Genomic DNA, 57,671 nt, shown 5'->3' on the forward strand with positions numbered 1-57,671 from the left:
CCCAAAACTGTCAACTATGTCCCCGAACAGGTGTAAGCTATGTCTCCGGGCTGAACAGCAGCGAAGCAATCCAGAGTGTTGCCGTGGAGGCAGTCTGGATTGCTTCGCTACGCCGCTACGCTCGCAATGACGTGGAGAGGGCCCCACGGCCCGATCGACAGTCCGTAGCCCGGATGCGCGCACGCCGGCGCCCAGCGGGTGCAGGCGGGAGCGACATCCGGGTTCACCGACACAGCCCGTGAGACCCCGCATGCGGGCTACGGGCTTTTCGTTTGGCAATGAGATGTTTTCGCCTCATCGCGAGCGAAGCAGCTACGCCGCGGTCCTCGCCTTGCCGTCCTGGATCGCGCGCCAGAGCTTTTCGGTGGTCAGCGGCATATCGAGATGCTTCACGCCGTAGTCGGACAGTGCGTCGATCACCGCGTTGATCACGGATGCCATCGAGCCGGCGCAGCCGGCTTCGCCGCAGCCCTTGGTGCCGAGCGGGTTGGACTTCGCCGGCACCGGATGGTTGTCGACCGTCATCATCGGCACGTCGGAGGCGCGCGGCAGCGCGTAGTCCATCAGAGATCCCGTGATCGGCTGGCCGCTCTCGTCGTAGCGCAGATGCTCCATCAGCGCCTGGCCGATGCCCTGGGCGACGCCACCATGGAGCTGGCCCGCGACGATCATCGGGTTGATCACCGTGCCGAAATCGTTGATCGCGGTGTAGGCCACGATCTGCGCGACGCCGGTGTCCGGTTCGATCTCGACCTCGCAGACATGACAACCATTGGGGAACGTCGATTCCGTGACTGTCGAGTTGTGGTCGACGTCGAGCGAGGCTGGCACGCCGTCGGGCATCTTGCCCTCGCGCAGGCGGCGCGCCAGCTCCATGATGTCGATGCTGCGATCGGTGCCGGCGATGGTGAACTGGCCGCCTGCGAACTCGATGTCGGCTTCCGAGGCTTCGAGCAGATGCGCGGCGGCCTGCTTGCCCTTGGCAATGACGAGCTGTGAGGACTCGACGATGGCCTGGCCGGTCGCGGTGATCGAGCGCGAGCCGCCGGTGCCGTTGCCGAACCGCACGAGATCGGAATCGCTCTGCTCCAGCCTGATCTTCTCGAACGGCACGCCGAGTTGCGCCGACAAGACCTGCGAGAACGGAGTCGCGTGGCCTTGGCCGTAGTCCAGCGTGCCGGTCGTCAGGGTCACGCCGCCATCGGCGTCGAAGGTGATCTTGCCGAGCTCGCCCGAGGGCGGCGCGGTCACTTCGAGATAAGAGCCGACCGCGATGCCGCGCAGCTTGCCGTTCTTGCGGCTCTCGCGCTTGCGCTTGGCGAAGCCGGCGTAGTCGGAGACCTGCAGTGCCTTCTCGAACACCGCGGCGAAGTCGCCGGAGTCGTAGGTGACGCCCGACGCCGCCGGGAACGGCATCTGGCTCGGCTTGATGAAGTTGCGCTTGCGGATGGTGAGACGGTCGATGCCCATCTCGCGCGCGGCGGTGTCGATCAAGCGCTCCATGAAGTAGTTGGCCTCGGGACGGCCGGCGCCGCGATAGGCGCCCATCAGGGTGACGTTGGTCAGCACGGTCTTGATATCGACGCCGAGCAGCGGCGTCTTGTAGACGCTGGCGAGGTTCTTGCCGGTGTTGAGCGACAGCGGCAGCGGTGCGACGCCCATGATGTAGGCGCCGAGATTGCCGTAGCCGGACAGTCTCACAGCGAGGAACCGGCCGTCGGCGTCGAGCGCCAGCTCGCCATGGATGATCTGATCGCGGCCCTGGCTGTCGGACAGGAAGGCGGTGGTGCGCTCGTCGCGCCATTTCACGGGGCGGCCCAGCTGTTTGGCGGCGTGCAGGATGCAGACATATTCGGGATAGGAGACGTTCTTCATCCCGAAGGAGCCACCGACATTGGTGGTGAGGATGCGGACCTTGTCCGGCGCGACGTTCAGAATCTTCGCCAGCGTCGCCTTGTTGCCGGACACGCCCTGGGTCGGCACCTGCAAGGTGAAGCGCTCGGTCTTGCCGTCGAACGCCGCGAGCGCGACGCGCGGCTCCATCGACACCACGGCGACGCGGGTGTTGACGATGTCGAGCTTGGTGACGTGCGCGGCCTTGGCGAAGGCCTCTTCGATCTTGGCCGTGTCGCCGTAATGATAATCGAGCGCGACGTTGTTGGGGATATGGTCATAGAGCTGCGGCGCGCCGGGCTTGGCGGCTTCCTCGGCATTGGTGACCGCGGGCAGGGGCTCGATATCGAGCTCGACCGCCTCGGCCGCGTCGCGGGCCTGGGCCGCGGTCTCCGCGACTACGAACGCAATGGGGTCGCCGACGAAGCGGACCTTGTCGGTGGCGAGCGCCGGCCGGTTGGTCTGCAGCAGCGGCGAGCCGTCCCGGCCCTTCAGCGGCAGGCCGCAGGTGAACGGACCATAATTGGCTCCGGCGAGGTCGGCGCCGGTCCACACCCCGAGCACGCCGGGCATCGCCTTTGCGGCCGCAGTATCAATGCCCTTGATGATGCCGTGGGCGTGGCTGGAGCGCACGATCCAGGCATGGGCCTGGCCGGGCAGGTTGAAATCGTCGGTATATTTGCCGTGACCGCGCACCAGCGTGTCGTCCTCCTTGCGCCGGACCGGCTGCCCGACGCCGAATTTCTGCAGCGCGATCGCGTTTTCGAGGGAGGCCGGGGAGGTGTGATCTTGCATGGATGAGGACCCAAGGGGCTGAATTGGTCGCAAATGCGGGCTGTTCCCAGATAGTGCAGCGCCCGCGGCCGGACAACGGTTGATTAGGAATGGTGCATCACGCCTGACGGAGGGGCTGTTGCGCCGGCGCTATCCACTGATAATGTCTCACGAAAGAGAACTTCCATCTGGGCCGGTTCGGCCAGCGGAAAGACATTTGAATGATCAATGACACGCGGCTGCGGGAGAGTTCCGCGCCGCGCGGGAACTTGGAGCCCGGCTTGCGTCCGGGTCTGGACGTCGCGACGCCTTCCTGCGCCAGCAATGGCAGCAGCGTCTACGCGGCCCTGGACCTCGGAACCAACAATTGCCGGCTCCTGATCGCCTGTCCTTCGGGCGACAGTTTCCGCGTGGTCGACTCCTTCTCGCGCATTGTCCGGCTGGGCGAGGGCATCTCGACCACCGGCTGCATCAGCGACGCGGCGATGGATCGGGCCATCGCGGCGCTCAGCATCTGCCGGGACAAGATCCAGTCGAAGAAGGCCAGGCGCCTGCGGCTGATCGCGACCGAGGCCTGCCGCGCTGCGGCCAATGCCGAGGGGTTCCGCAGCCGGGTTGCGGCGGAGACCGGCATCGAGCTCGAGGTGATCGACCGCGAGACCGAGGCGGCACTGGCCGTCAAGGGCTGCGCGCCGCTGCTCGATCCCGGCGGGCGAGGGGCGATCCTGTTCGACATCGGCGGCGGCTCCAGCGAGTTGGTCCGGATCGAGCGCGATGCGGGCGACCGCAACGCCGAGCCGCGGATCAAGGCATGGATGTCGATCCCGCTCGGGGTCGTGACGCTGGCCGAACGGTTCGGCGGCCGTGACGTGACGCCGGAGATCTATGCCGCCATGGTCGAGGCCGTGGCCGAGCATGTTGGCCCGTTCGCGGCCGAGAACGGCGGCGATCTCGCCGGCATGCATCTGCTTGGAACCTCCGGCACCGTGACGACGCTGGCGGGCATCCATCTCAACCTCGCGCGCTACGATCGTCGCCGGGTCGATGGCATCTGGATCAACGACGCCGACATCACGACGACGATCGGCAGGCTGCTGGCGATGAGCTACCAGGAGCGCGCCGAGAACAATTGCATCAGCATCGACCGCGCCGATCTCGTGCTGGCGGGCTGCGCCATTCTCGACGCCATCCGCCGGTCCTTTCCGCTGCCGCGGCTGCGCGTCGCCGATCGCGGCCTGCGCGAGGGCATGCTGGTCGAGATGATGCGCGAAGACGGCGCGCTGCGCACGGCGTAGCGACTTCACCCTCCCCTGGAGGGGGAGGGTCGTCTCACATGGAGCGCAATGTGAGACGGGGTGGGGTGAGTTCCACGAGCGGTCTTCGTGCGGCTCACCCCACCCCGATCGCTCGCTTCGCTCCCGATCGACCCTCCCCCTCCAGGGGAGGGTGACCTTTGTAGTTCCGCCAGACCTCGAGCGTGGATGGATTTTCGCCTCCCGCGTCTGGTCACGACGACCGAGAAACACATGGCAAAAGACACCACGGGCCGCATGCATGTGCAGGTCAAGACCGGAGGCAAGCGCAAGCTGTCCTCGAAACTCTGGCTGGAGCGCCAGCTCAACGATCCCTATGTCGCGCAAGCCAAGCGCGACGGCTATCGCTCGCGCGCGGCCTACAAGCTGCTCGAGATCGACGACAAGCATCATCTGCTCAAGCCCGGCATGACGGTGCTCGATCTCGGCGCTGCGCCCGGCGGCTGGAGCCAGATCGCGGCGCGCCGGGTCGGGGCCGAAGCCGGGAAGGGCAGGGTGATCGCGATCGATCTGCTGGAGATGGGCGAGATCCCCGGCGTCACCTTCACCCAGCTCGACTTTCATGCCCAGGATGCGCCCGAAAAGCTCCGCGCGATGCTCGGCGGGCGTGCCGACGTGGTGATGTCGGACATGGCGGCCAACACCACCGGCCACCGCAAGACCGACCAGTTGCGCATCGTCGGTCTCGTCGAACTCGCCGCGCATTTCGCCAGCGAGGTGCTCAAGCCGGGCGGCAGTTTTCTCGCCAAGACGTTCCAGAGCGGCGCCGATGCCGACTTGATGGCGCAGCTCAAGCGCGATTACGCCAGCGTCCGCCACGTCAAGCCGGCGGCGAGCCGGCAGGATTCGTCGGAGCGCTACGTGCTGGCGATGGGTTTTCGCGGCGGAGAGCAGGCCGACCTGTTGTAATGGCGTCATTGCGGCCTTGACGCCCTGGCGATACAGAGCAGGGGCAATCACCGTCTCGGGAATCGGCCTGGGCCGGCGAGACGTCGATTCCGGAGGTCCTGCATGCGTGTCCTCAACTGGAGCGCCCTCGCGCTGGGTTTGGCGGTCGGGTCCGTCCTATCGGGCTCTGCTCACGCCCAAGCCTACGATCCGCGCTATCCCGTGTGCATGAAGGTCTATGAAGGCGGCCGGTTTGGCGGTGGCGAGTGGATCGACTGCAGCTATACGTCGCTGCCGCAATGTCGCGCGACGGCGTCGGGCCGTGCGGCGATGTGCGACCTCAATCCCTTCTACGCCCCGCCGTCGCCTCCGCCGCGCCGCGCGCATCGGCGGCATCGCTGAAACATTTCATGACGGAACGGCCGTTGCCGTGCCGCAATCGAACTGAAGATTCGAGACCCTCGTATCCATCGGGCTGCCGTGATGCCGCATCGTTTCATCGTCGCGATCGTGATGCTTCTGCTGCTGGTGCCCGCGATCGCGTCCGCGGCGCCGTCGCACAAGCGCAAGGCGCACCGTTGGCAGGGCTATGGCTTCCTGCCCGGCTACAAGCAGCCGCCCAACAACAGCCTGCCGCTCTATGCCGACAAGGAGGCCATGCGCAACGGGCCGCGCGGCAGCCGCCGCCATTGGTATATCGACGGTACGCCGAAATACATGCTCTACAACGGCGAGTGGCATTATTTCGGCCAGCCCGGCTTCTATCGCGGCCATTACAATGGCGGCAGCTTCGGCCCGTGCTGGACGCGGACGCCGGTGGGGATGGTCTGGACTTGCGGTTAGGCCGCTCCTCCCACAACCGTCTCGTTCTCCCAAGGCTGCTGCTGCAACGCGGGCGACGGCGCGAGCAATCCCGTCTGGACAGCGGCCGCATTTCCCGCTGAAATGCCGTTCCTCAGAGGCAAAAGAAACGCGAGCCGTTCGTTCGGCCGACCGTGGAGGACCGCTTTGAATTCGTTCTGTACGCGCCTGTTCGGCGCGGTCGTCGCTTTGACTGTGCTTGCCGGTACTCCAGCCTTCGCCCAGCAACTCGAGTTGAAGGTCATGGCGCCGGCCGCGCCCGGCGGCGGCTGGGACCAGACCGCGCGGGCAATGCAGCAGGCCTTCGTGGCGTCGGGCGTGGCACGCAGCGTCCAGGTGACCAACGTCGCCGGCGCCGGCGGCACCGTCGGCATCGCGCAGTTCGTCACCGGCGCCAAGGGCGACGGCAACCAGCTGATGGTCAACGGCTTCGTGATGGTCGGCGCGCTCGCCATGAACAAGTCGCCGGTGACCCTGGAGCAGGTGACGCCGATCGCGCGGCTGACTGAGGAGATCCAGGTCATCGTCGTGCCGGCCGCATCGCCGATCAAGACCGCGCAGGATCTCGCCGCGGCGCTGAAGGCCGACATCGCCAAGGTCACCTTCGCCGGCGGCTCGGCCGGCGGTGTCGATCACGTCATGGCCGCGCTGTTCGCCGGCGCCGTCGGCGCCGATGCCAAGAAGGTCAACTACATCCCGTTCTCAGGCGGCGGCGAGTCGCTGGCGGCGATTCTCGGCGGCAAGGTCACCGCCGGCATTTCCGGCCTGTCCGAGTATGACGGGCAGATCAAGAGCGGCAAGCTGCGCGCGATCGGCATATCCTCGGAGAAGCGCATTCCCGGCGTCGACATCCCGACCTTCAAGGAGCAGGGCATCGATCTCGTGCTCGCCAACTGGCGCTCGGTCGTCGCTGCGCCCGGCATTACGCCGGAGCAGAAAAAGACGCTCAGCGAGGCCGTCGAGAAGATGGTGAAGTCGGATTCCTGGAAGGAGATCCTGAAACAGAAGGGCTGGGATGACGCCTATCTTCCGGGCGACGCCTTCGCCGAGTTCCTGAAAAAGGAGAACGTCCGCGTCACCGACGTGCTGAAGTCGGTCGGCCTCGTCAAGTCATGACGACGGAGCGCGCCGGCACCGAGACACCCGCCTCGGGAGGCGTCGACAAGGCCGGCATCGTCATTGCGGCGCTCCTGGCGGCCGTCGCGCTCGTGCTGGTCTACGACGCCAATCAGATCCCGGCGACCACGATGTACGGCATGGGCCCGCAGGTCATGCCGGTCGTGATCGCGATCGGGCTCGGCATTCTTGCACTGGCCAATCTGATCGATGCCGTCAGAGGCAACCTGCCGCCGCGCGAGAGCTCCGATCCGGTCGCGGTGCTGCTCATTCTTGTCGGACTTGCGCTGCTGATCGCCATCATCGGCTTCGGCGGCGGCTTCATCCTGGCGACGACGGCGCTGTTCGTGACGACGTCGGCGGCGTTCGGCCGGCGCGCCTTCGTCACCGATTTCGTCATCGGTGCCGTGCTGACGACCACGATCTATCTCGCCTTCGACCGCCTCCTGACCTTGAGCCTTCCCGCCGGTCCGCTCGAAAGACTGCTCTGATGGACACCTTTGCCGCGCTCGCGCATGGGATGGCGATCGCCGTCCAGCCCATGAACCTGCTCTATGCGCTGGTCGGCGTGTTCCTCGGAACCGCCGTCGGGGTGCTGCCGGGCATCGGGCCGGCGCTCACGGTCGCCCTGCTGCTGCCGGTCACCTACAAGCTCGATCCCGGCGGTTCGCTGATCATGTTCGCCGGCATCTATTATGGCGGCATGTATGGCGGATCGACCACCGCGATCCTGATCAACACGCCCGGCGAGAGCGCCTCGATGGCGACCGCGCTCGAGGGCAACAAGATGGCCAAGGCCGGCCGCGGTGGCCCGGCGCTGGCGACCGCGGCGATCGGCTCCTTCGTCGCAGGCACCATCGCCACCATCGGTCTCGCCTTCCTGTCACCTTACCTCGTCGACATCGCCGTGCGTTTCGGGCCGGAGGACTACTTCGCGCTGATGTGCGTCGCCTTCGTCACGGTGTCCGCGACCTTCGGCGATTCACCGATCCGCGGCCTCACCAGCCTGTTCATTGGGCTCACGCTCGGCCTCATCGGCATCGACAAGCTCACCGGGCAGGCGCGGCTCGCCTTCGGCGTGCCCGAGCTGCTCGATGGCGTCGAGGTGACGACCTTGGCGGTCGGCCTGTTCGCGGTCGGCGAGGCGCTCTACGTCGCCTCCCGCCGCCACCATAGCGAGGAGAAGATCGAGGCCATCAAGGGCTCGCTGTGGATGACGCGCGAAGACTGGAAGCGGTCGTGGAAGCCGTGGCTGCGCGGCACCATGTTCGGCTTTCCAATCGGCGCGCTGCCGGCGGGCGGGGCGGAGATCCCGACATTCCTGTCCTATTCTGCCGAGCGGCGCCTGACCAAATATCCTGACCAATTCGGCAAAGGCGCGATCGAAGGCGTCGCCGGCCCTGAGGCCGCCAACAACGCCTCTGCCGCGGGCACCTTGGTGCCGCTGCTGACCCTCGGCCTGCCGACGTCGGCGACCGCCGCGATGATGCTCGCCGGCTTCCAGCAATATGGCCTCAATCCGGGACCGCTGCTGTTCGCCGAGCGGCCCGATCTGGTCTGGGGCCTGATCGCGAGCCTGTTCATCGCCAACACGATGCTGCTCGTCCTCAACCTGCCGCTGGTCGGCCTGTGGGTGAAGCTGCTCGCGATCCCGACACCATGGCTCTATGCTGGCATCCTCGTGTTCGCGACCATGGGCACGATCGCGGCAAAACCGTCGGTCGTGGAACTGTCGATGCTGGCCGGCTTCGGCGTGCTCGGCTTCCTGATGCGCCGGTTCGATTTCCCGATCGCGCCCGTCGTGGTCGGGCTCATCCTCGGGCCGATCGCCGAGAGCCAGTTGCGGCGGGCGCTCGCGATCAGCCTTGGGGACCCCATGACCCTGCTGCAGTCGCCGATCTCTGCAACGCTTCTGGTCGTCGCGCTGATTGCTCTGATCGCGCCGTTCATCTTGAAGGGACTCGGACGCTTCAAGGCGAATGAGGATTGAGTGCGGCCGCAAGCGGAAACCGCGCCATCGCACTGCAACATAACGTGACCGGAGGTGAGCGCGGAGATCGGGCGCGGCTTGAAACGATGTGCCCGCGATCTGGTTTGGGTTGAGCCATCGAGACCGGAGCCTGGAACTCCGGATCAGCCGAGGAAGCGTCTTTCGGGGCGTGTCACCCCAAACCGAAAGAGACCTGATGACCGATCGCTTCGATGACGGTTTCAAGCCAGCCCCCGCGCAACGTCCCGCCGCTCCGAAGACCGCAACCCAGCCACCGCGCCACCCCGTGATCCTCAGGGTGTCGGCGCTCGGCGTGGCCGGCATCCTCTCGGCGCTGATGCTGACCGCGGTGGTGCCGCCGATCGTGGCCGACCAGTCCGATCGTGCCGTGGTCGATGCGCCGGTGATGCTGCTGACGTCCCCGATCGCGGGCCAGGTCGATTCGCTCGCCGCCAAGCCGGGTGGCGAGGTTCGGTCCGGCGACCGCCTCGCAGAGATCACCAATCCGCGGCTCGACCGCGCCACGCTCATCTCGCTGGAAGAAAAGGCGGGCGACGCGCGTCAGAAGCTCGACGCCACCCGCGCCAAGCATCAGTCCGACGTCGCTTATGTCAGCTCGCTCGATCGGGAGATCGCGAGCCAAGCCGGTCAGTTGAAGGCGCAGTTGCAGTCCCAGATCGAGGAGCTGCGTGCCCGCGTCGCGCAGTCGAACGCGCAGAGCAGCGAGAAGAAGGCCATCGTCGACCGCCAGAACCGCATGGTCGCGCGCGATGCCGCCAGCGTCGAGATGCTGAAGCCGACCGAGCAGCAATATGCGGCGGCGCTGCACGACACCGATGCGCAGACTGCCAAGCTGAACCAGAAGCTGACGCAGCTGAAGGCGCTCGACGCCGGCGTCTATGTCGGCGAGGATCTGGTCGCGCTGAACATGCTCAGTCAGAAGCGCCGTGACATCGATCTCGATGCAAGGCGGATGGAGATCGAGGAGAAGCAGCAGGCGGCCATGCTCGACGATCTCGAGGGCCTGATCAAGTCGGAGCGCGCCCGGCTGGCGCGGCTCGCTGCCGCGGACGTGCTCTCGCCCGGTCCCGGCAAGGTGCTGGCGGTGGGCGCCGACACCGGACGCCACGTCAGCGCCGGCGATACGATCGCCTCGGTGGTCGATTGTGACAAGCGTTTTGTGGTCGCGATCTTCTCCTATCGCCAGGGCGAAGCGATGAAGCCGGGCATCAAGGTGCGCATCGATGGCGGCGGCTTCCATAGCGGCATCGTCAGCGCGGTGCTGCCGAAGACCAGCGACAAGGTCGACGAGCGCTTTGCCGTGCCATTTCCGCAGACCGAGCGGCGCGAGCTCTATGTCATGATCACGCCTGATGCTGCCGACGAAAAGCCGGCGGCGCAGCCGACCTCCGCGGCGACACCGGCCTGCACGGTGGGGCAGTGGGTCACCGTGACGCGCGACAATGGCATCGTGCCGTCGATGTCGGTGACATGGCGCCGGCTCGGCCACCTCGTTGCGTCGCTGACCGACCTGGACCCGTCTGAGCCGGACGAAGCGACGCGCCGTGCCGGTGTCACCAAGCTCGACTCCGCCTTGCGGTCGCACCCGGCGCAGCAGCCGGTATTGGACGAGCAGTGGCTTCCGACGGCGCGCGCGGTCTCGGCACAATGAGGCTTCTCTCCATGACGATGGCGGTGATCGCTCTGCTCGGCGGCGCATCGCCGATGCGGGCCGAGACTTCGCTCTGTGCGGGACTGGTGCAGGCCGTCGAGCCTGGCCTCGCCGGCCGTGACGCGGCGTTCATTCGCAGCTACGAGCCGGGTGCCGACGAGGAGGAGCTGCCGCTCGGCCTTTCGACGACGGCGTTCACCTATGACAACGCCCTGGCAGCGATCGCGCTTGTCGCATGCGGTCGCATCGACGAGGGTCGCGTGATCGGCAACGCGCTGGTGCATGCCGCCTCCCACGATCGCACCTTCGGCGATGGGCGCCTTCGCAATGCCTATCGCGCCGGTCCTGTCGGCCCCGGGGCGGCGCTGCTGCCGGGCTGGTGGGACGACCAGAAGAAGATCTGGGGCGAGGATGCCGCGCAGGACGGCACCGCGACCGGCAACGTCGCCTGGGCAGCGCTGGCGCTGCTGACGCTGCATCAGGCGACCGGCGAGGAGGGCTACTTGTCCGGCGCGCGGCGCCTGATGGACTGGATCATTGCCAGCGCAACGAACGGAGCGGACGGCTTCAGCGGCGGTTATCACGGTTACGATCCGCAGCAGGTGCGCCTCAGCTGGATGTCGACCGAGCACAATGCCGATGTCTACGCCGTGGCCTCCTGGCTCCATCGTATCACATTGGAGCCGCGCTATCAGGATGCCGCGCAGACGGCGCGCCGCCTGCTCGATCGCACGTTCCGCGGCGATCGCTTCCTGCTCGGCACCAAGCCCGATGGTCGCCTCGCCGACGACAATCTGCTCGCGCTCGACGTGCAGCTCTGGCCGTGGATGGCGGTGACGGATGCGCCCGACTGGCGCAGGGCGCTGCGCTTTGCCGAAACTCATCTTGCCGTCGACGGAGGCTTCGATTTCAACGGCGATCGCGACGGCGTCTGGGTCGAGGGCACCGCGCAGGCGGCGCTGGCCTATCGCATGGTCGGGGATGCCGCTGCCAGCCAGGGGGTGCTAGCAGGATTGCGTGCCGACCGCACGGCAACGGGACTGTTGAACGCGACGCGCAACGCGCGCCTCACCACGGGTCTGTCGATCGACCCGACGGGCGCGACCACCATCCAGGACTTCTTCTACTACAAGCGCCCGCATCTCGGTGCCACCGCCTGGGCCGTGCTCGCCGAGGCCGGCTGGAATCCTTTCACCGGCGCAAGGGTCCCCTGATGTTTCCGCTCCCCAGCAATGACGCCTCGGTGTTGACCACCGATCTCGGAGTCCTGCTCGGGCTCCTCGTGATGGCGCGTCTGCTCGATCCGACGCGCCGGCGCGACCGCCTGCTGTTCGGCGCTACCGCAGCGTCGTTCCTCCTGATCTACACGCTGTGGCGCTGGCACGACACGCTGCCGGTGTTCGACCTGACCCTGCAGGCGCTGTGGCCGCGGCTGTTCACCACGCTCGAGATCGTGGCGATCTCCTACACGCTGATGTCGATTCTGATCTTGACCCGCAGCGTCGACCGCTCGGGACAGGCCGACGCCGCGCAAGCTGCGCTGGCCGCACGGGGCGAGCAGCCGGCCGTGGACGTGTTCATCTGCACCTATGACGAGCCCATGGAGATTGTCGAGCGCTCGATCCTCGCCGCGCTCGCGCTCGACTATCCCAACAAGACCGTCTGGGTGCTCGACGACACCAGGCGCGATCGGCTCCGCGCCTTCTGCGACGAGGTCGGCGCGCGCCATCTGACGCGGCCCGACAACAAGGGCGCCAAGGCCGGCAATCTCAACAACGCGCTTGCGGCGACGGCGCAGCTATCGAACGCGCCGGTGATCCTGGTGCTCGATGCCGACTTCGCCCCGCGCCGTGACTTCCTCCAGCGGACGGTCGGCCTGCTGCTGTCCGAGCCCGATATCGCCGTCGTGCAGACGCCGCAATTCTACTACAACCCCGATCCGATCCAGCACAATCTGCTGGCGTCAAGCCACTGGGTCGACGACCAGCGCTTCTTCTTCGACGTGTTCCAGCCGGCGAAGGACGCCTGGGGCTGCGCGTTCTGTGTCGGCACCTCCTTCGTCGTCCGCCGCGAGCGGCTCATGGAGATCGGCGGCTTCCCGCACGCGGCGATCTCCGAGGATCTCAACCTCACCTACACGCTGCTCAAGCGCGGCCATCGCACGGTCTGGCTGAACGAACCGCTCAGCTTCGGCCTCTCGGCGGAAGGCGTGCCCGAATACATCACCCAGCGCGCCCGCTGGTGCCTCGGCACGATTCAGGTCGCGCTCTTGCGCGATGGTCCGCTGCGCAGCCGCGGCTACAGCTTCACCCAGCGCTGGCACTTCCTGCATGGCGTGCTCAACTGGGCCTGCAAGCCGTTCATGGTGCTGCTTCTGGTCGCGCCGCCGATCTACTGGTTCGCCGGGCTGCCGGCGTTCGAGGCCGACTATCTGTCGTTCCTGCGCTACGGCGTGCCGGCGCTGCTCGGGACGATCATCTACATGGGCTGGATCTCGCGTTCCAAGACCCTGCCGCTGTTCATGGAAGCGACCCATGCAGTGACCTGCTTTGCCGTCACGGCCACCTTGTTCAGCGCGCTGGTCCGGCCGTTCGGCCGCCCCTTCAAGGTGACCGACAAGGGCGGCGACCGCTCCAAGCCGCGCGTCCACGGCAAGCTCGCCGCGATCTTCGGCGCGATCGCCGCGAACTCGGCGGCGGCCATCGTCTGGGCGTTCGTGTCGCCGAATGCAGCCAGCGAGATCTCGTCGATCGACTACTTCAATCTGCTATGGGCCGGCATCGCGATGCTGATCGCCTTCATCGCGTTTCTCGTCTGCTTCGAGCTGCCGCGCGGCGAGGACCTGTTTCCGAGCGGCGAGGCGGGCTGGCTGGCGCAGAGCGGCGAGGTCGTGCCGTGCAAGATCGAGGCGCTGTCGCTGTCGTCGGCCCGCGTGGCCGGTCCACCGCATCATCGCATGACCCGGCCGGGCACCCGATTGCCGCTGCATCTCGACGGCCTCGGATGGCTCGAGGCGTCGGTCGAGGCCGTCTCCAGGACGACCACGCATCTGCGCCTGCAGCCCGACGAAGCGCAACGGCGGCAATTGGTGGTCCGCCTGTTCAGCTCATCCCGCGGCGTCATCACCGATCGCGCCCGCCTGCGCGGTGCGCTGGCAGGGCTGGCGCGACGCGGTTTCGTCGGGCGGTGAGTTGCCGATCGTGCTGTCGGGTAGGCAGAGAGGCCGCCGCAGGCGGCAGCGGGCCCGCCGTCGAACCGCGCACTTGGACGCGAGACGGTGGCACGGCGTTACCTCGAGCTCGCCTCGGAGAAGCATCACGGCAGCGCCATTGCCTCCAGCTCGTGCCATCCGGCAGAGGCTTATCGGTTGGTTAAGACTAACGCGAGAATACCTCCGATGTCCTGGCAGGCGCCGACGGCGCTGCAAAGCCGGCTGCGATATGACTTGGGGCGCTGACTTTGCAGCATCGCGGACCGGACGCGGGCTGCGCGACAGAGGCAGGACAAGTCGGGCATGGATGCTGGAACGCAGAGGGCAACGGCTGACACCGCGCGCACGGCGTGGATCGATTTCGCGCGCGGCCTCGGTGTCATCCTGGTGGTGTACGGTCATGTGCTTGGCGGTCTGGTGCGCCCCGGCATCTTCCCGGATGGAGCCGTCGCGCGCTGGATGGACTACACGCTCTATACGTTCCACATGCCGCTGTTCTTCTTCCTGGCCGGCTTGAACGTGCAGCACAGCTTGCGGCGCGGCGCGCGTCCTTTCCTCACCTCCAAGCTCTGGACCATCGCCTATCCCTACGTGCTGTGGTCGCTGATCCAGGGCGGGATCACGATGCTGCTGGCGCGGGATGCCAACATCCCGATTCATCCCGGCGATCTCGCCGCGATCTGGTATCGTCCGATCGCACAGTTCTGGTTTCTCTACGCGCTGATGATCTGCCACGTGATCGCGGTGCTGGTCCCGTCGCGGACGGTTTTGACCACGCTCGCGCTGGCCGGGCTCGGCGTGTTCCTCGCGCTGCCGATCCGGCCGGACCTCGCGCTCACGCTGCATCATCTGCCGTTCTATGTCGCGGGCGTCTGCGGTGTCAGCGTCGTGGCGGAATGGCGGCCGTCCGGCTGGTCCGCGTTGGCCGTGATCGGGATCGCGTTTGCGGTCGCAGTGGCGCTGGGCGGCCAGCTGTCCGGCATGGACGCCAACGGACTCGCCTCCCTGCCGGCCTGTGTGCTCGGGATCGCCGGCACGGTCGGGCTCTGCAAGCTGCTCGCGCCAACGAGCCATCGCTGGCTTGCGGCCGCAGGCGTCGCGTCGATGACGATCTATGTGCTGCACATCCTTGCCGGCTCGGGCATGCGGATCATCATGCTGAAGCTGCACATCCCGCCATCGCCATGGGTCTATCTGCTGGCCGGAACGGCGGCCGGCGTGGTGCTTCCTCTGATCGCGCATGCCATCCTGCGGCGGCTCAATCTGCTGGCCGTCTTCGGGCTCGCACCGCCGGCCTCCCGCAAGCTCCAGACTGCGGCGATCACGCCGCGCGCTGCAACGTCCGATCAGGCGCCGGCCTGATGCTGCCGAGCGGCGACGGTGCGCCGTGCTCCGTCGGCCATCTGGTCGAGCGGACAGGCCATCGCGACGAGCATCCAGAACAGCGCCGAGACCTCGCCGGAGGAGATGCTGGTCAGCGGCAGCTGAATCAAGAGCGCACTGATGGCGAGCGCCCCGAGCACGGCGCCCTCGCGCGTCGGTATCCGCCACGCGGCGCCGGTGGCGGCGAGCCCAACCCAGACATAGGCCGCGAGGCAGATCAGTCCGACCGGAATGCCCATCGTCACCCAGCTTGCGATGATCTGCCCGTCGATCGGCATCGCGCCGGCGACGCCGACGTCGGTGATGGTGAAGCCCGATCCCAGGACCATGCTGTTCGGCGCATTCCACAGCGTGACGAACTCATCCAGCCGCTCGCTGCCGCTGCTGTCCTGCGACACGCTGCCGAGCGATTCCAGACGGGAGGTGATGACCTCCGCGAACGGCGTGAACATGACGGTGACGATCACCGCGCCGACCAATCCGACCGTGATCGATACGGCCCGACGCCGCGTCGCGGGGAACAACATGCAGAACAGCACGCCCACCGCAAGCGTGATCCAGCTGGTGCGGTAGAGCGACAGCAACAGGCCGAGCGCCGCGGGCGCCATCGCCGCCATTGCCAGCCATCCCGGGCGCAGGAAGCCCACCAGCAGCAGGCCGGTGGCCGTGAAGGTCGCGTAGCTGGCCGGGCCGTTCATCGTGCTGAACACGCGCACCATGTAGGGCAGCGGATAGCCGGCCGAGGTGATGCTGGCATTCACCATCCAGAACCGATCCCAGCCTTGCGGATCGACATATTGCCAGATGCCGTAAAGGCCTGTGACCGGCAGCACCAGCAGGAACACGCGCGTGATTGCATCGAGCAGGGCGCCGTCGGATCGCGCCCGCTGCTGCAGGGCGATCGCATAGAGTACGGGCGCGGCCCATTTCATTCCGCCATTGGCGGCGTTGAACCAGTCGTTCTGGAAGATCGACAGCGCGCCGCCATAGACGATGCAGGCGAGGACGATGAAGGGCGCCACGAGCCAGGGATTGCCCGGCCTGTCCTTGTCCGCGGGCGAAAGCACCAGACTCGGAACTGGCGCGATGATGAACAGCAGCGGGCCGCTCAGCATGACGCCGGACGAATCGAATCCTGCGGAGATGTCGACCAGGCGGCGCACGAAAGGAGCAAAGGCGAACATCAGGATCGCCGACTGCACGTGGGCCGCGGGGCTGCGACGCCACGCGAACCAGCCGGCCACCGCGCAGCCGAGGATGAAGGCTGGTCTGACGATGCCCCCGAGTGCCGGGGCGGCAAGCGCCGTCGCTGCCAGGAGAAGCGCGGACGGCCAACAGTTCATCGCCATCGCCGCGAGCGGCTGCGGATCGATTCGGCTCTCTTTCATGAAGTCGGACTATAATGGAAATCCGGTCTCCTCAGGCATGTTCGAGGCTGGGAGGCAGATGCCCGGCGCCTGAGGCGGCCGTCAGCCGAGGCGACGAAAGAAGTGATCCGAGCATGATGCGACGCGCAATCGTGGCCACGCTTGTCGCAGCGTGGTTGGCCGTCTCGTTGACCGCGACGGCAGGAGCTGCGGAGGTGCTGCCGGCCCGCGACGTCTGCCAGCCGACCACCTCGGCCAAATCGCGCGACGGCAATTGCGTTCCCTGCGCCGTCGGACCCATCTCGACCGCCCCTGGGTTCCTGGCACTGCTGGAGCAGGTGCGCACGCGGCGCGCCGCCTTTGCCGACATCGACCGTCGTATCGATGGCGCGAGCGGCGACCCGGAGGTGCAGAGCCTGCTGCAGGGACGCAACCTGGCCCGTGCACTGTACGGTTCTGACGCGGATTTCATCGCGGGCGGCAACGCCTCGCGCTGCCTCCTGCCGGACAACGAGGCTGTGCGTGCCAGGGCCACGTCGATTGCCTGCGACGCGATTCCGCGCGAGGGGCTGGTGGTGCTTCTGACCGCGGGCCAGTCGAACATCTCCAACACCGGCGCGCCCGATCAGAGTGGCCGGCTCTATCAGCCTCACAACCGGTTCTACAATTTCGACCGCTTCGACGGCCGCTGCTACGTGGCGCGCAATCCATTGCTGGGAACGCCGGGCGAGGGCGAGAACGTCGCCACCCGGTTGGGCGACGAATTGATCGATCGCGGGCTGGCGAAGACGGTCGTGATCGCACCCGTTGCGATCGGCGGGACTTATCTCGAGGAGTGGCGCGCCCGCGGCGGCAAGTATTTCGAGGTGCTGCTCGCAACCGTCGCCGGCCTGCGCGACGTAGGTCTCGAACCGAGCGCGGTGCTCTGGCATCAGGGCGAGTACAACGCCTTCGCGTTCTCCACCAATGGTGCGGAGGACGGCGCGTCCCTGCACGTCACTGCGAAAATGAAGGAAGCGGGACGACTGTCCTACTTGCGCAATTATCTTGAGATCGTTGCCGGCCTGCGGGCGGCCGACCTGACGGCGCCGATCTTCGTCGCCACGGCGACGCTCTGCGGCAGTGTTCCCGACGAGATCATCCGTTCAGCCCAGGCCGCCGTGCCGAACCCGGCACTCGGCGTTTATCCTGGCCCGGATACCGACCAGATCGGGCTCAAGCTGCGCCACGATGGCTGCCACATGAGCCATGCCGGCACCGAGTCGCACGCGCGGATGTGGGCCGATCGCCTGGCCGACTACTGGAAGTCCGGGGCGAGGCGTCCTTGAGCCGGAAGCGGGACGATCAGCCGAGCTTCTGATCCCGCGCATCATGCGTGGTCTCGCTCGCCGATTTCCTGGCGGCCTTCTCCGCGCCCTTCTCGGCGCCCTTGCGGCTCGCGATCGCGGCCACCTTGCGGCCTGAGATCTCGCTGCCGGCGTCATCCGGCATCTGCCAGAACAGGATCGACGACAGCGCCGACGTGATCGCGACGACGATGAAGGCGGGCGCGAAGGACGCCGCGGTGAGCTGGCTCGCGCCGTGCATCCACATCGTGGTCTCCACCGAGAACGCGCCGACCGCGACGCCGGCGGAGATCGCGAGCTGCTGGTTGACGCTGGTGAGCGTCGTGGCGCGGCTCATCTGCGCGGTCTCGACCTCGGCATAGGCGACGGTGTTGATCGCGGTGAACTGCAGCGAGCGGAAGAAGCCGCCGACCACGAGAATGATCAGGATCAGCAGCAGCGGGGTCGCCGGCGTGAACAGCGCGCAGGCGGCGAGGAAGACCGAACTGACGACGGCATTGACGGTCATCAGATGGCGGAAGCCGAAGGCGCGGATGAGGCGCGCGGCCAGTGCCTTCATGCCCATTGCGCCGGCGGAGGAGCCGAAGGTGACGAGGCCGGACTGGAACGGCGACAGCCCGAAGCCGAGCTGCATCAGCAGCGGCAGCAGGAAGGGCAGGGCGCCGATGCCCAGGCGAAACATGAAGCCGCCGACGATCGAGGCACGCAGGGTCGGCAGCCGCAGCAACGAGAAATCGAGCACAGGAGAGTTGGTGCGCCAGGAGTGGCGGACGTAGAGCGTCATCGAGATCGCGCCGATCGCAACGAGACTCGCGACCACCGGCCACGGCAGCAGGTTGAGACCGGCGACCGAGAGGCCGAAGGCGAGGCCGGCGAGGCCGATGCCGGCCAGCACCATGCCATAGAGATCGAACGGCTCGGGATTGTCGCTCTTGATCGGATCGATGAAGCGCAGCGCCATGATAATGCCGACGATGCCGATCGGGATGTTGATCAGGAAGATCCAGTGCCAGGAGAAATAGGTGGTGATGAAGCCGCCGACCGGCGGTCCGATCACCGGACCGATCAGCGCGGGGATGGTGACCCAGGCCATGGCGCCGACCAGCGCGCTCTTGTCGACCGAGCGCAGCAGCACGAGGCGCCCGACCGGCGTCATCATCGCCCCGCCCATGCCCTGCAGGATGCGCGCGAACACGAAGTTCTCGACGGAGTTGGCGAGCGCGCAGCCGATCGAGCCGATCATGAACACCGCGACCGCGCTCGAGAACACCCGTCGCGCGCCGAAGCGATCGGCGGTCCAGCCGCTCGCCGGGATGAACACGGCAAGCGACAGCAGATACGAGGTGATGGCGAGCTTGAGCGTCAGCGGGCTGGTGCCGATGTCCCTGGCGATCGCCGGCAGCGAGGTCGCGATGACCGTGGAGTCCATGTTCTCCATGAACAGGGCGGTGGCGACGATCAGCGGAATGACGCGTTGCTTGTTCATCGGAGGTCGGCAGCGGGAGGACGAGGGCGGGCGCCGGGGCTTTAACACCCTGCGACGAACGAGGCCATTGCGCTGCTGGCATGGCCCCCTAGATGCAGCGTGACGCTGCCGCGTCCCGTTTTGTTGGAGATGTGCCGATGATCTACCTGCTCGCCGCTTTGGTGCCGCCGCTGGGTCTGCTGCTCAACGGGCAGCCGTTCGCGGCGATCTTCAACCTGCTGCTGTGTCTGGTGTGCCTGGTCCTCGGCCTGTTCTTCCACGTGCTGCTGCTGGTGCCCTCGGCGCACGCGCTGATCGCCGTGCACATGCGGCGGGAGGACCGGCGGCACCGTGAGGTGGTCGAGGCCATCCGCCGCTACGGGCCACCGCCGGGCGCATGGCGCTAGAGGCGCAGAACTTCTGCTCCGGAATCGGGGTCTTCGCGACCTTTTGTTGCGCGTTTCGGACCTGATCAGGGCCGGTCTGGGCCGTTCTTCGCAATCGCGGGAGGACAGCGGATCGGCCCTTTGATTCGTCACAGGCCCATGCTATCGACCCGCGTCAACCCCACCGATGGGCACCGATTCGACGGCGAGGCATGGTCTCGACGGCGGCGTCGCTCATCCGTACCCGCATCGCGGCCGTTTTGGCCGCAGACAAGGAGTTGACGATGGCGACCGTCCAGACACTTCGCGAAGCCTTCACCTTCGACGACGTGCTCTTGAAGCCGGGCCTGTCCGATGTGCTGCCCTCCGAGGTCGACATCCGCTCGCGCGTGACGCGCGAGATCCCGCTCAACATTCCGATCATGGCCTCCGCCATGGATACCGTCACCGAGGCGCGCATGGCGATCGCCATGGCGCAGGCCGGCGGTATCGGCGTCATCCACCGCAATTTCGATCCCGAGGGCCAGGCCGCCCAGGTGCGCCAGGTCAAGAAGTTCGAGTCGGGCATGGTGGTGAACCCGCTGACCATCGCGCCGGACGCCACGCTCGCCGACGCGCTGGCGCTGATGAAGGACTACGGCTTCTCCGGCATCCCGGTGGTCACCGGCGGCGGCAAGGGCATCCCCGGCAAGCTGGTCGGCATCCTCACCAATCGCGACGTGCGCTTCGCCACCGATCCGCGCCAGAAGATCTCCGAGCTGATGACGCATGAGAACCTCGTCACCGTGCGCGAGGGCGTCGGCCAGGACGAGGCCAAGAAGATCCTGCACAAGCACCGCATCGAGAAGCTGCTGGTCGTCGACGACCAGTATCGCTGCGTCGGCCTGATCACCGTGAAGGACATGGAGAAGGCGGTCGCGCATCCCTTGGCCTGCAAGGACGGCCAGGGCCGGCTGCGTGTCGCCGCCGCGACCACCGTGGGCGAGGGCGGCTTCGAGCGCACCGAGAAGCTGATCGAGGCCGGCGTCGACCTCGTCGTGGTCGACACCGCGCACGGTCATTCCTCGCGCGTGCTCGAGGCGGTCAACCGCATCAAGCGCATCTCCAACGCGGTGCAGGTGATCGCCGGCAACATCGCCACCCGCGACGGCGCGCAGGCGCTGATCGATGCCGGCGCAGACGCGGTCAAGGTCGGCATCGGCCCGGGCTCGATCTGCACCACGCGCATCGTCGCCGGCGTCGGCGTGCCGCAGCTCACCGCGATCATGGATGCGGTCGAGGCCGCCAAGAAGGCCGACGTGCCGGTGATCGCCGATGGCGGCATCAAGTTCTCCGGCGACCTCGCCAAGGCGCTCGCCGCCGGTGCCGACGTCGCCATGGTCGGTTCGCTGCTCGCCGGCACCGACGAGACCCCGGGCGAAGTGTTCCTGTGGCAGGGCCGCTCCTACAAGGCCTATCGCGGCATGGGCTCGGTCGGCGCGATGGCGCGCGGCTCGGCCGACCGCTACTTCCAGCAGGACATCAAGGACACCTTGAAGCTCGTGCCGGAGGGCATTGAGGGCCAGGTGCCTTACAAGGGCCCGGTCGGCAACGTCATGCACCAGCTCGCCGGCGGCCTCCGTGCAGCCATGGGCTATGTCGGCGCCAAGGATCTCGGCGAATTTCACTCCAAGGCCGAGTTCGTCCGCATCACCGGCGCGGGCCTGCGCGAGAGCCACGTCCACGATGTGACGATCACGCGCGAAAGCCCGAACTATCCGGGCGGGGCGTAAGCCGCACGCCCGCTCGTTCCGTCATTGCGAGCGAAGCGAAGCAATCCAGGGCGGCGCGTGAAGCCCTGGATTGCTTCGTCGCTTCGCTCCTCGCAATGACGGTGCCCGTGGGGCTAGCATCGAACGTCACAACCAACAAAAGAGGAAACACCATGTCCCAAGCCAAGCGCATCGTTCTCGCCGCCCGTCCCGTCGGCGAGCCCAAGCCGACTGATTTCCGCCTCGAGGATTACGCCGTGCCGACGCCCGGCGCCGGCGAGGTGCTGCTGCGCACGATCTGGCTGTCGCTCGATCCCTACATGCGCGGGCGCATGAGCGACGGGCCGTCCTATGCCCAGCCGGTGCCGGTCGGCGGCGTCATGGAGGCGGGGACCGTCTGCGAAGTCGTGGCCTCCAACAATCCCGGCTTCAAGGCCGGCGACATCGTGCTGGCGCGCGCCGGCTGGCAGACGCACGCGATCTCCGACGGCAAGGGCCTCGCCAAGGTCGATCCGAAGCTGGCGCCGATCTCGACCGCCGTTGGCGTGCTCGGCATGCCCGGCATGACCGCCTACACCGGCCTGCTCGACATCGGCCAGCCCAAGGCCGGCGAAACGGTCGTGGTTGCCGCGGCCTCCGGCGCGGTCGGCTCGGCGGTCGGGCAGATCGCGAAGATCAAGGGCGCCCGCGCCATCGGCATCGCCGGCGGCAAGGACAAATGCGACTACGTGAAGTCCGAGTTCGGCTTCGACGACTGCCTCGACCACCGCGATCCCGATCTCGCCGCGAAGCTCAAGGAAGCCTGTCCCAAGGGCATCGACGTCTATTTCGAGAATGTCGGCGGCCCGGTGTTCGAGGCGGTGTTCCCGCTGTTCAACGCCTTCGCCCGCATGCCGGTCTGCGGCCTGATCGCGCATTACAACGACACCCAGTCGGTGGCGCCGAAATGGGCCGGCGCGCTGATGCGCAATGTGCTGACCAAGCGGCTGACCATCCGCGGCTTCATCGTCAGCGATTTCGCCTCCCGCCATGGCGACTTCCTCAAGGACATGTCGGCCTGGGTCCGCGACGGCAAGGTCAAGTACAAGGAGTACGTCACCGAGGGCCTGGAGAACGCGCCGTCTGCGTTCATGGGCCTGCTCAAGGGCGCCAATTTCGGCAAGCAGCTGGTGCGGGTCGGACCCGACAAGGCCTGAGCACACCTGATGTAATTCTTAAGCCTGTCTGGAAAAAAGCGGGAACCACGGGCGCTTATCGGGAGTCCTGAGGGAACCGGTTCATCCACGAGGGCCCGGCATCATGCCGGGCCTTCGACTTTCCAAGGGGGATTTCCATGTCGCTGACCATGGTACTGCTGCCCGTCTTCGTGCAGGTCGGGCTCACCTTCGCGCTGCTGTTCTGGAACAGGACACGGGCACAAACCGCTGACGTCGCCGACGAATTCGGCCTGCCGACGCTGTTCTACGCGCTGATCGCGATTGCGCTGCCGCTGCGGCATGCCGATCTGGTCATCGTGCTGCTGTCCTGGGTGTTCGTGGTGACCCGCTTCGTCAATGCCGGCCTCGTCAGCGGCGCCAAGGACAGCCGCCAGCGCGGCCTCGCCTGGACCGCCTCGGCGCTGGTGCTGCTGGCGATGTGGCTGTATTTCGCCCTCAAGATCCTTCTCCTGATCTAGAACTGGACCTCCTATGACCCCCGCCGCCCGGCTGTCCGCCGCCATCGACATCATCGAGACCATCGAGGCCCAGAGGGCGCCGGCGGCCAAGGCCTTGAAGGACTGGGGCACCAGCCACCGCTTCGCCGGCTCCGGCGACCGTGCCGCCATCGCCGGCCTGGTCTGGGACGTGCTCCGCCGCCGTGCCTCCAGCGCCTATGTCATGGAGGACGACACGGCGCGGGCGCGGGTGCTCGGCATGCTCAAGCTCGAGCGCGGCCTCGATGTGCCGACCATCGCGGCGATGTGCGACGGCAGCCGCTTCGCGCCGCCGCCCTTGACCGCGCAGGAGGAGACGGCGCTGGCCTCGCGCACGACCGAGGGCGCGCCGCCGCCGGTCGCCGGCGACTATCCCGACTGGCTCGACCCTTATCTCACTGCGGTGTTCGGCGACGACCGCGTCGCCGAGGCCATGGCGATGGCCAGCCGCGCGCCGCTCGACCTCCGCGTCAACACGCTCAAGGCCAAGCGCGAGAAGGTGCAGGCCTCGCTGAAGCATCTCGGTGCGGTGCCGACGCCGTGGTCGCCGATCGGCCTGCGCATCACGCTCGGTGCCGACGCCCGCAATCCCGGAATCCATGCCGAGGAGGATTTCATCAAGGGCGGCATCGAGGTCCAGGACGAGGGCTCGCAGCTCGCGGCGCTGTTCACGGCCGCCAAGCCCGGCGAGCAGGTCATCGACCTCTGCGCCGGCGCCGGCGGCAAGACGCTGGCCCTGGCGGCGATGATGGGCGGCAAGGGCCGGCTGATCGCCACCGACCACGACAAGCGCCAGCTCGCGCCCATCCACGAGCGGCTGTCGCGCGCCGGCGTGCACAACGCCGATGTGCGCAGCCCGAAGGGTGACGCCGATCCGCTCGCCGACATCAAGGCCTCGGCCGATCTCGTCGTCATCGACGCCCCCTGCACGGGCACCGGCACCTGGCGCCGCAACCCCGACGCCAAATGGCGCATGCGCCCCGGCGCGCTGGAGATCCGGCTGAAGGACCAGGCCGAGGTGCTCGACCGCGCCGCCTCCCTGGTCAAGCCCGGCGGCCGCATCGCCTACATCACCTGCTCGGTGCTGCAGCCCGAAAATGGCGACCAGGTCCGCGCCTTCGTGGATCGGCACCCGGCCTTCGCCATCCAGCCCCCAGACCAGACCGCCACCGTCCTCTGGGACAAGGCCGAGGCCTTCGCCGAGGCCGCGCTGAAGACGCCGGAGGGCTGGCTGATGACCCCGCGCCGGACGGGTACGGACGGGTTCTTCGTGTCGGTATTGAAGAAGCAGGCCTAAACTCCACCCACCGCCGTCATTGCGAGCGCAGCGAAGCAATCCAGGGTTGCGCGCGAGACTCTGGATTGCTTCGCTGCGCTCGCAATGACGGAGGAGGCAGCCGCGGCATCCTCCACCGTCGTCCTCTGCGAAAGCGGGGGACCCAGTAATCCACCCGCCGGTCGTGGCCGACCGAGACGCCGCGGCGTACTGGATACCCCGCCTTCGCGGGGCATGACGGCGTTGCCACAAGCACGCTGTCATTCCGGGACGCGCCCCTTGGCGCGGGCCCGGAATCCATACTCCCGGTCGTGGTTATGGATTCCGGGCTCGCGCTCCGCGCGCCCCGGAATGACGGGGAGGAAAGGGCGTCAACCCCGGCGAAGGGTTGCGGGACTCGTGCTCTCGGCGTAATTCCTTGCCATGACAGCCCAGCCCAACACCCCCGCCAGCGCCGCCACTGACACCTCCGTGGCCGCGCTCCACGACAAGATCCTGATCGTCGATTTCGGCAGCCAGGTCACGCAGCTGATCGCGCGCCGGGTGCGCGAGGACGGCGTGTATTGCGAGATCGTGCCGTTCCAGAAGGCGGAGGCCGCCTTCCGCGAGATGCAGCCCAAGGCGGTGATCCTCTCCGGCGGCCCCGAATCCGTCCACGAGGAAGGCTCGCCGCGCGCCCCGCAACTGATCTTCGAGAGCGGCGTGCCCGTGATGGGCATCTGCTACGGCCAGATGACGATGGCCGCCCAGCTCGGCGGCACCGTCGAGGGCGGCCACCACCGCGAGTTCGGCCGCGCCGACGTCGAGGTCAAGACATCGAGCCGCCTGTTCGACGGCGTCTGGCAGCCGGGCGAGCAGCACCAGGTGTGGATGAGCCATGGCGACCGCATCACGCAGATGCCGCCCGGCTTCTCCGTCGCCGGCGTCTCGCCGAACGCTCCTTTCGCCGTGATCCAGGACGAGCAGCGCAAATATTACGGCCTGATGTTCCACCCCGAGGTGGTGCACACGCCCGACGGCGCCAAGCTGATCCGCAACTTCGTCCGCAACATCGCCGGTCTCGGCGGCGACTGGACCATGCACGCCTTCCGCGCCGAGGAGATCAAGAAGATCCGCGCGCAGGTGGGGAAAGGCAAGGTGATCTGCGGCCTCTCCGGTGGCGTTGATTCCGCTGTCGCCGCGGTGCTGATCCACGAGGCGATCGGCGACCAGCTCACCTGCGTGTTCGTCGATCACGGCCTGCTCAGGCTCAACGAGGCCGAGACCGTCGTCGACCTGTTCCGGCACCACTACAACATCCCGCTGGTGCATGTGGACGCCTCAAAGCTCTTCCTCGGCGAGCTCGCGGGGGTCACCGACCCGGAAGCGAAGCGCAAGACGATCGGACGCCTCTTCATCGACGTGTTCGAGGCCGAGGCGAAGAAGATCGGCGGCGCCGATTTCCTGGCGCAGGGCACGCTCTATCCTGACGTGATCGAGAGCGTCTCCTTCACCGGCGGCCCGTCGGTGACGATCAAGTCGCACCACAATGTCGGCGGCCTCCCGGCGCGCATGAACATGAAGCTGGTCGAGCCGTTGCGCGAATTGTTCAAGGACGAGGTCCGCGTGCTCGGCCGCGAGCTCGGCCTTCCCGACGTGTTCGTCGGCCGCCACCCGTTCCCGGGCCCCGGCCTCGCCATCCGCTGCCCCGGCGAGATCACGGTCGACAAACTCGACATCCTGCGCAAGGCCGATGCCATCTACATCGACGAGATCCGCAAGGCCGGCCTCTACGACACCATCTGGCAGGCTTTTGCGGTGCTGCTCCCCGTCAAGACCGTCGGCGTCATGGGCGACGGCCGCACCTACGACTACGTCGTCGGCCTGCGCGCCGTCACCTCGACCGACGGCATGACCGCCGACTTCTATCCGTTCGATATGAAGTTTTTGGGCAACACGGCGACGCGCATCATCAATGAGGTGAAGGGCGTGAATAGGGTGGTGTACGACGTGACGAGCAAGCCGCCGGGGACGATTGAGTGGGAGTAGGGGTACAAGCGGCGGCTCGAGCGCAGTTTGGTTGCGGTTCGCTGTCGATTTTCTGGCACATATGCGGGTCTAATGTGCCCCGCATCTCTTTCCTTTCGACGGACAATCACGGGCATAAGCTGGCGTTCCTCTAGGAGAGCAGCGAGAAAATGGCGGCGCAACAGGAACTCATCGTTCGTGGCGAACAGGTCGAACGTGTTTTCATCAACTTCCAAGAAAATAGGTATGTCGTAAATCGACGGTATCAGCGCAAGCTCATTTGGACGATCGAGGAAAAGCAAAGCTTTATCGATTCCATTATCCAAGGCTTCCCGATTCCAATCATCTTGCTCGCCGAGCCCGTTGGGCGTCAGGACGGGACCCTTGAGATCATCGATGGGATGCAACGGATGAACGCTATTACATCGTTCATCTCTAACGAGTTCCCGGTTCATGGCAGCTATTTTGATCTGAATACGTTTGCGACGACCAAGGATCTACTTGACCGCAAAGTGATTGATCAGAAGACGCCGATCCTTGACCGAGATCGATGCCTCGCGATCGCGTCTTACCCGGTTCCGCTCTCGATCTATGAGGCCGCGCGCCGAGAATCGGTTGAGGAGGTCTTTCGCCGCATCAATTCGGGTGGCCGCCAGCTCTCTCGGCAGGAACTCCGTGCAGCGGGCGCAACAGGTGCGTTCGCGGAGTGTGTTCGGAAGATCTCATCGCGCGTGCGCGGCGATACGTCGAATTCCGATTTGCTTCTGCTGGGCGAGATGCGAAAAATCAGTATCACAAACAGGGAGTTGGACTACTACGGTATCGACGCCGACAGCGTATTTTGGGTCGCAAACGGAATTTTAACGAAGGATCAGCTTCGCCAAAGTCGTGACGAGGAAATGGTGGCCGACCTCCTTGCCTATATGGTCTCGGACGAACCTGTAGCTTCGCGCACGGAGCTTTTTGACGATTACTACGGCGCAACATTCCCGATGACCGAGAGTAGTAAGGGGCGGTTCGATCTAATAGATCAAGCGGTTAGAAAACGAGGGCCAGAGCTTGTCGACTTAGACTATCAGCGCGTGCAGGATGCCCTCGCGCTGCTCCTCGGTCAGGCGAAGACGACGTTCACCGGCCTAATTTTCCCGAATGGGAATGGCGGAAACCCCGTTCCCCGCTATTTTCAGGCGATATTCCTTGCGCTCCACGACTTGATCGTCAGAAAAACCATGGTGGTGTCGGATAGTGCGGGTCTAATCAAAAAGCTGACAGACTGCGGCAAGCACATCCAGATACAGGATGGGGGGAGATGGGGTGCAGACAATCGCAGCACGACGATTAATTCCGTTGTCGGCTGGATTCAAGAGTACTTTGAAGAAGATAAGAACCCAGATCCGGCGAAGGTGCACTGGGTAACTAAATTCCAGAATCTGCTCACCAACTCGCTCACCGAGCAAGCGGCTTACGATTTCAAGCAGGGCTTCTATACCCTCGACAAGTTCCCGCAATTTGATGAAGGTTCTTTCGACAAGATCATGGAGACCTGCGCTGCTATCGCCAACATCGGCAAAGGCCATAGGGGATACGTGCTTGTTGGCGTCGCGGAGAACGTTGCGACAGCAGCAAGAGTACAGGAAGTCTTCGGAAGTAAACCGCTATCTTTCGGAGGATTTCACGTGACGGGAGTCGATCACGAGGCGAAGTATGCTGGAAAGAACCTCGACCAGATGTTCCAAGATATCACGGATCGCGTCGGGCGCTCGGCTATCTCGGAGCCACTGAGGTCCTTCATAAACTCCCACCTCAAATGCGTTCAGTATTACGATAAGACCGTATTTGTCTTTGAAGTGTTCGGTCAGGACAGCCCTTCTCATTGGAACGGGAAATGGCCAGAACGGCAGGGTGCGCAAGTCAAAGAGGTTCCACCGGATCGTATGGGCGCTCTTTTCGACCGCTTTAAGTGACTGTGCAGGCAGGTTGGGGCAATTGACGTGTATGGCGGAATCGACACTCGGGTTTCGGATGGCGGTGACCAGTCACCTAAATCCCGAGTGAAATTCGTTAATGAGTATCTCTTCTAATGCTGGCAGAACGAAAGTCGGGTTGATTACGTCAAGGTCGGCGGACCGTTCTATAACGTACAACAGCCTGCCAAGTCCTCCTTATTTCGCCGATTGGGCTTCCGTGACTGGATATTCATTTCTGCGCATCTCGGTGATCTGAAGTCTGTCCTTGCGAAAGACGTCGAACTTTTCCTGCTTCGCTTTGGTTTCGGCGATAAGCTCATCCGTCCATTCATCGACCTCAACGGCGATGAGGTCTTCTGAACCGCCACGTTGACCCGTCTGGAGAGAACTGGCGTCGATTGCGATACCGACTGCTGTTTTAAGATTTCGGTGTTCCTGCAGGACGTTCATGCAATAGGCCTCAAGTTGATGGAGGCGGCCCAAACGATATTGCGCGTAGCCACCTTCGAGGCCGCCGGCTTTCTCCAGTTCAACCGGGTATGCGACGATCATGAGAATATACGCGAGCTTGTCGTCTGCACTCGCGTTGTTCGGCATCATCACGCGAGTAAAGCGGTCCTGCCGTAGCTGTTCGGCTTTCGTCAGGGCATCTAAAATGGCTTCGCCCAACACTCGGCGGCTGAACCTGTTTTCCAAAGCCATAAATCGTAGGCCACGTTCCGACAACTCGGGTGAGGGCATGTCGCCGAGGATGGACACGCTGGTTCCAGCGATGACGTTGCCGGAGAAAAGGCCGATAATTTTGTCCCAAACCTTTGATTTCTCGTCGGCGAGTGTCTTTGCGAAATAGCCGTCCGACCAGAGGTAGGCAGACCACTCTCCTTGAATGGTGGTAGAGAGGGCTTTCATATCCTTCTTCTTCCGCTTGGTCTCAAACTGTGGGTCGCCTGTCGCCATCCCAATGGCGAGATAACGGCCGAGCATTTCCTCCTCGCCGTGCGCGATGAGGAGCATACCTGAGCGGAGATACGTGGCTCTTTTATTCAGGTATTCGGTGAAATCTGAGACCGTGTCGAGGTGTTCAAGGATGCGTTTTATGGAGACGTCGTCGAAGACATGGATGAACATTCCGTCGGGGTTCACGTCTCCGATGCCGAAGGGCAAATAGCCCTCGGTGTTCGGGTCCATGTGTTGTGCACCCTTGAGCATGGGCATGATGAGGAACGAGCCGCTCTCGTCCTGGAGCTGTTCTTGAATGACTTTGTGGCAGCCGCTTGCAATGATGACACCATGGACGCGCCGTGTTTCAACGGGTGGCAGGGAAATGGGGAACTTCTGTGTGCAGGCGGAGTCGGTGAAAATCTTCTCTGGGAAGTCGGCGATAATACGAGCAGCGCCGTTGATCTGGTCAACGGAAGCTTGGACGGCGCGGCGGTAGAAGCGGGGCCAGGCGACCTTTACTTCCTTGCCCTCTGACCATTGAATGACCTTGTCGCTAAAGATGATGATATCGTCGCCGCAGACAGCAAGAAGGTCACAGAGCTCTTTGCCGTCGCCCTTGTCGCGCTGTTTCTTGTTGTAAAATAGGTTTGGGTACGACCAGAGATTCAGGAACGCCTTCTCGCCCAAGTCCGCGAGAATGCGCTCGGACGAGTTGAGGCCCCGGGCGCGGAAAATCCCTGCCTGTTGCGGGTGTGCGGTTGCGGTATCGGACATCGTCGCCACCGGGCCAAGATGACCGACACAACTACCACAGCATATTGATAAAGAAATACACTTGTTGTCCCGCGCGCGTAATTTCCACCCCTCAAATTTCGATAGGGTTACGGTGAACTTCGCCGTGCAATCGAGACCTCGTCCTTGCCTTGTGGTGCGCGCCTTCACCCGGGCAAAGGCGCCTCGGCTCCGAGGAGGGACAAGTCCGGCCATCACGACAGAGAGAAAGACGGGGACAATCACGGACACCTCGCCGTCGTCCAACGGACATCTGCCCGACGGGCGGTTGACGCATGCCCCACATGCGCCAACTGCCCGTCGTGCCAGTGTGTCGCGCACTTCTCCCTTGCCTCGTCGGGCAAATCACCTCCACATTCTCGCGCATCCCGGCTCGCTGAGAGGGACGTTTCGCGATCGTCACGAGCGTCGAGCGGGGGAGGCGACGGGCGCGTTGCTCTGCAGCCGGGTGTCAAAGCCCGTGCCGACGAACGGAGCGAGGCGACGGTGAAGTGGTGTGGTCCTGGCATCGCGGTGCTGATGCCAAGCCGGCGGTGATGATGATCCGCGGGCGACGGGGGCAAGACAGCCGATCCCCGGGGAGAGCGCCTATAAGCCGTCAAACCGTCGCGCAGGGAAGGCCGGATATTGGGCTGAACCTGTGGTTCTGCCGCGTGCTTTTTGCTGCACGCGGACCGCGGGTGTCAGCCGATACCCGGTCTTCCCTGCGCCTCTTCTTCGGACGAAGAGGTTCACTCAGGACACAACTCGGGCGTAGTCCGCCGCGAGACGGCTCAGCCATACCCGCTGTTTGAAACGTATACAACGCACCCGTGCCATGTCCTGATCAGGTCGACAGTCGCAGGGTGATCTGCGGTCTATCCAGCGGCGTCAAAGCACTGCGCCGCAGCGTCGCCAGGGCGCGGTCGCGCCACTGATCTTGTCTGCATTTGCGGGCGTTGCGGGATTGTCGATCAGTTGAGTTCGGGCCGGCCGTCGGGGCGACGTTTGAGCACTCCACCGAGAGCGGTCCGGCGAGGGGATCATGCAGGAAAGCTCCCGCTCGGCAAATCGACAATGGCGACGAGCAGCCCATCTTCGGGCGAAGCATCGAGTCTGCCGCCCGGGCGGGTACAATCTAGAGGGCTGTGATCAGTTCCTGATCGCGTGGCACCGCAGCCTGGAGGACTTTACCTGGCGCTCGTGGAGGCCGGTAGCTGCCGTGTTGGACCGGCCGGCCCGCACGGAGCTGGCGAGCCGTCCCATCAAGGACAATTCTGGTCCAGTGATAATGCCAAGAACTGGCACTGTTGAATGGGGCAGGCCTGGCCTAAATCGCTCGTGAACCGCCTCCTGACACAAGGGCAAGCCATCATGAGCAGGGACAGCGCTCACCCGAACTCCGAAGCGACCGCTGAGGCGCCCGTCTACAAGAGTTGGACATGCGTGCTCTGCGGACTCGTCTACAATGAACGCGACGGATGGCCCGACGACGGCATTCCACCCGGCACGCGTTGGCAGGACGTGTCCGAAGACTGGATCTGCCCCGACTGTGGTGCAGGCAAGAGCGACTTCGCGATGGTCGAGGTCTGAACAAATCCTCACAATGGCCGCGTGACCGTCAACGGTGACGTGGCATTCTCTTCCTGCCGAAGGAGTTGCAATGTACATTCCCTCGCACTTCGACGAAGCCCGTCCTGAGATGCTCTGCGATCTGATCGAAAAGAATCCGCTTGGCATTTTGATCACGCACGGCAGGGGCGGCTTGGACGCCAATCATATTCCGTTCGAGCTGAACAGAGCGCAGGGGCAGTGGGGAACGTTGCACTGCCACGTGGCGCGCGCGAACCCGGTGTGGCGGGATCTGGACGCTGGCGCTGAGGTGCTCGTGGTGTTCCGCGCGTCTGACGCTTATATCTCCCCTCAATGGTACCCGAGCAAGCAGGATTTCCACAAGCAGGTGCCGAGCTGGAACTATCTCGTCGCGCATGCGTACGGGCGCGTGACCATTCACGACGACGAACGTTACGTGCGCGGCAATGTCGCCCGTTTGACACGGAAGCATGAAGCGTCTCAACCGGTCCCTTGGAAGATGACTGACGGTCCGAAGGACTATATCGACACGATGCTCAAGGCGATCGTCGGGCTGGAGATCGCAATCACGAACCTGGTCGGAAAATCCAAGCTGAGCCAGAACAAGGAGGTGCGGGACATACGCTCCGCAGGCGAGGCCTTGAAAGAACGAGGCGAGCATGTCATCGGAGGCGCCATGCTGGCGGCCGCAGCCGTCAAGGCAAGCCAGGAGTAGAGACGCGGCAATCAGGCGATAAGAGCAACGCGCGAGCGATCCAGCCGTCGTATTTGTCAGTATTTGTCAGCGTCCCCATGCGGGGCGAGGAGACGTCCGGCGCGCCGGTGTGAGCATGAGCGACTGTCTCACGATCTGACCGCCTTCAGCGGCGCGGGCTTGGATGGGCGAGCCGTCCCCTTGGCTGCGATGAATGCATCGAGGACGCCTCTGAGGCGGACGACGGCGGACTGTAGCTCCGCAATCGAAAAGCCGCCGAACCCGAGCATGAGTCCGCCACGAGGCGGGGTCGCATGGTACATGGGCGAGATCGGTCGCACCACCAGCCCCGCTTTGTGCGCCTGCTCCGCAAGCGTGACGTCGTCGAGGCCGGGCGGAAGCCAAAGTAACAGGTGCATGCCCTGATCGCTCGGCTGCAGCGTTGCCCAGGACGGTAGGTCCTTGACAAGGGCGGAGATCAGGGCGGCGCGTCGTTCTGCGTAAGCGCCGCGAATGCGCCGGATGTGGGCTTCGAAATGGCCTTCGCGCATGTACTGCGCGAGGACGTGCTGGTCGACCGCCGGCGAATGGCGATCGATGAGGGCGCGCGCGCCAGCGAACGCGTCGACCAGGGGAGGGGGAACGATCGCATATCCGATCCTCATCGAGGAGAACAGGACCTTACTCATCGTCCCAAGGTACACGACGCGCGCGGGATCAAGTCCCTGCAACGATGGAAATGGATGTCCGGCGTAGCGAAGTTCGCTGTCGTAGTCGTCTTCGACAATCCAGGCATTGTTCTGCCGCGCCCACGACAGCAACGCGGTGCGTCTCGCCATGCTCATGGGCATGCCCAACGGATACTGATGCGAAGGTGTGACGAAAGCGACCCGGGCGTTCGGGCACTGGACGAGACCGTCTTGGACGTCGATGCCCTGATCATCCACGGGAATCCGGAAAGTCCGGACATTGAAGTTTTCGAGCACGGCGATGATGCCGGGGTAGGCCGGGTCTTCGGCCCACACGGCATCGCCGTCAGAGAGAAGAACGGTCGCCGATATGAAAAGCCCCTGTTGCGTGCCCGCCGTAACGATGACCTGATCGGGCTCGCATTTCACGCCCCGAGCCTTCCGTGCATATTCGGCAATTGCGATCCGCAAATCGGGTACTCCTTTCGGATCAATGTAGCCCGACGGGGCGGCTGCCCGCAGAGCCCGGACACGATTGCCAAGCCGTCGCCATTGGTCGCCGGGGGCAACTGCACCCGCGGGATGAGCGATCGCAAACGGCACCGGGTCTTGAGGCCGGAGAGACCGCGCGACCTCAGCCAGACGGGCGACTTTCTCCGGCAACAGAGGACTGGGGTCTGCGCGTTCGATCAACGCCGGAGCGCGGGTCATCAAATCGGTGTCGGCATTGACGTTCGCGACGATCGTGCTGCCTCTGGCCCGGGCCTCGAGGTAGCCTTCTGCATGGAGCTGATGAAACGCCTCGATGACGGTTCCTCTCGCGAGCTGCAATGAATTGGCAAGGGCGCGAGTGGATGGCAGTCGCTCGCCAGGCTTCAGGATCCCCTTCGATATCGCCTCGCGAAGCGCTTGAGTCAGTTGGTATCCAACGCGGCCGGCAGTCCGGTCGAGCGAGCCCAGCGAGGGAATTGCGATGATGGTTCGGCGTCGTGCCATCGGTTCTCTGGTCCAACTGTTCTCCCGAATCTTGGACCAAACAATAGATCAGTTCCAGACGCCGGTGTCGGATTCGCTCCAATTGCGAGGGTTTGCGAAGGTTTGAACTGAGAAAGAACCCGATCAGGGTATCGGGCTACGAATTCGCATACCGGAACCTGCCGCTGGTAGCGGGTCGAAGAGGCGCTGGACATGCGGAGATGGAGCGCGACGCCGAAGCCCTGCGTGGGCTGACCAGCAACGCTGGCTATGCCGCCATCTTCGCCAATTGGCTAAGTCGCTGCCAGCTTCCTTGCCGTGCTCCAAAGACTCTCAGCGGCATGGATCATCCGCGCCCGCGCGCGGATGAGGCATATGCTGATCTTGATGTCCCAGTCCTTGGGGCCGGCTCTCACCAATCGGCCGCTCTGGAGATCGAGCTCGACCAGGCTGCGTGGAGCCCAGGTGATCCCGCGGCCTTCTCGGGCCATGTTGATGAGCAGCATCACCGGTGCTGAGAAGCTGGGGAGCAGCATGGCGCTCGGCTGCTTCGTCGCGAGGAAGGCGGTCACGATGCGGCCCACGCCTGAACCCGGATGATAGGCAAGATAGGGCAGCGGTTTGTCCGCAGAGCCAGGCAGCGCAAACCGCGGCATCGATTGTCGGCGGCGACCGCTGCGCGTGACGGCCTTGTAACCGGTCGCGCTGATCGGGACCAGGACGTCGTCGGCGAGATCGATGCGCTGAAAGCGATCGTTATTTAGACGGCTGGCGAGCGACGGATGGTAATGCGCCAGCATGAAATGCGCATGGGCCTCGAGCAGGAGCTTCTCACACCCGGCGAAGTTCGACGCCACGAGCTGAACGGCGGATCCGGATCGCGCGCGGTCGACCCGGCGGATCCAGTCCGGAAAGAACGTCTGCGACAGTGCGTGGGTGGCGACGAATTGAACCGTCTCGGCCTTGAGGCGCGCCGCTTCCAGGGCCTCCTCGCGGCCGTTTGACAGCCTGCGAATGACGTCCTCCGCCACCGGACGAAAACTCTCCCCCGCCGGCGTCAGCTTCACGACATGCGTGCTGCGCTCGAACAGAGGCGCTCCAAGCCACGCTTCCAGCGACTTGATCCGCCGGCTCAAGGCCGGCTGCGTCACGTGCCGGCGCAGCGCTGCGCGGGAGAAGCCGCCGTCCTCCGCAATGGCGAGGAAATCCTCGATCCAGCTCAGGTCCATGATGCCAGCTCGTTATTGAATTATTCCAATACGGCATTAGCACCGCGGCACCGGCTGGTCCAATGTCAGGCCAAAGATAAGGGCCGCGGAGACGCTGTTTGCAGCGCCAAAGAGCACGAGGCGGGAGGACACGGAATTGACGATCACAACGACTCCTTTGTCCGAGGCGCTCCCGACGCAGGCTGCTGCGCCCCGTGCCGGCTCGCTTTGGCGGGAGCCTTATGTCCTGATCGTGGCGGGCGCCGTGCTCGGCGCACTCGTCGGCGCGCTGTTTCCGGCTGCAGCACTCGAATTCAAGCCGCTCACCGACGGCTTCATCTCGCTCATCAAGGTCACGATTGCGCCGCTGGTGTTCCTGGTCGTGGTGACCGGCATCGCGCAGGTCGGCGACATGAAGGCGGTCGGGCGCATCGGACTCAAGGCCTTCCTGTATTTCGAAATCGTCACGACGCTCTGCCTGCTGTTCAGCTTCATCGTGGTGCGATGGGTCCAGCCCGGCGCGGGTGTGGCGCACGCCACCCCGCAACAGGCCGAAGCCGTGGCCCGCTATGCGCAGACCCATGTCGGCTCGTTGTCGGCCTATATCCAGCACATGATCCCCGAAAGCTTCTTCGGCGCCTTTGCCAGCGGCGACGTGCTTCAGGTTCTCGTGCTCGCGCTGCTGTGCGGTATTGGCCTCCTGATGCTCGGCGAAAAGGCGCTGCCGTTGCGCTCGGGCATGGAGCGGTTGACCGAGCTCGTGTTCAGCGTGGTCCATGTCGTCGTCATGCTGGCGCCGATCGGGGCCTTCGGCGCCATGGCGTTCACGGTCGGCAAATTCGGCGCCGCCACATTGTACGCCCTCGCGCTCCTGGTCGGGACGGCCTGGGCGATGATGGCGTTCTTCATCTTCGTCGTCCTGGGAACGATCTGCCGTCTGGTCGGCATCCGGCTGATGGACCTGCTCCGGCTGTTGCGCCCTGAGCTTCTCGTCGTGCTCGGAACGTCGTCGTCGGAGACGGCGATTCCCGGAATGATGGAGAAGCTGCCAAGGGCGGGGGTGGGACGCGCCGTGACCGGTCTCGTCATTCCGTCCGGCTACTCCTTCAATCTCGACGGCGTGGCGCTGACATTGCCGCTGAGCACGATCTTCGTGGCGCAGGTCTACGGCATCGAGCTGAGCACGGCGCAGCAGTTGAGCCTGTTTGTCGTGATGCTGTTCACCAGCAAGGGCGCAGCCGGTGTCACGGGCGGAGCGTTCGCCGCGTTGGCGGCGACTGTCGTCGCGGCCGGGCTGCCTGTCGAAGGCCTCGCGCTATTGCTCGGAATCGACCGCTTCATGTCACTGGCGCGCGCCATCACCAACACCATCGGCAACGCAGTGGCCGCGATCGTGGTGGCGAAATGGGATGGTGAATTCGACCGCGACGATTGGGGGCGGGTCGTCCAGATGAAAGCAGCAAAGTAGGATCCATGGTTCTCAGTGAAGACTTGCCGATCGTGGCGCTGGTTCCCGGTGATTGCACCGGTATCGGTCCTGAGCAGACGGCGCGAATTCTCTCCGATCACCGCCTGGCCGATGCGGCGCGCGTCGTCGTGGTGGGCGATGCCCGCGTGCTGGAGATGGGAATGGCGCATGCCGGCGTGAGCTTCGATATCGAGCGGATCGGCTCACCCAGCGAGGCTTCCTGGGTTTCCGGCAAGATCCAGCTGATCGATCTCGGCAACACCGACCCGTCGAGGCACCCGATCGGAAAGGCCAGCGCCGAGTCCGGGCGGCTCACCGGAGAGACGCTGTCGCGGGCGATCGATCTTGCCAAAGACGGCGCGATCGATGCCATCACCTTCGCGCCCTTGAACAAGCGCGCGATGTTCGACGGCGGCTGGAGGTACCCGGACGAGCACAAGATGTTCGCGGACCTGCTCGGGCACCGTACGTATTTTTCTGAAATGAACGTGTTGGATGGACAATGGATGTCGCGCGTCACCGGGCACCAGTCCCTGCGCGAGGCGCTGAACGACATCAGCCCGCCGCGGATCACCGATGCGGTGGTCCTCGTCGACAGGATGATGCGGAGATCCGGAGTCGCCGCGCCGCGGATCGCCGTGGCCGCACTGAATCCGCATGCCGGCGAGGGCGGCTTGTTCGGTCGCGACGAGATCGAGATGATCAAGCCGACGGTGGAGGCGATTGCGAAACAGGGCATTGTCTGCAGCGGTCCGTATCCGGCGGATACGGTTTACATTCGCGCCTTTGCCGGCGAGTTCGACAGCGTCGTCGCGATGTATCATGACCAGGGGCAGATCGCGACGAAGCTGCGCGGCTTCAATCGCGGAGTGACCGTCACGGCCGGCCTCGAGACCGTCTTCACCACGCCCTCGCACGGCACGGCGTTCGACATCGTCGGCAAGGGCGTCGCAGACACCGGCGCGCTCGAAAGCGCGGTCCGGCTCGCCGCGCAATTGGCCTCGTTCAAAGCCCGGGAGATGTCACATGCACACTGATCGCAGGACCCTGCTTCAGGCCGCCGCCGCTCTTCCCTTGTCCGCGGTCGGCGCGACTACGGCATTTGCACAGGCTCAGGCACCGGCGGCGCCCGCCGCGGCGCCGCCCAAGGAGGTCACGCGTACGCTTGCGCGGTACATCGTCTCGGCGGGATATGATGTTCTGCCGGTCAAGGTCCGCAAGGAAGGCGTGAGGACGCTGCTGAACTGGGTCGGCGTCGCGATCGGCGGGTCGCGACACGAAACGGTCGATATCGCGGTCGCGGCGTTGGCGCCGTTCTCCGGCCCGCAGCAGGCGTCGCTGTTCGGCCGGCGCGAGCGGTTCGACATCATGAACGCCGCCTTCATCAACGGCGTGTCCAGCCACATCTTCGATTTCGACGACACCCATCTGAAGACGATCATCCATCCGGCCGGCCCGGTGGTTTCGGCGACCATTGCGCTCTCGGAAATGCAGCCGGTCTCCGGAAAGGAGTTCTTGAATGCGCTCGTCCTCGGTGTCGAGACCGAGTGCAGGATCGGCAACGCCGTCTATCCGAACCACTACGATGTCGGCTGGCACATCACCGGGACTGCCGGGGTGTTCGGTGCGGCTGCGGCTGCCGGCAAGCTGTTGAAGCTCAACGAGCAGCAGATGACCTGGGCGCTGGGCCTCGCCGCGTCGCAGCCGGTCGGCCTGCGCGAATCGTTCGGGTCCATGAACAAGAGCTTCAACCCCGGCCGTGCGGCGTCAAACGGCATATTTGCCGCCCTTCTGGCGTCGAAGAATTTCACGTCGTCGGACGGGATGATCGAGGCGAAGCGCGGCTGGGCCAACACGATCAGCACGAAGCAGGACTATGGCGAGATCGTCGGCGATCTCGGCAAGCGTTACGAAGCCGCCCTCAACACCTACAAGCCGTTCGCCTGCGGCATCGTTCTGCATCCGGCGATCGACGCTGCGATTCAGCTGCGTAACGAGAACAGGCTGACGGCCGACCAGATCGACCATGTCGATCTCAAGGTCAACCCGCTCGTGCTCGAGCTGACCGGCAAGAAGACGCCGCAGCAGGGGCTCGAGGGCAAGTTCAGCATCTATCACGCGGTGGCCGTGGCGATCGTGGAAGGCGCGGGCGGAGAGAAGCAGTTCAGCGATCGCGCGGTAACCGATCCGACGGTGCTGTCGCTGCGTAGCAAGGTCATTCCGGTCATCACGCCCGAGATCAAGCCGGAGCAGGTCGAGATGACGATCATGCTGAAGGATGGGCGGAAGCTCAGCCGCCGCATCGAGCACGCCGTCGGCAGCGTGGAAGTGCCGATGACCGACCAGCAGCTCGAGGCGAAGTTCGTGGACCTCGCCGACGGCATCGTTCCGGCGGCGTCGATCCGGCGGATCATGGACGCCTGCTGGAATGTCGAGAGTGTGTCGAATGCTGCCGACATCGCGAAGATGTCGGCGTCGGCCTGACGATGGCGAGGAGGGCCATGTCGTCGCGCCGCCGTCTGCTGCAATCGGCGGGGGCGTTTGCTGCAATCTCGGCGATGCCGATCCGTTTCTCCGGGGCCGCCGGCCCGGGCGTGACCGAGCGCCTGGCGCGCTACATGGTTGCGGCGCGTGACCAGGAGCTGCCGGAGCAGGTGATGCTCGCATGCAAGCACCGCATTCTCGACACGCTCGGTGCGATCGTCTCCGGTGCGCGTATGCATCCGGGCGAGATGGCGCTGAGATACGTGCGCAGCCTCGGCGGCGAGCCGCAGGCGTCCGTCGTCGGCTCCGACGTCCGGACGACGGCCGTCAACGCGGCGATGGCCAACGCCATGTGCGCTCACGCCGACGAGACCGACGATTTCGAACCGGTCACCAAGGCGCATCCGGGGTGCGCGGTCATCCCCGCCGCGCTCGCTATGGCTGAACGGGAGCATCGCAATGGGCGCGACGTGATCCGCGCCGTTGTGCTCGGCTATGACCTGACCTGCCGCCTTCTGATGGCGCTCGGGCCGGACCTGGTGCGCGGCTCGCATCGCAGTGCCGAGGGCACGTCGTCGACATTCGGTGCGCTCGGCGCTGCGGCCTCGCTGGCGCGGCTCGATGAGAGGGGCATGCGTCACGCCATTTCCTATTCGGCGCAGCAGGTCTCGGGGCTGTGGAGCTGGGTCAAGGACACGGACCACATCGAGAAGGCATTCGATTTCGCCGGAATGGGCGCGCGCAACGGTGTCATGGCGGTCGACATGGTGATGGCCGGGCTCACCGGCGTCGATGACGTGCTCGATGGCACCCACAACCTGTTCATCGCGCTGTCGAGCGATCCGAAGCCGGAGGAGATGGTCAGGGATCTCGGCAGCCGCTTCTACGTCACGGAGACGGCCATCAAGACCTTTTCGGTCGGCTATCCGATCCAGTCGCCGCTGGATGCGCTGCTCACGCTGCGCCGACAGCAAGGGCTCACTCCAGACAACGTCCGCAGCATCCTGGTCAAGCTTCCGACCGACGCGATGGGCATCGTCGGCGACAGCGCCATGCCCGACGTGAACTGTCAGCATCTCGTCGCACTCGCCTTGGTCAAGGGGGCCGTCTCATTCGCCGACAGCCATGATGTCGCGCTGATGCGCGACCCGATGATCCTCGAGCAGCGTGGGAAGGTGACGCTTGTAGGCGACAAGAGTCTGATGGATCCGGTCGCGCCACGCGGTGCGATCGTCGAGGTGACTCTGGTCGATGGCCGCAAGGTCGATCATTTCACCAGACACCCGCCGGGCACCAAGGAGAATCCGCTGGGCACGGAGGCCGTCAACGCCAAAGCCACGGATCTCATGGCGCCCGAGCTGGGGAGTGAAAAGACGGAGAGGCTGATCGACATGGTCGGGCGGCTCGAAGAAATCGACGACATCGGCCAGTTGCGCGCACTATTCGCTGCGTGATCGGCTGTCATGGCGATGAGAGGCGAGGGAACGTCATCGTCTGATCCGTTCCCTTGGCGGCGAGGCGAGCAGCGCCGGCTCGGTCCTCTCCGGTGCATTCTGCGGATTGACGAAAAAAGAAGACGAAGCGGGAGGGACGAGACATGAAGCAGAGGCGGATGCAGCGGCGGAGAAGGCGACCGTGATCGGATTCGACTTCGCGTTCCCGTCGGTCGGACACGTCGAGAAAGACGGCGCCGGCTATCGGCTGATCCCATCATCGTGGAATCCGACGCTATGAAAGACCGGCATTTTATCAGCACGGCGGTACCGATGTCGGATCGCGCCAGACCACGCATGAAATCGACCGGTCTGCTCGCATCGCTTTGCTTTGCCATCGCAAGTCTTTGCTTGGGCCTCTCGGCCATGATGGCGGGAGCAGCTGCGCAGGATGCGCGCGAGATCGCTCCGACCGGCGTGCTGCGCGTCGCTGTTGCGGTCGGGCCGGCCGCCTCCGCGTTCTGGACGACACGCGATCCGGCGACAGGCAAGCCTGTCGGCGTGACAGTCGAACTGGCCAAGGCGGCCGCGGGCAAGCTCAATGTGCCGCTTGAGCTCGTCGAATATCAGAGCTCGGACGAAATCGCGGCCGCCGGCAGCAAAGGGGCGTGGGATCTGTCCTTCATGCCGGCGGATCGCAAGCGGGAGCAGTTCGTCGATCAAGGACCTGCCTATGTCGCCTACATGAGCGGGTATCTCATTCGCGCGAACTCGGACATCACGGCCGTCGCCGATATCGACCGTCCGGGAATCCGGGTCGGCTGCATCGAAGGCACCTCGACGTCCAGAACGGTCGAGGCGAGCATGAAAAGTGCCAGCGTGACGAAATTCATCAAGCCTGAAGAGGCCGCTGAGCTGATCGGCCAGGGTCGGCTCGACGCCCTCGCCATGGGCATGGAAGCCTTGGAGGAGCTGTCGCGGCGCCTGTCGGGCAGCCGGGTCTTGAACGAGGTCATCCAATCAACGGGCGTCGTCGTGGTCGTCCCGAAGGGCAAAGTGACGGCGCGGGAGTGGGCGGCCCGATTTCTTGCAGATGCCAAGGCGAATGGCACGGTGCGCCGAGTGCTCGATCAAAGTGGATTTGTCACCGCCAAGGTCGCCCCGTGATGCCGTGGTGAACTCCGGCCAAGCCATATCTTTGGCTTATGAGCGCCAACGCCAAATCGTATTTTGGCTGTGCTGGAATTCCGTCTATCTCCAATCGGCGGGCGATGAGGCTGTCGGCAATCATGATGGACACGACCGGCAGGCACGCTCGGAAAGTGCGCCTGCATGGTCCATGCGGCCACCCGATTGTACTGCACTCGCGCTTGTTCTCCCGGCCAACGAAGAAGCGCATCTGGTTCGAGTCCTGGCCTGAAAGTGAACGATCATGAAACTGGGCTGGTATTCCGAACTCGACGAGGTCGAACGCCGGACGTATTGGGCTTGCTTCGCGGGCTTTGGTCTCGACTCGCTGGATTCGACGATCTACGCGCTGGTCATCCCGGCGCTGATTGCAACAATCGGACTGACGCGCCCTGAAGCCGGCTATCTCGCGACCGCAGCCCTCGTCGGTGCAGCCATCGGTGGCTGGGGCGGGGGGATCCTTGCCGATCGCATCGGCCGCATCAAGGTCCTGCAACTGACGATCCTCTGGGTTGCCCTGTTCACGCTCGCATCGGCTTTCGCGACCGGCTTCAACTACTTGCTGATCGTGCGTTTTCTCCAGGGCCTCGGCTACGGCGGTGAGGCGGCCGTGGGTGGCGTCCTGATCAGCGAGGTCGTCAGGCCCGCGCTTCGCGGCCGGGTGGCCGCGTCGGTGCAGAGCAGCTACGCGGTGGGTTATGCGATTTCCGTCGCGCTGCTCCCCGTCATTTCATCGCTGTTTTCTGAAGAGCTCGGCTGGCGCGTGTTCTTTGCGGTCGGCATCGCGCCGGCCTTTCTCGTGTTCTTCATCCGCCGCCTTGTGCCGGAGTCCGGGCTTTATCGTCAAAGCCGCGCGGACGAGACAGCCGGACTGCCCGCCTGGACGATCTTCACCAGGGCCCATGTGCGGCGTACCGTGGCGGCGGTCACGATGGCCACCGGCATTTTCGGCGGTGCCTATGTGATGATCACGTGGCTGCCGACCTATCTGCGCACCGTCCTCAACCTGACCGTGGGGAGCAGTGCAGGCTATCTTGCCATGAACATCCTGGGTTCGTTGGTCGGACCGTTGCTCTATGGCTGGCTTTCGGATCGCACGGGCCGGCGTCCCGCGTTCATGATCTTCCTGCTATGCCAGGCCGTGAACGCGAGCATCTACCTGCTTGCTCCGATCGGCGCCAACGCGACGATCCTGCTCAGCTTCTTTCTGGGCGCGTTCCAGGGTGGGTTGGCATCAGGAATGTTGCCGACCTTTGCCGAATTGTTTCCGACCGAGATTCGTGCGAGCGGGCAGGGTTTCTGCCTCGGTGGCGGGCGTGGGTTTGGCTCGGTCGTGCCTGCGACCGTGGGCGTGCTTGCTGCGTCGCATCCTCTTGGCTTGTCGATGGGCCTTTGCGCGCTCGCCGCCTATGGACTTGCTTTCATCGCCGCGATGGCTTTGCCCGAGACGAGCGGCGCTGACCTGCAGCGTATGACTCCGTTGGAGATGCAAGCAGGGCAGCCGGGAGACCTCGGCAACCTCCAAGCGCGGCCGTCGGAATGAGGAGGCTGAGAACGACACGCCTCGTCGAGCGAAACAAGGCGCCCACGCTGGCCGACGAGAGCACGGAGAAGGCAACAGGGTCGGGAGGAAGACATGCACTATCGGACCATTTTGAGCGTCATCGCATGCGTCGCAGCTCTGCACTTATCGAACAGCCTCGCCCAGACATCGAACACCGACAATCCCAACGACGCGGTCGCGGATGCACTGACGCCGCCTCCTTATGGCGAGCCGATCAGCCTGGAGATGGCCAAGAAGGTGGCTGCTGCGGCCGTTGCCGAGACGACGAAGCGCAATTGGAACGCATTCTGCATCTCCGTGGTCAATCCGAGCGGCGATCTGGTCTATTTCGAAAAGCAGGACAATTGCCAATATGCGTCGATCGGCCTGTCTCAGCACAAGGCGCGCACGTCGGCACGTTATCGACGCCCCACGCTGGTGTTCGAGACGTTGCTGGGCAAAGGTGCGTATTTCGCCTATCTCGCCACGCTCGATGACATGATCGCATCGCGAGGCGGCAATCTGCTGGTCGTGGATGGCAAGATCATCGGTGCCGTCGGCGTGAGTGGTGGGTCGGGCGCCCAGGACAACGTCGTATCCCTGGCCGGGCAAGCGGCGCTGAAGTAGACGAGACCGGGCCGCAGGCGGGGCGTGATGCAGTCGCGACCGCCGGTCAGACGGTCGGCGCGTGCGCTAGGCCGCCGGCGGGATGGCGGAAGACATGGGGTCGTCGACCAAGCTGACGCCGCGCCATTGTCCGGATGTGACGAGCGTTCGCGCAGTATCCTGGAGTTCCTTGGCGACGGCGAGGGCTGCAGGCGCCAGCAGGTCCGGCTTGATCGAATAGACATAGTTGCGTCGCGTGATCCGGGCGTCCGAGATCGGCAGGGCGCGCCAGTCCTCGCTGCTTCGTCCTCCTGCCTGCAGCGCCGACATCGGCTTGATGGTGACCCCGATGCCCTCACCGACGCAGCTCATCACCAGCGAGAGCGAGTCGATCTCGGCGACCACATTCGGCGTGATGTTGCGCCGCTCGAACTCCGCAGCTACACGCCGGCGCAGGCCATGAGTTCCCGTCGGCAGGATCAGGGGCAGCTCTGCAACTTCTGCAACTGTGATGCTGCAACGGTGGCGCGGCACCAGCGGGCTGTCGGCAGGGAGAAGCACGAACAATTCCTCGTCGAGCAGCGGAATCGCGTCGAGCTTGGATGACACGTCGTTGTTGAACAGGATGGCCAGGTCGAGCTGGCCAAGCCGCATCATGTGGGCGATGTGGCCGCTCATTCCCTCGACGACGTTGAGCAGGATGCCGGGATATTTGGCGCGGATGCACTTGGTGAGCGGCAGCCCGATCGCGAGCACGGTCGTCGCGGGCAAGCCGACCGATACCATGCCGCTGACCTCTGCCGAATCCTGGCGGGCAATCGACAGCGCATGGTCGAGCTGCCGCAGCATGAACCGGGCGTGATGGTAGAGCGCAAGGCCGTTCTCGGTCGGGATCACGCCGCGCGAGGAGCGCTGCAGCAAGGGCCTGCCCACTTCCTCCTCGAGCTTTGCGATCTGCTGGCTCAGTGCGGGCTGCGCAACGAACAGGCAGCGCGACGCCTTCGACAGGCTGCCGCTCTCGACGATCTGGGCGAAATAGCGCAACTGACGCAAATCCATGAGCGGGAACCGCACTGCCTGGGAAGAACGAGACCTTGCCGCCGGGCTATATGCTCAGCTTATGGCAACTAATCCAAAACAGTATTTTTGCTAATGTCAATTTCTCTCTAAGGACGAGGGTAACAGGTGTGAAGACCCTTTGGGAGGAACCAGACGATGGCGGACGCTGCGGTTCAGGGACAGGCGTCGGCCGGTCTGCCATCGTGCCGCCTCTTGATCGCCGGGGAATGGGTGAATGGTCCGCACACCGTCGCCGTGCTCGACAAATATCGCCTGCGGCCCGCCATGTCCGCGCATCTGCCGTCGCGCGAGCAGGTCCGCAGCTGCATTGTCGCCGCGGAGCGGGCGTTCGAAGCCAATGTACTGACGCCCTATGATCGCGGCCTCATCCTCGATCGCGCCGCGGTCGAGCTTGAGAAGCGTGCGTCGGAGCTGGTGGAGGTGCTGCGCCAGGAGGCGGGCTTTCCACGCCGCGATGCAATGGGCGAAGTCCAGCGTTGTGCGACGACGTTTCGGCTCTCCGCCGAAGAGGCGCGGCGGCTGGCCGGCGAGATGGTGCCGATGGAAGGGGCCGCAGGCCAGAAGGGCCGCATCGGCTTCACCATCCGCGTGCCGCTCGGCGTCGTGGCCGCGATTACGCCGTTCAATGCTCCGCTCAATACGGTGGCGCACAAGGTTGCGCCTGCACTGGCGGCTGGTAACGCCGTGGTGCTGAAACCGTCGCTGCATACGCCGATGACGTCCTGCATCATGGCGGAGTGCCTGATCGCGGCAGGTCTGCCATCGGGGCTGATGTCGGTGCTGCATGGCGATGGTGAGGTCGCCGACTGGTTGATGGCCGAGGCGGCAGTGAAATTCTTCGCGTTCACCGGCAGCACGGACGTCGGCCGCATCATCCAGGGCAAGGCGGGACTGCGCCGCACGCAGATGGAGCTCGGCTCGATCTCGCACTGCGTGATCTGCGAGGACGCCGATCTCGATATTGCGCTGCCGAAGGTCGTCAACGCGGGCTTCCGCAAGGCCGGCCAGGTCTGCACATCGATCCAGGTGCTGCTGGTGCAGCGTTCGCTGATCGGGCAGGTGGAGCAGAGACTTTCAGAGCTCGTTGCCGGGCTGCGCTACGGAGACCCCGGCGAGGACGACACCGTTGTTGGGCCGGTCGTCAGCGAGGCCGCCGCGCAGCGCATCGAGTCCTGGATCGCGCTGGCCGAGCAGAACGGCGCGCGGCGTCTGGTCGGTGGCGCGCGGGTGGGCGCCGTGGTTCCTCCCACGCTGCTCACGAATGTCGACAAGGCGACCCCGCTCGGCTGCCAGGAAGTGTTCGGGCCTGTGATGTGCGTCGCGCCCTTCGATGTGCTGGACGAGGCGATCGCGCGCGTCAACGACACACCTTATGGACTTGCCACGGGCATCTTCACAAAACGTCTGGACGAGGCTCTGCAGGCCGCGCGGCAATTGCAAGTCGGTGGCGTTCACATCAACGAGACTCCGAGCTCCCGCGTGGATCTCATGCCGTATGGCGGCTCCAAGGATTCCGGGTTCGGCCGCGAAGGGCCGCATTACGCGATCCGCGAAATGAGCGAAGAGCGTATCGTGACGATCCTCGCATGACGCGGACCGTCACCTGACAAGGATCTGACCATGACCAAGATGAAGGGCGGCGAAGTCATCGCCGAATATCTCGTCAAGCAGAAGGTGCCTTTCGTGATCGGCATCTGCGGACACGGCAATGTCGGCATTCTTGATGCGCTGTATCAGGTGCGTGACCGCGTCAAGCTGGTCTCGCCCCGCCACGAGCAATGCGCAGGCCACATGGCCGACGCCTATTTCCGCGTCAAGCACAGTCCGGTCGCGACCCTGACCTCGACCGGGCCGGGCTCGGCCAACATGGTGATGTCGCTCGCAACTGCGTTGTCGGACTCCTCGAGCTTCCTTGCGATCACCGCCAATGTTCCGACGTCGCAGGCCAATCGCGCGCCGTTCCAGGAATTGTACGCGCACAACCAAGCCGATTTCGCCCAGGTGCTGCGCCCGGTGGTGAAACGCTCGTTCCAGCCGAGCCGCGTCGACATGCTGCCGCTGGCGCTGCGCCAAGCCTTCGACACCATGGTCACGGGACGTCCCGGCCCGGTCAATCTCGATATCCCGTACAATGTTTTCCAGGAGGAGGCCGACGTCGAGCTGCCGGCGCTGTCGCATGTTCACGGCAGTCACCGGCCGAGTGCGAGCGAGGCCGACGTCACCAGGGCGCTCGATCTGATCGAAGCCGCTAGGCGGCCGGTGTTCTTCATCGGGCAGGGCACGACGCTCTCGGAGGCCGGTCCCGAGATCAGCGCGCTGCAGAGCCGCTACGGCATTCCAGTCATCACCTCGCCCAATGGCATGGGCTGCGTGCCGGCGGATGATCCACTGACGCTCGGCTTCATTGGCCGCAACGGCGCTTATCCCGCCAACCAGGCCGGCCGTCACGCCGATCTCGCGCTCTGCATCGGAACGCGTTTCGACGATCGCTCGTCCTCGAGCTGGCACCAGGGCTACTCGTGGAATTTTCCGTCGACCAAGCTGCTGCAGGTCGACATCGATCCGGCGGAGCTCGGCCGCAACTATCCGCCGACGCTCGGCATCATCGCCGACGCCAAGACCTTCGCCGGGCAACTGCTCGCGGCGCTGGAGCGTCGCCCCGCGATCCGTCGCGAAAATTTCGCGGCGTGGCGCGACGAGATCGCGACCTGGAAGGCGGAGTGGGAGGCGTTCGTGCGGCCGCACTTCAGCGCCGACACCACGCCGATCCGGCCGGAATATGTCGTCGGAGCCCTGCAGGACGTGCTGCCGGACGACGTCATCCTGTCGCTCGATTCCGGCGTGCATCACAACTGGTTCATGCAGTTCTGGCAGCCGAAGCGGCCGCAGAGCATGCTGAACAGCTGGGGCTTTTCGTCGATGGGGTTCGGCGTCTGCGGCGTGCTCGGCGCGCAGCTGGCCGCGCCCGACCGTCCCTGCGTCGCCGTCGTCGGCGACGGCGGCTTCATGATGGCGCCCTACGTCGTCGCCACGGCCGTCGAATATGACCTGCCGTGCGTCTGGATCGTCTGGAACAACTTCGCCTGGAGCGCGATCCGCGATTTGCAGTATGGCCTGTTCGAGGGCCGCGAGCTCGGCACCGCGTTCTATCGCGGCAATCAGGGGCCCGGCGGAGATCGCTACAACCCCGACTTTGCCGCCTGGGCGCGCGCCTGCGGCGCCGACGGCGTGACGGTGACCCGCAGCGCCGACCTGCGCGGTGCAGTCGAGACCGCGATCAAGAACCGCCGCCCCTGCGTGATCGATCTGCATGTCGACGCCGAGGTGCGGCCGCCATCGACGGGCACCTGGGAGCTGCCGCCGATCCCATTCAAGGAGCCGGTGTTCGGCAAGCCTTACAAACGCGACTGACGATACAAAACAAAGATAACAGCATTGAGAGGGAGGAGCACCATGTTGAAGCGTGATCTGAACCGGCGATCTTTCATGCGCGCGTCGGCCGGCGTGGCTGCCGCATCCGTGCTCGGCGTCGGCGGTCCCGCGCGAGCCCAGTCCGATGGGCCCGTCCGCATCGGCATGATCTATGCCAAGCAGGGGCCGGGCGCCTCGATCGGTGAGTACCTGCAACGCGGCAGCGCGCTTGCGGTCGAGCAGGCCGGCGGCAAGGTGCTGGGCCGCCCGATCGAGCTGGTCTGGCTCGACGAGCCCAATCCCCAGGTGTCGCAGCAGAACATGCAGCGGCTTGTCGACGAGAGCAAGGTGGTCGCCGTGGTCGGCGGCAACTACTCGTCCTCGGCGCTCGCCATGATGAGCGTTGCCAATCGCGAGAAGGTGCCGCTGATCCTCACCGGCGCCGCGGCCAGCGAGATCACCGGCAAGAGCTGCAGCAAGTACACGTTCCGCACCCAGGCGACCGTGCCGGTCCAGATGGCCGGCCTGATGCCCTACGTCTCCAGCATCGGCAAGAAGGTCTATTTCATCACGGCGTCATATGCCTTCGGCCAGGACATCCTGCGCGCCTCGCGCGCGATGCTGAAGCAGGTCGGCGCCACCGAGGTCGGGGTCGACGAGGTGCCGATCAACACCGCGGACTACAGCTCTTACATCCTCAAGATCCGCCAGGCCAAGCCGGACGTGATCGTCGGCGGCCTGGTGGGCGGCGACTTCTCCAACTTCCTGAAGCAGTGGAACGAGATGGGGATGAAGGACAAGATCCCCTATGCGGCGGTCGCCGTCACGGACACCGACTTCTGGGACGTCGGGCCGCAGGCCTCGACCGGCATCTACATCAAGCCGTGGTACTACAACAATCCGAAGAATACCGCCGCCGAGCAGAAGCTGATCGAGGATTTCAAGAAGAAGTACAATCAGCCGCCATCGGACAAGACGTGGTCGGGCTGGATCGGCATGCGGGCGCTGTTGGAATCGATCGAGGCGGCTAAGTCGACCGAGGCCGCTCAGCTCGTGGCGCATCTCGAGCAGTGGAAGAACACCGAAGGCGAGTTTCCGTTCTTCTTCCGCGACTGGGATCACCAGTTGGTGCGCCCGGCCGTCATCGTCCAGATCAAGAAGCAGATCACCGACAAGTTCGACTATTTCGACGTGCTGAAGAACACCTCGGCGACCGCCGAGGAGACGGCGAAGGCGTTCGGTACCAAGGAGGATATCGGCTGCAGCATGCCCTCGCTCTGAGGCGGCGGCGACCCTTGTTCCCGCAGCGTACTGACAGGCTCGAACGATGCTCGACACTCTCGTCTCCCAGGCGGCCAATGGACTCGTGCTCGGCTTCATCTACGTGCTGATCGCCGTAGGTCTGTCGATCACCTTCGGCCTGCTCGGCGTCATCAACTTCGCGCATGGCGCCTTCTTCGCGCTGGGGGCCTACGTGGCCTGGCAGCTGTTCCAGCTGTTCGGCTGGAGCGCCGTGATCCTGGCGCCGCCGGTGGTCGGGCTGATCGGCATGGCCGTGGAGGTGACGATCATCCGCCGCCTCTACGGCAAGGAGCCGCTGCTCAGCCTGATCGTGACCTTCGCGCTGGCGCTGCTGATCGAAGCGGTGATCCGCTACGCCTGGGGCGCCGACGGCAAGCCGTTCAATCCGCCGCCGGCCTTCGCAGGGATCGTCGAAGTTGGTCCTCTCCTGATCACCAAATATCGCGTGGCCGTGCTGGGCGCGACCACCGCGACCTTGCTCGGCCTATGGGGCTTCCTGGCGTTCACACCCTATGGCCGGATCCTGCGTGCCGGCAGCCGGGACCCGGAGATGGTGGAATTGCTCGGCATCAATCTGCCGCGGGTGCTCACCGCAGTGTTCGGGCTCGGCTGCATGCTGGCGGCGATCGCTGGCGTGCTGGCCGCGCCGTTGTGGACGGTGTCGCCGTCCATGGCTGCCAATGCGGTGATGCCAGCGTTCGTGATCGTGGCCATCGGCGGCCTCGGCTCCTTTCGGGGCGCAGTGGTCGCCGGACTCGCGGTAGGAATCGTCACCTCGCTGACCATTCAGTTCTGGCCAGAGGCGGCCGCCGCATCGATGTATGCCTTGATGTTCGCGATCATGCTGCTGCGGCCGCGCGGGCTATTCGGCGAGCGCTGGGAGCGTTTCGAATGACGACGGCCAAGTCCGTGCTGCAGCGGCTCGCAAGTCACCCGGTGCTGGTGGCGGCCGCGATACTGGCGCTCGCCTCCGGCATCGCGCTCGCTGTGGGCATGCCGATCCATCGCGTGACCCAGATCGCGATCTACACGCTCTACGGCGCGGAGGTGAACTTCCTGATCGGCTATCTCGGCCTGGTGCCGTTCGGCGCGTCCTTCTTCTTCGGCTGCGCGAGCTATGCGCTGGCAATCGGCCTGGGCTTCATGCCGGCCGCCAATGAAATCACCGGTCTGGCGATCGCGGTGGCATTTTCGCTGCTGCTGGCGCTGATCGTCGGCGCCATCATCCTTCGCCGGCGCGGACTCTACTTTTCGCTGCTGACGCTGGCGTGCTCCCAGATCGCGTTCGAGATTGCGTTCAAATGGACCTCGGTGACCGGAGGCGAGAACGGCCTGCAGAACGTCGCGCGTCCGCTGTTTCGCTCCGCGCTTGCCTTCCACGGCTTCACGCTCGTCGTGGTGATCGGATCATTGTGGATGCTGTGGCGGCTAGCGCATGCGCCGTTCGGCCGGCTGATGCAGGCGTTGCGCGACAATGAGCAGCGGGTCGTAAGCCTGGGTTTCGACACCTACCGCACCAAGCTGATTGCGCTCGTCATTGCCGGCGGCGGCATCGGCGTCGCCGGCGGTTTGATGGCGCTGCTGCTGCAGGGCGTCTACGCCAACAATCTGAACTGGGAACATGCCGGTGATCCCGTGCTGATGGCGGCGCTGGGCGGCGTGCATCATTTCCTGGGGCCGTTGTGGGGCGCCATCGTCTTCATCGTTTTGGAGGACCGGCTCAGCGCCATCACGGAGAATTGGTGGCTGGTCTTCGCCCCCATCATCATCGCCTTCGCGCTGCTGTCAGATGAGGGCATTCACGGCATCTTCCAGCGTATCGCCGGCCGCAGCCGCTGGACCCTGACGCGCAATGTCATTCCACCGCGGCCGCGCGACATCATTCCCTATGCGCCGGATCGTGCACGTCAGGCTGCGGCGACGGCCTCACAGGTGCCGATTCTCGCAATCCGCAACCTCTCCAAGCATTTCGGCTCGATCGTGACCCAGAACGACGTGTCGTTCGAGATGAGCCGCACCGGACTGCACAGCCTGATCGGCCCCAACGGCGCCGGCAAGACCACGTTGTTCAATCTGCTGACCGGTGTGCTCCGGGCCAACGCCGGCACGATCCTGTTCGAGGGCAAGCCCATCGATCAGCTGTCGCCGTACAAGCGCGCGCGGCTCGGCATCGCCCGCTCGTTCCAGATCCTGAGCGTCTTTCCCAATCTCACTGCGTTCGAGAACGTGCGTATCGCGGTCCAGGCTGCCAACGGGCAATGGACGGGTCTTTGGCGCGATGCCTATGATGATGCGGCTGCAAACGCGAAGGTGTGGTCGCTGCTCGATGCCGTCGGCCTTGCCGATCGCGCCGCCGAGCTTTGTTCCGCGCTGGCGCATGGTGAGAAGCGGCTTCTGGAGATCGCGGTGTCGCTCGCGATCGACGCAAAGCTCCTGCTGCTGGACGAGCCGCTGGCCGGTCTGGCGGAGTCGGACCGCAAGATCGTCGGAGAATTGATCATGCGGCTGGCGAAGTCCCACGCCGTGCTGTTGATCGAGCATGACATCGACCGTGTGCTGGCCATGTCCGACCGCATCACGGTGTTGCATCAGGGCCGGCTGATCGCCGACGGCAAGCCGGTGGAAGTGGCTGCCCATCCCGAAGTCGTCACGGCCTATCTCGGCACGGCCCATGGCCAGGTCGCGGCGGCTCCGTCGCGGGCGACCAATGTGACGCCGCTTCCCGGCAGCGCCGCCGCCGAGCCGCTGCTCAGGCTCGAGGGCGTGCGCGCCGGCTACGGCGGTGGCACCGTGCTCGACGGGCTCGACCTGGCCGTGCGGCCTGGCGAAGTGGTGGCGCTGCTAGGGCGCAACGGCGTCGGCAAGACCACCGCGCTGCGGGCCATCACAGGCACGGTGCCGGCGAGCGGCGGTCGCATCACGTTCGACGGCAGGCAGCTCAACCGGTTACGGCCGGACGAGATCAACCGTCTTGGCATCTCGCTGGTACCGGAAGGACGCCGGCTGTTTCCGAATCTGACCGTGCAGGAGAATCTCAAGCTCGCGAGCCGCGCCGGCGGCGCGTCGCTCGACGACGTGTTCGATCTGTTCCCGAAGCTCCGCATCCTGCACAAGGCGCGTGCCGAAAATCTCTCCGGCGGCGAGCGGCAGATGGTGGCGATCGCGCGCGCGTTGATGGTGCCGAGCCGGTTGATTTTGCTCGACGAGCCGTTCGAGGGCCTGGCGCCCGCTGTGGTGCAGGAGGTCCGCGACGCCGTGTCCAAATTGAGGTCGCGCGCGAGCCTCGTCATCGTGGAGCATCATGCCGAGAGCGTGCTGGCGATGGCGGACCGCGCCTATGTGCTGGTGAATGGGCGCGTGGCCCATGTCGGCGATGCTGCCGCGCTCGCGGCCGATCACGAACTGCAAGGGCGTTTGCTTGGCATCACTCAGACCGCTGATGCAGTGCAACGGGCGGCAAACGGGTCATGAGCAGCTGCGAGTTCGTGACCATCGGCACCGGCTGGCCGGCCCAATCTGAACCTTCCTGAGGAGATGAGACATGACCATCGTCGTTCCCGGACCGAACGCCTACGCGAATGCGGCGACAGAGAAGAAGGCGGTGACGCGCAATCTCGCCGAGATTTTCTGGACCCAGTATCCGGGCCACTATAACCAGGCGCTGTCGAAGGCGATCGTGACGCCGGACACCACCGGCAGCCGCTTCTTCGACCATCGCATCTCGTCCTACGAGCCCGGCGCGCATGTCGAGAGCCATTCTCACAAGGTGCAGGAGCAGATCTATCACGTGCTGTCGGGCGAGGGCATCTTGATCCTCGACGGCGAGCGCCGGTTGGTCCGTGCCAATGACGTCACCTACATTCCGCCGGGCGTGCTGCACGAATTCCACTGCACCGGCAACGACCCGCTGGTGTTCCTGGTGATCACCAGCCCGCCGACCGATGAGGAGCCGGCGCCGCGGTGAGGGGCCGGGCATGACCACGACCAAGTCCATCCTGGTTACCGGCGCCTGCGGCTGGCTCGGCTCGGCGATCGTACAGGCGCTGCTCGCCCGCGGCGATCGCGTCGTCGCCATCGACCTGGTGGTCTCGCCGGCCATGGCCGCACTCGCCGCGCAACAACAGCTACTCGTCAACGCTGCGATCGATCTCGGCGAATGGCATGAAGTGCTGCGGGCGTTCCAGACATTTCGTCCCGACGCCGTCATCCACGCCGCCGCGGTGGTCGGCGTGGTTCAGGCCGCGGATATCCCGCTGAAGGCGCTGCGGGTCAATGTCGAGGGCGCGATCAACCTGTTCGAGGCGATGCGGCTCTCCGGCGTCCGGCGCGTCGTGCAGATCTCGACCGAGGAGACCTATGGCGACTTCCAGTCGGCCATCATCGACGAGGATCACCCGCAGAAGCCGGCCAGCGTCTACGGTGTGACCAAGCTCGCAGCCGAGCACTATGGTCGCGTCTATTCGCGCGATCACGGGCTCGAATGCATCAATGTGCGGACCTGCTGGGTGTACGGACCGCATCTGCCGCGCCTGCGCATGCCCCGCACCTTCATCGAGGCCGCGTTGCGCGGCGAGCCATTTCATCAAGAGGACGGCGGCAATCTCGCGGTCGATCAGGTCTATATCGACGATACCGTGGCCGGCGTGCTGCTCGCGCTCGACAAGCCGCATCACAGCTTCGACGCCTACAATGTCGCGACCGGTGTGGCTCCGACGCTGCGCGACACGGCCGACGCCGTCAATCGCGCCATTCCCGGTGCGAGGATCACGGTCGGCGACACCGGTCCCTATCATCATGGCGGCCGCGTGCTGAGCGCCGTCAAGGGCGCGCTGGACATCGGCCGCGCCAAGGCGGAGCTCGGCTACCAGCCGCGCTACGATCTGCAAAGAGGCATCGAGGCGACGATCGAAGCGACGCGGGCCGCGATGGCGAAGACATCATCACCTTCAAGGGATCGAAAATGACCACCTCTTCTCCGATCGTTCTCATCTTCGGCGGCTCCCGCGGCATCGGCGCCGCTTGCGCGCAGGCGTTTGCCGTCGCCGGCTGGCAGGTGGCCTCGACCTACGCCACCAGCCCGTCGGACGGAGGGCCCGGCAGGCAATACAAGGTCGACATCCGCGATGCCGCGTCGGTCGCGCAGGTCTTCGCGCAAGTTACCGCCGACTTCGGTGGTGCGCCGCAGGCCGTCATTGCCAACGCCGGCATCAACGTGCCGGCAGGTCCGCTGGCGAGCTTCAAGCCGGAGGACTTCCGGCTGCTGATGGAGGTCAACGTCCTGGGTGCCTTCAACGTGCTGGCGGAGGCAGCGCGGCGCGTGCGCGACGCCGGCGCCATCGTCGCGATCACGACGTCGTTGGTCCGTCACGCGGTGCCGGGCACCGGGCCCTATGCGGCGACCAAGGCAGCGGTCGAAAGCCTGGTGCGGTCGATGGCGAAGGAGCTCTCGGCGCGCGGTGTTCGCGTCAATGCGGTGGCGCCCGGTCCCGTCGACACCGAACTTTTCAATGCCGGCAAGACCGAGGAGGCCAAGCAGCGCATGGCGGCGTTGAGCCCGTTCAATCGCGTCGGCAAGCCGGGCGAGATTGCGGAGGTGGTGCGCTTCCTGGCCTCCGGCGAGGCCTCCTGGATCCAGGGACAGATCGTGCAGCCCAATGGCGGCATGGTGTGAGCATGACGGCGGCGGTGCACGCCGGCGAGACGTTCGATGTCGTGGTCGTCGGAGCCGGCGCGGGCGGCATGACGGCGGCGACGATCGCGGCTGCTGACGGCTGCTCGGTGCTGCTGCTGGAGCAGGCCGAATTTATCGGCGGCACCACCGCCATCTCCGGCGGCATGGTCTGGATTCCTGCCAATCACAAGGCGGCCGCGGAGGGGCGGGCGGATACGCTGGAGGCGGCGCGCACGTATTTGGCCCGGACCGTGCCGGGGCAGGACCGCACGCGGCTCGAGACGTTCCTTGCATTCGGCGACGAAGCCTTGCGCGATCTCGAGGCCCGCACTGCGCTGCGGCTGCAGCCGGTGCCGACCTATCCGGATTATTATCCCGACCTGCCAGGTGCCACCGCGGGAGGCAGGGTGCTGGAGCCGCTGCCATTCGATGCGCGCGGCCTCGGCGACGCCTTTGCGCTGCTGCGCGATCCGCTGCCGGAGTTCATGCTGTTCGGCGGCATGATGATCAGCCGCCAGGATATCCCGCATCTGCGCCGTGCCGGCCGATCGTTGCGCTCGGCTCTGCATGCGGCCAGGTTGATCGCGCGCTATGGCCTGCAACGGCTCACGGCGCGGCGCGGCACGACGCTTTATCTCGGCAACGCGCTGGCGGCGCGGCTGCTGCGCTCGGCACTCGATCGTGGCGTCGTGATACGGACCGGCACCTCCGCCCAGCAGCTTGAGGCCGACGCGCAGGGCAGGGTCTCGAGGCTCGAAATTGTCGATCGCTCCGGCCGCTCCTGGATCACCGCAAGGCGCGGCGTGGTGCTCGCGACCGGCGGGCTGTCGCATGATGCCGAGCTGCGCCGCTGCTATGTGCCTGAGGCCGCCGGCCTGCTGTCGGCCACCGTCGATCCCGGCGCCGCACCGCGCGGCGCACGGCTGGCCATGGCCCTGGGCGCGTGCCTGTCGGCGCCGACGAAAGCGGGCGCGTTCTGGGTGCCGGCTTCGACCTTCACACGGGCCGACGGCAGCCGTGGCGTCTTCCCGCACACGGTCACCGATCGCGCCAAGCCCGGCCTGATCGCGGTCGATGGTACCGGCCGCCGCTTCGTCAACGAGGCGGTGTCCTACCACGAGTTCGTGCGCGCGCAGCTCGATCACGCTGCGGCCATTCCCGCCTGGCTGATCTGCGATCGCCGCTTCCTGTGGAGATACGGCCTCGGCAAGATCAAGCCGTTCACGCGCAGTGTCGCGCGTGACGTCGCCGCGGGCTATCTCAAGCGTGCCGACAGCCTGGACGCGCTCGCGGAGACGATCGGCGTCCCCGCGCAGGCGCTGACTGCGACCGTCAACCAGTTCAACGCCGGTGCGGTGCGCGGCGAGGATCCCGCCTTCGGCCGCGGCGGCGACATCTATCAGCGTGCGCTCGGCGACGCCGATCAGCATCCCAATCCCTGCGTCGCGCCGATCCTGGAGCCGCCTTTCCATGCCGTCGCGGTTTATCCGGCCGATCTCGGCATGTCTGCGGGCCTCGTCACCGATGCGCGCGGGCGGGTGTTGCGCGCGGATGGCTCACCCATTCCTGGCCTGTTCGCCTGCGGCAACGACATGGCCTCGATCATGGAAGGGGCCTATCCCGGGCCCGGCATCACGTTGGGTCCGGCGCTGGTCTTCGGCTGGCTCGCGGGCAGGAACGTCGCCGGCGCGAACGTTTGAGGACTCTCATGCTCGTGAGCTCGCAGGCATGGCTCGATGTGACCTCTCGGAGCCTGGAGGCATGAGAACGACTTGGTCGCACTTCGCGGCTTGTGAAAGTCGGCCACGGGTCGTTGCCTGAAGTGGGGACGCGGCAGTGGTTAGGAGGACCGTTGTCGTTGTCCAGGGTGGGGTGGCCTTCCCCACCCGCCGCCCGGCCGACGGACGCAAATGGCTCGCTAGTGGAGTCGCGCCGCTTCGGATCCCCGCCGGCTCGCTACTATATCGCGTGCAACACAGGATCAACTTGGGAAGTTTGCAATTGACGAACGGCTCGGGCCGCCGCGAGTAGCGGACGGTGCTCGTGTTTGGGCAACTCGAGATGATATGGTTGCGCGTCCCCGTAACGAGGCGCCTTGAGCATCACGCGCCTCTGCGGCCTTTTCCTGATATCGCCTGGCCGACGCGCTGCTTTCGTAGTTGAATTGTCGTTTCCGCTCAGCTCTCATTGATGAGCTGCTGGCACCAAGGTCAGAAGTTGCTCATTGCCGTGTAGGCAATAGCAGCCGATGGTT

General features: G+C 65.2%; 44 protein-coding genes. 37 read left to right on the forward strand and 7 right to left on the reverse strand.

Annotated elements, in window-relative coordinates; all coding sequences use genetic code 11:
• Window positions 1–312: 312 nt before the first annotated feature.
• On the reverse strand, window positions 313–2,688 hold the full coding sequence (locus tag ACQR0W_RS10255) for a xanthine dehydrogenase family protein molybdopterin-binding subunit (RefSeq protein WP_316186891.1): 2,376 nt from the start codon (window positions 2,686–2,688) through the stop codon (window positions 313–315).
• A gap of 200 nt (window positions 2,689–2,888) precedes the next feature.
• Between ACQR0W_RS10255 and ACQR0W_RS10260 the strand changes: the two genes are divergently transcribed.
• The 11 genes from ACQR0W_RS10260 (at window position 2,889) to ACQR0W_RS10310 (ending at window position 15,080) form a co-directional block, all read left to right on the forward strand.
• Window positions 2,889–3,962: a Ppx/GppA phosphatase family protein gene (locus tag ACQR0W_RS10260; protein WP_316170338.1), complete on the forward strand. Its 1,074-nt coding sequence runs from the start codon at window positions 2,889–2,891 to the stop codon at window positions 3,960–3,962.
• A gap of 231 nt (window positions 3,963–4,193) precedes the next feature.
• A complete protein-coding gene (locus ACQR0W_RS10265; protein ID WP_315714424.1) occupies window positions 4,194–4,889 on the forward strand; it encodes an RlmE family RNA methyltransferase in 696 nt (231 codons plus the stop codon).
• Between the two features lie 102 nt (window positions 4,890–4,991).
• On the forward strand, window positions 4,992–5,270 hold the full coding sequence (locus ACQR0W_RS10270) for a DUF3551 domain-containing protein (protein WP_315714423.1): 279 nt from the start codon (window positions 4,992–4,994) through the stop codon (window positions 5,268–5,270).
• 81 nt (window positions 5,271–5,351) lie between these two features.
• Window positions 5,352–5,711: a hypothetical protein gene (locus tag ACQR0W_RS10275; protein WP_315714422.1), complete on the forward strand. Its 360-nt coding sequence runs from the start codon at window positions 5,352–5,354 to the stop codon at window positions 5,709–5,711.
• A 165-nt stretch (window positions 5,712–5,876) separates the two neighbouring features.
• Window positions 5,877–6,845: a Bug family tripartite tricarboxylate transporter substrate binding protein gene (locus tag ACQR0W_RS10280; protein ID WP_315714421.1), complete on the forward strand. Its 969-nt coding sequence runs from the start codon at window positions 5,877–5,879 to the stop codon at window positions 6,843–6,845.
• The gene (locus ACQR0W_RS10285) at window positions 6,842–7,336 is read left to right on the forward strand and encodes a tripartite tricarboxylate transporter TctB family protein (protein WP_315714420.1); all 495 of its coding nucleotides are present in this window, start codon (window positions 6,842–6,844) and stop codon (window positions 7,334–7,336) included. Before ACQR0W_RS10280 ends, ACQR0W_RS10285 begins: the two co-directional genes overlap by 4 nt.
• A complete protein-coding gene (locus tag ACQR0W_RS10290) occupies window positions 7,336–8,835 on the forward strand; it encodes a tripartite tricarboxylate transporter permease (RefSeq protein WP_316170339.1) in 1,500 nt (499 codons plus the stop codon). Before ACQR0W_RS10285 ends, ACQR0W_RS10290 begins: the two co-directional genes overlap by 1 nt.
• 196 nt (window positions 8,836–9,031) lie before the next feature.
• Window positions 9,032–10,507, forward strand: coding sequence for an HlyD family secretion protein (locus tag ACQR0W_RS10295; RefSeq protein WP_316170340.1), 1,476 nt, complete (start codon window positions 9,032–9,034; stop codon window positions 10,505–10,507).
• A gap of 11 nt (window positions 10,508–10,518) precedes the next feature.
• On the forward strand, window positions 10,519–11,721 hold the full coding sequence (locus ACQR0W_RS10300) for a hypothetical protein (protein WP_410051232.1): 1,203 nt from the start codon (window positions 10,519–10,521) through the stop codon (window positions 11,719–11,721).
• Window positions 11,721–13,697, forward strand: a complete 1,977-nt coding sequence (locus ACQR0W_RS10305) for a glycosyltransferase family 2 protein (RefSeq protein WP_316170342.1) — start codon at window positions 11,721–11,723, stop codon at window positions 13,695–13,697. The genes ACQR0W_RS10300 and ACQR0W_RS10305 overlap by 1 nt, the downstream gene beginning before the upstream one ends.
• 324 nt (window positions 13,698–14,021) lie before the next feature.
• Window positions 14,022–15,080, forward strand: a complete 1,059-nt coding sequence (locus tag ACQR0W_RS10310) for an acyltransferase family protein (RefSeq protein ID WP_316170343.1) — start codon at window positions 14,022–14,024, stop codon at window positions 15,078–15,080.
• Here ACQR0W_RS10310 and ACQR0W_RS10315 read toward each other — a convergent pair.
• Window positions 15,065–16,489 carry an O-antigen ligase domain-containing protein gene (locus tag ACQR0W_RS10315; RefSeq protein ID WP_316170344.1) on the reverse strand — a complete coding sequence of 475 codons (1,425 nt, stop codon included), beginning with the start codon at window positions 16,487–16,489 and terminating at the stop codon, window positions 15,065–15,067. The two genes, ACQR0W_RS10310 and ACQR0W_RS10315, sit on opposite strands and share 16 nt — an antisense overlap.
• A gap of 113 nt (window positions 16,490–16,602) precedes the next feature.
• Between ACQR0W_RS10315 and ACQR0W_RS10320 the strand changes: the two genes are divergently transcribed.
• Window positions 16,603–17,796: a sialate O-acetylesterase gene (locus ACQR0W_RS10320; RefSeq protein WP_316170345.1), complete on the forward strand. Its 1,194-nt coding sequence runs from the start codon at window positions 16,603–16,605 to the stop codon at window positions 17,794–17,796.
• A gap of 16 nt (window positions 17,797–17,812) precedes the next feature.
• On the opposite strand, the gene ACQR0W_RS10325 is transcribed toward ACQR0W_RS10320, so the two are convergent.
• A complete protein-coding gene (locus tag ACQR0W_RS10325) occupies window positions 17,813–19,300 on the reverse strand; it encodes an MDR family MFS transporter (protein ID WP_315749788.1) in 1,488 nt (495 codons plus the stop codon).
• A gap of 137 nt (window positions 19,301–19,437) precedes the next feature.
• On the opposite strand from ACQR0W_RS10325, the gene ACQR0W_RS10330 reads away from it, so the two are divergent.
• The 7 genes from ACQR0W_RS10330 (at window position 19,438) to ACQR0W_RS10360 (ending at window position 28,356) form a co-directional block, all read left to right on the forward strand.
• Window positions 19,438–19,686 carry a hypothetical protein gene (locus ACQR0W_RS10330; RefSeq protein ID WP_315749790.1) on the forward strand — a complete coding sequence of 83 codons (249 nt, stop codon included), beginning with the start codon at window positions 19,438–19,440 and terminating at the stop codon, window positions 19,684–19,686.
• A gap of 263 nt (window positions 19,687–19,949) precedes the next feature.
• Window positions 19,950–21,437 carry an IMP dehydrogenase gene (guaB, locus tag ACQR0W_RS10335; RefSeq protein ID WP_315827414.1) on the forward strand — a complete coding sequence of 496 codons (1,488 nt, stop codon included), beginning with the start codon at window positions 19,950–19,952 and terminating at the stop codon, window positions 21,435–21,437.
• 152 nt (window positions 21,438–21,589) lie between these two features.
• On the forward strand, window positions 21,590–22,612 hold the full coding sequence (locus ACQR0W_RS10340; RefSeq protein ID WP_315827415.1) for an NADP-dependent oxidoreductase: 1,023 nt from the start codon (window positions 21,590–21,592) through the stop codon (window positions 22,610–22,612).
• A 137-nt stretch (window positions 22,613–22,749) separates the two neighbouring features.
• Window positions 22,750–23,091: an MAPEG family protein gene (locus ACQR0W_RS10345; RefSeq protein WP_315827416.1), complete on the forward strand. Its 342-nt coding sequence runs from the start codon at window positions 22,750–22,752 to the stop codon at window positions 23,089–23,091.
• A 13-nt stretch (window positions 23,092–23,104) separates the two neighbouring features.
• Window positions 23,105–24,406 carry an RsmB/NOP family class I SAM-dependent RNA methyltransferase gene (locus ACQR0W_RS10350; protein ID WP_315749796.1) on the forward strand — a complete coding sequence of 434 codons (1,302 nt, stop codon included), beginning with the start codon at window positions 23,105–23,107 and terminating at the stop codon, window positions 24,404–24,406.
• 402 nt (window positions 24,407–24,808) lie between these two features.
• Window positions 24,809–26,413, forward strand: coding sequence for a glutamine-hydrolyzing GMP synthase (gene guaA / locus ACQR0W_RS10355; RefSeq protein ID WP_315827417.1), 1,605 nt, complete (start codon window positions 24,809–24,811; stop codon window positions 26,411–26,413).
• Between the two features lie 149 nt (window positions 26,414–26,562).
• The gene (locus ACQR0W_RS10360) at window positions 26,563–28,356 is read left to right on the forward strand and encodes a DUF262 domain-containing protein (protein WP_315827418.1); all 1,794 of its coding nucleotides are present in this window, start codon (window positions 26,563–26,565) and stop codon (window positions 28,354–28,356) included.
• Window positions 28,357–28,554: 198 nt separating this feature from the next.
• On the opposite strand, the gene ACQR0W_RS10365 is transcribed toward ACQR0W_RS10360, so the two are convergent.
• On the reverse strand, window positions 28,555–30,075 hold the full coding sequence (locus ACQR0W_RS10365; protein ID WP_315827419.1) for a hypothetical protein: 1,521 nt from the start codon (window positions 30,073–30,075) through the stop codon (window positions 28,555–28,557).
• Between the two features lie 1,371 nt (window positions 30,076–31,446).
• Here ACQR0W_RS10365 and ACQR0W_RS10370 point away from each other — a divergent pair.
• Both ACQR0W_RS10370 and ACQR0W_RS10375 read left to right on the forward strand, forming a co-directional pair.
• Window positions 31,447–31,665 carry a rubredoxin gene (locus tag ACQR0W_RS10370; protein ID WP_315827420.1) on the forward strand — a complete coding sequence of 73 codons (219 nt, stop codon included), beginning with the start codon at window positions 31,447–31,449 and terminating at the stop codon, window positions 31,663–31,665.
• A gap of 70 nt (window positions 31,666–31,735) precedes the next feature.
• On the forward strand, window positions 31,736–32,380 hold the full coding sequence (locus tag ACQR0W_RS10375; protein WP_315827421.1) for an FMN-binding negative transcriptional regulator: 645 nt from the start codon (window positions 31,736–31,738) through the stop codon (window positions 32,378–32,380).
• 128 nt (window positions 32,381–32,508) lie between these two features.
• Here ACQR0W_RS10375 and ACQR0W_RS10380 read toward each other — a convergent pair whose 3' ends face one another.
• Window positions 32,509–34,044: a PLP-dependent aminotransferase family protein gene (locus ACQR0W_RS10380; protein WP_316170346.1), complete on the reverse strand. Its 1,536-nt coding sequence runs from the start codon at window positions 34,042–34,044 to the stop codon at window positions 32,509–32,511.
• Window positions 34,045–34,316: 272 nt separating this feature from the next.
• Window positions 34,317–35,252 carry a LysR family transcriptional regulator gene (locus ACQR0W_RS10385; RefSeq protein WP_315749806.1) on the reverse strand — a complete coding sequence of 312 codons (936 nt, stop codon included), beginning with the start codon at window positions 35,250–35,252 and terminating at the stop codon, window positions 34,317–34,319.
• A 136-nt stretch (window positions 35,253–35,388) separates the two neighbouring features.
• Here ACQR0W_RS10385 and ACQR0W_RS10390 point away from each other — a divergent pair, with 136 nt between their 5' ends.
• From ACQR0W_RS10390 to ACQR0W_RS10420, 7 genes are all read left to right on the forward strand, one after another.
• Window positions 35,389–36,699, forward strand: a complete 1,311-nt coding sequence (locus tag ACQR0W_RS10390; protein WP_316170347.1) for a cation:dicarboxylate symporter family transporter — start codon at window positions 35,389–35,391, stop codon at window positions 36,697–36,699.
• A gap of 5 nt (window positions 36,700–36,704) precedes the next feature.
• Window positions 36,705–37,736, forward strand: coding sequence for a PdxA family dehydrogenase (locus ACQR0W_RS10395; protein ID WP_316170348.1), 1,032 nt, complete (start codon window positions 36,705–36,707; stop codon window positions 37,734–37,736).
• A complete protein-coding gene (locus tag ACQR0W_RS10400) occupies window positions 37,726–39,183 on the forward strand; it encodes an MmgE/PrpD family protein (protein ID WP_316170350.1) in 1,458 nt (485 codons plus the stop codon). The genes ACQR0W_RS10395 and ACQR0W_RS10400 overlap by 11 nt, the downstream gene beginning before the upstream one ends.
• A gap of 17 nt (window positions 39,184–39,200) precedes the next feature.
• The gene (locus ACQR0W_RS10405) at window positions 39,201–40,637 is read left to right on the forward strand and encodes an MmgE/PrpD family protein (RefSeq protein WP_410051231.1); all 1,437 of its coding nucleotides are present in this window, start codon (window positions 39,201–39,203) and stop codon (window positions 40,635–40,637) included.
• A 276-nt stretch (window positions 40,638–40,913) separates the two neighbouring features.
• Window positions 40,914–41,783, forward strand: coding sequence for a transporter substrate-binding domain-containing protein (locus tag ACQR0W_RS10410; RefSeq protein WP_316170353.1), 870 nt, complete (start codon window positions 40,914–40,916; stop codon window positions 41,781–41,783).
• Between the two features lie 265 nt (window positions 41,784–42,048).
• Complete coding sequence (locus ACQR0W_RS10415; RefSeq protein WP_315827426.1) at window positions 42,049–43,347, forward strand: MFS transporter; 1,299 nt, start codon at window positions 42,049–42,051, stop codon at window positions 43,345–43,347.
• Between the two features lie 93 nt (window positions 43,348–43,440).
• A complete protein-coding gene (locus ACQR0W_RS10420; RefSeq protein WP_315718516.1) occupies window positions 43,441–43,974 on the forward strand; it encodes a GlcG/HbpS family heme-binding protein in 534 nt (177 codons plus the stop codon).
• Window positions 43,975–44,040: 66 nt separating this feature from the next.
• On the opposite strand, the gene ACQR0W_RS10425 is transcribed toward ACQR0W_RS10420, so the two are convergent.
• A complete protein-coding gene (locus tag ACQR0W_RS10425; RefSeq protein ID WP_316170354.1) occupies window positions 44,041–45,012 on the reverse strand; it encodes a LysR substrate-binding domain-containing protein in 972 nt (323 codons plus the stop codon).
• 156 nt (window positions 45,013–45,168) lie between these two features.
• Between ACQR0W_RS10425 and ACQR0W_RS10430 the strand changes: the two genes are divergently transcribed.
• From ACQR0W_RS10430 to ACQR0W_RS10470, 9 genes are all read left to right on the forward strand, one after another.
• Window positions 45,169–46,623: an aldehyde dehydrogenase family protein gene (locus tag ACQR0W_RS10430; RefSeq protein WP_316170355.1), complete on the forward strand. Its 1,455-nt coding sequence runs from the start codon at window positions 45,169–45,171 to the stop codon at window positions 46,621–46,623.
• Window positions 46,624–46,653: 30 nt separating this feature from the next.
• Window positions 46,654–48,444 (forward strand): thiamine pyrophosphate-binding protein, encoded by a 1,791-nt coding sequence (locus ACQR0W_RS10435; protein WP_316170356.1) that lies wholly within the window; start codon window positions 46,654–46,656, stop codon window positions 48,442–48,444.
• Window positions 48,445–48,486: 42 nt separating this feature from the next.
• A complete protein-coding gene (locus ACQR0W_RS10440) occupies window positions 48,487–49,725 on the forward strand; it encodes an ABC transporter substrate-binding protein (RefSeq protein ID WP_316170357.1) in 1,239 nt (412 codons plus the stop codon).
• A 46-nt stretch (window positions 49,726–49,771) separates the two neighbouring features.
• A complete protein-coding gene (locus ACQR0W_RS10445; protein WP_315739227.1) occupies window positions 49,772–50,641 on the forward strand; it encodes a branched-chain amino acid ABC transporter permease in 870 nt (289 codons plus the stop codon).
• Window positions 50,638–53,217, forward strand: a complete 2,580-nt coding sequence (locus ACQR0W_RS10450) for a branched-chain amino acid ABC transporter ATP-binding protein/permease (RefSeq protein ID WP_315718510.1) — start codon at window positions 50,638–50,640, stop codon at window positions 53,215–53,217. Before ACQR0W_RS10445 ends, ACQR0W_RS10450 begins: the two co-directional genes overlap by 4 nt.
• Window positions 53,218–53,287: 70 nt before the next feature.
• Window positions 53,288–53,710 carry a cupin domain-containing protein gene (locus ACQR0W_RS10455; RefSeq protein WP_316186892.1) on the forward strand — a complete coding sequence of 141 codons (423 nt, stop codon included), beginning with the start codon at window positions 53,288–53,290 and terminating at the stop codon, window positions 53,708–53,710.
• Window positions 53,711–53,720: 10 nt separating this feature from the next.
• The gene (locus ACQR0W_RS10460; RefSeq protein ID WP_316186893.1) at window positions 53,721–54,710 is read left to right on the forward strand and encodes an NAD-dependent epimerase/dehydratase family protein; all 990 of its coding nucleotides are present in this window, start codon (window positions 53,721–53,723) and stop codon (window positions 54,708–54,710) included.
• On the forward strand, window positions 54,707–55,417 hold the full coding sequence (locus ACQR0W_RS10465; RefSeq protein ID WP_316186894.1) for an SDR family oxidoreductase: 711 nt from the start codon (window positions 54,707–54,709) through the stop codon (window positions 55,415–55,417). Before ACQR0W_RS10460 ends, ACQR0W_RS10465 begins: the two co-directional genes overlap by 4 nt.
• A 2-nt stretch (window positions 55,418–55,419) precedes the next feature.
• Window positions 55,420–57,117 (forward strand): FAD-dependent oxidoreductase, encoded by a 1,698-nt coding sequence (locus ACQR0W_RS10470; RefSeq protein ID WP_316186955.1) that lies wholly within the window; start codon window positions 55,420–55,422, stop codon window positions 57,115–57,117.
• The last annotated feature ends 554 nt before the right edge of the window (window positions 57,118–57,671 follow it).

Source organism: Bradyrhizobium sp. HKCCYLRH1034, from assembly GCF_051168375.1.
GTDB lineage: Bacteria > Pseudomonadota > Alphaproteobacteria > Rhizobiales > Xanthobacteraceae > Bradyrhizobium.

Excerpts from the sequence above, each read along its gene's own strand:
- ACQR0W_RS10255 (WP_316186891.1), bottom strand. The coding sequence starts at position 2,688 with ATGCAAGATCACACCTCCCCGGCCTCCCTCGAAAACGCGATCGCGCTG.
- ACQR0W_RS10260 (WP_316170338.1), top strand. The coding sequence starts at position 2,889 with ATGATCAATGACACGCGGCTGCGGGAGAGTTCCGCGCCGCGCGGGAAC.
- ACQR0W_RS10265 (WP_315714424.1), top strand. The coding sequence starts at position 4,194 with ATGGCAAAAGACACCACGGGCCGCATGCATGTGCAGGTCAAGACCGGA.
- ACQR0W_RS10270 (WP_315714423.1), top strand. The coding sequence starts at position 4,992 with ATGCGTGTCCTCAACTGGAGCGCCCTCGCGCTGGGTTTGGCGGTCGGG.
- ACQR0W_RS10275 (WP_315714422.1), top strand. The coding sequence starts at position 5,352 with ATGCCGCATCGTTTCATCGTCGCGATCGTGATGCTTCTGCTGCTGGTG.
- ACQR0W_RS10285 (WP_315714420.1), top strand. The coding sequence starts at position 6,842 with ATGACGACGGAGCGCGCCGGCACCGAGACACCCGCCTCGGGAGGCGTC.
- ACQR0W_RS10290 (WP_316170339.1), top strand. The coding sequence starts at position 7,336 with ATGGACACCTTTGCCGCGCTCGCGCATGGGATGGCGATCGCCGTCCAG.
- ACQR0W_RS10295 (WP_316170340.1), top strand. The coding sequence starts at position 9,032 with ATGACCGATCGCTTCGATGACGGTTTCAAGCCAGCCCCCGCGCAACGT.
- ACQR0W_RS10300 (WP_410051232.1), top strand. The coding sequence starts at position 10,519 with ATGACGATGGCGGTGATCGCTCTGCTCGGCGGCGCATCGCCGATGCGG.
- ACQR0W_RS10305 (WP_316170342.1), top strand. The coding sequence starts at position 11,721 with ATGTTTCCGCTCCCCAGCAATGACGCCTCGGTGTTGACCACCGATCTC.
- ACQR0W_RS10310 (WP_316170343.1), top strand. The coding sequence starts at position 14,022 with ATGGATGCTGGAACGCAGAGGGCAACGGCTGACACCGCGCGCACGGCG.
- ACQR0W_RS10315 (WP_316170344.1), bottom strand. The coding sequence starts at position 16,489 with ATGAAAGAGAGCCGAATCGATCCGCAGCCGCTCGCGGCGATGGCGATG.
- ACQR0W_RS10320 (WP_316170345.1), top strand. The coding sequence starts at position 16,603 with ATGATGCGACGCGCAATCGTGGCCACGCTTGTCGCAGCGTGGTTGGCC.
- ACQR0W_RS10325 (WP_315749788.1), bottom strand. The coding sequence starts at position 19,300 with ATGAACAAGCAACGCGTCATTCCGCTGATCGTCGCCACCGCCCTGTTC.
- ACQR0W_RS10330 (WP_315749790.1), top strand. The coding sequence starts at position 19,438 with ATGATCTACCTGCTCGCCGCTTTGGTGCCGCCGCTGGGTCTGCTGCTC.
- guaB (WP_315827414.1), top strand. The coding sequence starts at position 19,950 with ATGGCGACCGTCCAGACACTTCGCGAAGCCTTCACCTTCGACGACGTG.
- ACQR0W_RS10340 (WP_315827415.1), top strand. The coding sequence starts at position 21,590 with ATGTCCCAAGCCAAGCGCATCGTTCTCGCCGCCCGTCCCGTCGGCGAG.
- ACQR0W_RS10345 (WP_315827416.1), top strand. The coding sequence starts at position 22,750 with ATGTCGCTGACCATGGTACTGCTGCCCGTCTTCGTGCAGGTCGGGCTC.
- ACQR0W_RS10350 (WP_315749796.1), top strand. The coding sequence starts at position 23,105 with ATGACCCCCGCCGCCCGGCTGTCCGCCGCCATCGACATCATCGAGACC.
- guaA (WP_315827417.1), top strand. The coding sequence starts at position 24,809 with ATGACAGCCCAGCCCAACACCCCCGCCAGCGCCGCCACTGACACCTCC.
- ACQR0W_RS10360 (WP_315827418.1), top strand. The coding sequence starts at position 26,563 with ATGGCGGCGCAACAGGAACTCATCGTTCGTGGCGAACAGGTCGAACGT.
- ACQR0W_RS10365 (WP_315827419.1), bottom strand. The coding sequence starts at position 30,075 with ATGTCCGATACCGCAACCGCACACCCGCAACAGGCAGGGATTTTCCGC.
- ACQR0W_RS10370 (WP_315827420.1), top strand. The coding sequence starts at position 31,447 with ATGAGCAGGGACAGCGCTCACCCGAACTCCGAAGCGACCGCTGAGGCG.
- ACQR0W_RS10375 (WP_315827421.1), top strand. The coding sequence starts at position 31,736 with ATGTACATTCCCTCGCACTTCGACGAAGCCCGTCCTGAGATGCTCTGC.
- ACQR0W_RS10380 (WP_316170346.1), bottom strand. The coding sequence starts at position 34,044 with ATGGCACGACGCCGAACCATCATCGCAATTCCCTCGCTGGGCTCGCTC.
- ACQR0W_RS10385 (WP_315749806.1), bottom strand. The coding sequence starts at position 35,252 with ATGGACCTGAGCTGGATCGAGGATTTCCTCGCCATTGCGGAGGACGGC.
- ACQR0W_RS10395 (WP_316170348.1), top strand. The coding sequence starts at position 36,705 with ATGGTTCTCAGTGAAGACTTGCCGATCGTGGCGCTGGTTCCCGGTGAT.
- ACQR0W_RS10400 (WP_316170350.1), top strand. The coding sequence starts at position 37,726 with ATGCACACTGATCGCAGGACCCTGCTTCAGGCCGCCGCCGCTCTTCCC.
- ACQR0W_RS10405 (WP_410051231.1), top strand. The coding sequence starts at position 39,201 with ATGTCGTCGCGCCGCCGTCTGCTGCAATCGGCGGGGGCGTTTGCTGCA.
- ACQR0W_RS10410 (WP_316170353.1), top strand. The coding sequence starts at position 40,914 with ATGAAAGACCGGCATTTTATCAGCACGGCGGTACCGATGTCGGATCGC.
- ACQR0W_RS10415 (WP_315827426.1), top strand. The coding sequence starts at position 42,049 with ATGAAACTGGGCTGGTATTCCGAACTCGACGAGGTCGAACGCCGGACG.
- ACQR0W_RS10420 (WP_315718516.1), top strand. The coding sequence starts at position 43,441 with ATGCACTATCGGACCATTTTGAGCGTCATCGCATGCGTCGCAGCTCTG.
- ACQR0W_RS10425 (WP_316170354.1), bottom strand. The coding sequence starts at position 45,012 with ATGGATTTGCGTCAGTTGCGCTATTTCGCCCAGATCGTCGAGAGCGGC.
- ACQR0W_RS10430 (WP_316170355.1), top strand. The coding sequence starts at position 45,169 with ATGGCGGACGCTGCGGTTCAGGGACAGGCGTCGGCCGGTCTGCCATCG.
- ACQR0W_RS10435 (WP_316170356.1), top strand. The coding sequence starts at position 46,654 with ATGACCAAGATGAAGGGCGGCGAAGTCATCGCCGAATATCTCGTCAAG.
- ACQR0W_RS10440 (WP_316170357.1), top strand. The coding sequence starts at position 48,487 with ATGTTGAAGCGTGATCTGAACCGGCGATCTTTCATGCGCGCGTCGGCC.
- ACQR0W_RS10445 (WP_315739227.1), top strand. The coding sequence starts at position 49,772 with ATGCTCGACACTCTCGTCTCCCAGGCGGCCAATGGACTCGTGCTCGGC.
- ACQR0W_RS10450 (WP_315718510.1), top strand. The coding sequence starts at position 50,638 with ATGACGACGGCCAAGTCCGTGCTGCAGCGGCTCGCAAGTCACCCGGTG.
- ACQR0W_RS10455 (WP_316186892.1), top strand. The coding sequence starts at position 53,288 with ATGACCATCGTCGTTCCCGGACCGAACGCCTACGCGAATGCGGCGACA.
- ACQR0W_RS10460 (WP_316186893.1), top strand. The coding sequence starts at position 53,721 with ATGACCACGACCAAGTCCATCCTGGTTACCGGCGCCTGCGGCTGGCTC.
- ACQR0W_RS10465 (WP_316186894.1), top strand. The coding sequence starts at position 54,707 with ATGACCACCTCTTCTCCGATCGTTCTCATCTTCGGCGGCTCCCGCGGC.
- ACQR0W_RS10470 (WP_316186955.1), top strand. The coding sequence starts at position 55,420 with ATGACGGCGGCGGTGCACGCCGGCGAGACGTTCGATGTCGTGGTCGTC.